The sequence below is a fragment of the uncultured Microbacterium sp. genome, assembly GCF_964244775.1.
Classification (GTDB): Bacteria; Actinomycetota; Actinomycetes; order Actinomycetales; family Microbacteriaceae; genus Microbacterium.
Genome location: NZ_CAXTJR010000004.1, coordinates 263,632 through 309,124 on the forward strand (window position 1 = coordinate 263,632; position 45,493 = coordinate 309,124).

48 protein-coding genes (1 of these 48 cut by a window edge) are annotated in these 45,493 nt (G+C 69.7%); 21 read left to right on the plus strand and 27 right to left on the minus strand.

The features are described from left to right. The 3 genes in view from ACFE6Z_RS09850 to ACFE6Z_RS09860 are tightly spaced (at most 42 nt apart) and all read right to left on the minus strand, a layout consistent with a single transcriptional unit that may run on beyond the window. Positions 1-17, minus strand: the 5' portion of a protein-coding gene (locus ACFE6Z_RS09850) for a TlpA family protein disulfide reductase (RefSeq protein ID WP_375385014.1). It extends 601 nt beyond the left edge of the window; only the first 17 of its 618 coding nucleotides appear in the window; it begins with the start codon at positions 15-17; the stop codon falls past the left edge of the window. Beyond that, on the minus strand, positions 17-646 hold the full coding sequence (locus ACFE6Z_RS09855) for a histidine phosphatase family protein (RefSeq protein ID WP_375385015.1): 630 nt from the start codon (positions 644-646) through the stop codon (positions 17-19). The genes ACFE6Z_RS09850 and ACFE6Z_RS09855 overlap by 1 nt, the downstream gene beginning before the upstream one ends. Before the next feature lie 42 nt (positions 647-688). Then, positions 689-1,069, minus strand: a complete 381-nt coding sequence (locus tag ACFE6Z_RS09860) for a hypothetical protein (RefSeq protein WP_375385016.1) — start codon at positions 1,067-1,069, stop codon at positions 689-691. 57 nt (positions 1,070-1,126) lie between these two features. On the opposite strand from ACFE6Z_RS09860, the gene aspS reads away from it, so the two are divergent. From aspS to ACFE6Z_RS09875, 3 genes are all read left to right on the plus strand, one after another. Continuing rightward, on the plus strand, positions 1,127-2,470 hold the full coding sequence (gene aspS / locus ACFE6Z_RS09865) for an aspartate--tRNA(Asn) ligase (RefSeq protein WP_375385017.1): 1,344 nt from the start codon (positions 1,127-1,129) through the stop codon (positions 2,468-2,470). A gap of 25 nt (positions 2,471-2,495) precedes the next feature. Next, entirely contained in the window at positions 2,496-3,311 is an 816-nt protein-coding gene (locus tag ACFE6Z_RS09870) for a tyrosine-protein phosphatase (protein WP_375385018.1), read from the plus strand. Between the two features lie 129 nt (positions 3,312-3,440). Then, entirely contained in the window at positions 3,441-3,623 is a 183-nt protein-coding gene (locus ACFE6Z_RS09875; RefSeq protein WP_375385019.1) for a YegP family protein, read from the plus strand. Positions 3,624-3,626: 3 nt separating this feature from the next. Here ACFE6Z_RS09875 and ACFE6Z_RS09880 read toward each other — a convergent pair whose 3' ends face one another. The 6 genes from ACFE6Z_RS09880 to ACFE6Z_RS09905 form a co-directional block, all read right to left on the minus strand. After that, positions 3,627-3,929: a Dabb family protein gene (locus ACFE6Z_RS09880; RefSeq protein WP_375385020.1), complete on the minus strand. Its 303-nt coding sequence runs from the start codon at positions 3,927-3,929 to the stop codon at positions 3,627-3,629. After that, positions 3,926-4,216, minus strand: a complete 291-nt coding sequence (locus ACFE6Z_RS09885; RefSeq protein ID WP_375385021.1) for a glutaredoxin family protein — start codon at positions 4,214-4,216, stop codon at positions 3,926-3,928. The genes ACFE6Z_RS09880 and ACFE6Z_RS09885 overlap by 4 nt, the downstream gene beginning before the upstream one ends. Before the next feature lie 30 nt (positions 4,217-4,246). Next, positions 4,247-4,540 carry a rhodanese-like domain-containing protein gene (locus tag ACFE6Z_RS09890; RefSeq protein WP_375385022.1) on the minus strand — a complete coding sequence of 98 codons (294 nt, stop codon included), beginning with the start codon at positions 4,538-4,540 and terminating at the stop codon, positions 4,247-4,249. A gap of 89 nt (positions 4,541-4,629) precedes the next feature. Continuing rightward, complete coding sequence (locus ACFE6Z_RS09895) at positions 4,630-4,728, minus strand: 30S ribosomal protein bS22 (RefSeq protein WP_003792170.1); 99 nt, start codon at positions 4,726-4,728, stop codon at positions 4,630-4,632. A 94-nt stretch (positions 4,729-4,822) separates the two neighbouring features. Then, positions 4,823-5,014 (minus strand): helix-turn-helix domain-containing protein, encoded by a 192-nt coding sequence (locus ACFE6Z_RS09900; protein WP_375385023.1) that lies wholly within the window; start codon positions 5,012-5,014, stop codon positions 4,823-4,825. Between the two features lie 148 nt (positions 5,015-5,162). Next, entirely contained in the window at positions 5,163-6,089 is a 927-nt protein-coding gene (locus tag ACFE6Z_RS09905; RefSeq protein ID WP_375385024.1) for a TetR/AcrR family transcriptional regulator, read from the minus strand. Positions 6,090-6,202: 113 nt separating this feature from the next. Here ACFE6Z_RS09905 and ACFE6Z_RS09910 point away from each other — a divergent pair, with 113 nt between their 5' ends. After that, positions 6,203-7,123: an ATP-binding cassette domain-containing protein gene (locus tag ACFE6Z_RS09910; RefSeq protein ID WP_375385025.1), complete on the plus strand. Its 921-nt coding sequence runs from the start codon at positions 6,203-6,205 to the stop codon at positions 7,121-7,123. A 1-nt stretch (position 7,124) separates the two neighbouring features. Then, positions 7,125-7,928 (plus strand): ABC transporter permease, encoded by an 804-nt coding sequence (locus tag ACFE6Z_RS09915; RefSeq protein ID WP_375385026.1) that lies wholly within the window; start codon positions 7,125-7,127, stop codon positions 7,926-7,928. Between the two features lie 16 nt (positions 7,929-7,944). Here ACFE6Z_RS09915 and ACFE6Z_RS09920 read toward each other — a convergent pair whose 3' ends face one another. Next, the gene (locus ACFE6Z_RS09920; RefSeq protein ID WP_375385027.1) at positions 7,945-8,355 is read right to left on the minus strand and encodes an ArsR/SmtB family transcription factor; all 411 of its coding nucleotides are present in this window, start codon (positions 8,353-8,355) and stop codon (positions 7,945-7,947) included. A gap of 97 nt (positions 8,356-8,452) precedes the next feature. On the opposite strand from ACFE6Z_RS09920, the gene ACFE6Z_RS09925 reads away from it, so the two are divergent. Beyond that, complete coding sequence (locus ACFE6Z_RS09925; protein ID WP_375385028.1) at positions 8,453-9,895, plus strand: TrkH family potassium uptake protein; 1,443 nt, start codon at positions 8,453-8,455, stop codon at positions 9,893-9,895. Next, positions 9,888-10,559: a potassium channel family protein gene (locus ACFE6Z_RS09930; RefSeq protein WP_375385029.1), complete on the plus strand. Its 672-nt coding sequence runs from the start codon at positions 9,888-9,890 to the stop codon at positions 10,557-10,559. Before ACFE6Z_RS09925 ends, ACFE6Z_RS09930 begins: the two co-directional genes overlap by 8 nt. 15 nt (positions 10,560-10,574) lie before the next feature. Here ACFE6Z_RS09930 and ACFE6Z_RS09935 read toward each other — a convergent pair whose 3' ends face one another. Further along, positions 10,575-11,408: a bacteriorhodopsin-like gene (locus tag ACFE6Z_RS09935; RefSeq protein ID WP_375385030.1), complete on the minus strand. Its 834-nt coding sequence runs from the start codon at positions 11,406-11,408 to the stop codon at positions 10,575-10,577. 140 nt (positions 11,409-11,548) lie between these two features. Here ACFE6Z_RS09935 and ACFE6Z_RS09940 point away from each other — a divergent pair, with 140 nt between their 5' ends. After that, positions 11,549-12,034, plus strand: a complete 486-nt coding sequence (locus ACFE6Z_RS09940; RefSeq protein ID WP_375385031.1) for a MarR family winged helix-turn-helix transcriptional regulator — start codon at positions 11,549-11,551, stop codon at positions 12,032-12,034. 29 nt (positions 12,035-12,063) lie between these two features. Here the strand turns inward: ACFE6Z_RS09940 and proC are convergent, their stop codons facing one another. Continuing rightward, positions 12,064-12,909 carry a pyrroline-5-carboxylate reductase gene (proC, locus tag ACFE6Z_RS09945; protein WP_375385032.1) on the minus strand — a complete coding sequence of 282 codons (846 nt, stop codon included), beginning with the start codon at positions 12,907-12,909 and terminating at the stop codon, positions 12,064-12,066. Positions 12,910-13,033: 124 nt separating this feature from the next. On the opposite strand from proC, the gene ACFE6Z_RS09950 reads away from it, so the two are divergent. The 3 genes from ACFE6Z_RS09950 to ACFE6Z_RS09960 are packed head-to-tail and all read left to right on the plus strand — an operon-like array spanning position 13,034 to position 16,120. Next, positions 13,034-14,146, plus strand: a complete 1,113-nt coding sequence (locus tag ACFE6Z_RS09950) for an alpha/beta fold hydrolase (protein WP_375385033.1) — start codon at positions 13,034-13,036, stop codon at positions 14,144-14,146. A gap of 27 nt (positions 14,147-14,173) precedes the next feature. Beyond that, entirely contained in the window at positions 14,174-15,139 is a 966-nt protein-coding gene (locus tag ACFE6Z_RS09955) for a cation diffusion facilitator family transporter (protein ID WP_375385034.1), read from the plus strand. 33 nt (positions 15,140-15,172) lie between these two features. Continuing rightward, positions 15,173-16,120 carry an LLM class F420-dependent oxidoreductase gene (locus tag ACFE6Z_RS09960; RefSeq protein WP_375385035.1) on the plus strand — a complete coding sequence of 316 codons (948 nt, stop codon included), beginning with the start codon at positions 15,173-15,175 and terminating at the stop codon, positions 16,118-16,120. 181 nt (positions 16,121-16,301) lie between these two features. Here the strand turns inward: ACFE6Z_RS09960 and ACFE6Z_RS09965 are convergent, their stop codons facing one another. Then, positions 16,302-16,733: a nucleoside deaminase gene (locus ACFE6Z_RS09965; RefSeq protein ID WP_375385352.1), complete on the minus strand. Its 432-nt coding sequence runs from the start codon at positions 16,731-16,733 to the stop codon at positions 16,302-16,304. A gap of 77 nt (positions 16,734-16,810) precedes the next feature. Between ACFE6Z_RS09965 and upp the strand changes: the two genes are divergently transcribed. Continuing rightward, positions 16,811-17,443 carry a uracil phosphoribosyltransferase gene (upp, locus tag ACFE6Z_RS09970; protein WP_375385036.1) on the plus strand — a complete coding sequence of 211 codons (633 nt, stop codon included), beginning with the start codon at positions 16,811-16,813 and terminating at the stop codon, positions 17,441-17,443. A 219-nt stretch (positions 17,444-17,662) separates the two neighbouring features. Here the strand turns inward: upp and ACFE6Z_RS09975 are convergent, their stop codons facing one another. Beyond that, on the minus strand, positions 17,663-17,986 hold the full coding sequence (locus ACFE6Z_RS09975) for a DUF3467 domain-containing protein (RefSeq protein ID WP_375385037.1): 324 nt from the start codon (positions 17,984-17,986) through the stop codon (positions 17,663-17,665). Positions 17,987-18,012: 26 nt separating this feature from the next. Beyond that, entirely contained in the window at positions 18,013-21,597 is a 3,585-nt protein-coding gene (locus ACFE6Z_RS09980) for a TM0106 family RecB-like putative nuclease (protein ID WP_375385038.1), read from the minus strand. A 421-nt stretch (positions 21,598-22,018) separates the two neighbouring features. Between ACFE6Z_RS09980 and ACFE6Z_RS09985 the strand changes: the two genes are divergently transcribed. Then, positions 22,019-24,091, plus strand: coding sequence for an NAD(+) synthase (locus tag ACFE6Z_RS09985; protein ID WP_375385039.1), 2,073 nt, complete (start codon positions 22,019-22,021; stop codon positions 24,089-24,091). Between the two features lie 220 nt (positions 24,092-24,311). Here ACFE6Z_RS09985 and ACFE6Z_RS09990 read toward each other — a convergent pair whose 3' ends face one another. Next, positions 24,312-24,875: a hypothetical protein gene (locus ACFE6Z_RS09990; protein ID WP_375385040.1), complete on the minus strand. Its 564-nt coding sequence runs from the start codon at positions 24,873-24,875 to the stop codon at positions 24,312-24,314. A gap of 82 nt (positions 24,876-24,957) precedes the next feature. After that, positions 24,958-26,034 carry a DUF4474 domain-containing protein gene (locus tag ACFE6Z_RS09995; protein ID WP_375385041.1) on the minus strand — a complete coding sequence of 359 codons (1,077 nt, stop codon included), beginning with the start codon at positions 26,032-26,034 and terminating at the stop codon, positions 24,958-24,960. Positions 26,035-26,159: 125 nt separating this feature from the next. Here ACFE6Z_RS09995 and ACFE6Z_RS10000 point away from each other — a divergent pair, with 125 nt between their 5' ends. Then, positions 26,160-27,620: a phytoene desaturase family protein gene (locus ACFE6Z_RS10000; protein WP_375385042.1), complete on the plus strand. Its 1,461-nt coding sequence runs from the start codon at positions 26,160-26,162 to the stop codon at positions 27,618-27,620. Between the two features lie 13 nt (positions 27,621-27,633). Here the strand turns inward: ACFE6Z_RS10000 and ACFE6Z_RS10005 are convergent, their stop codons facing one another. The 4 genes from ACFE6Z_RS10005 to ACFE6Z_RS10020 all read right to left on the minus strand — a co-directional run bounded on the left by ACFE6Z_RS10005 (position 27,634) and on the right by ACFE6Z_RS10020 (position 33,907). Next, positions 27,634-29,187, minus strand: coding sequence for an MFS transporter (locus ACFE6Z_RS10005; RefSeq protein ID WP_375385043.1), 1,554 nt, complete (start codon positions 29,185-29,187; stop codon positions 27,634-27,636). Between the two features lie 45 nt (positions 29,188-29,232). Beyond that, complete coding sequence (locus tag ACFE6Z_RS10010; RefSeq protein WP_375385044.1) at positions 29,233-32,235, minus strand: AAA family ATPase; 3,003 nt, start codon at positions 32,233-32,235, stop codon at positions 29,233-29,235. A 13-nt stretch (positions 32,236-32,248) separates the two neighbouring features. After that, the gene (locus ACFE6Z_RS10015) at positions 32,249-33,403 is read right to left on the minus strand and encodes an exonuclease SbcCD subunit D (protein ID WP_375385045.1); all 1,155 of its coding nucleotides are present in this window, start codon (positions 33,401-33,403) and stop codon (positions 32,249-32,251) included. Positions 33,404-33,502: 99 nt separating this feature from the next. Beyond that, positions 33,503-33,907 (minus strand): nitroreductase family deazaflavin-dependent oxidoreductase, encoded by a 405-nt coding sequence (locus ACFE6Z_RS10020; protein ID WP_375385046.1) that lies wholly within the window; start codon positions 33,905-33,907, stop codon positions 33,503-33,505. Between the two features lie 50 nt (positions 33,908-33,957). Here ACFE6Z_RS10020 and ACFE6Z_RS10025 point away from each other — a divergent pair, with 50 nt between their 5' ends. Continuing rightward, positions 33,958-34,728: an alpha/beta fold hydrolase gene (locus ACFE6Z_RS10025; RefSeq protein ID WP_375385047.1), complete on the plus strand. Its 771-nt coding sequence runs from the start codon at positions 33,958-33,960 to the stop codon at positions 34,726-34,728. A 4-nt stretch (positions 34,729-34,732) separates the two neighbouring features. Here the strand turns inward: ACFE6Z_RS10025 and ACFE6Z_RS10030 are convergent, their stop codons facing one another. The 4 genes from ACFE6Z_RS10030 to ACFE6Z_RS10045 form a co-directional block, all read right to left on the minus strand. Beyond that, a complete protein-coding gene (locus ACFE6Z_RS10030) occupies positions 34,733-35,083 on the minus strand; it encodes a hypothetical protein (RefSeq protein WP_375385048.1) in 351 nt (116 codons plus the stop codon). Then, positions 35,080-35,355 carry a hypothetical protein gene (locus ACFE6Z_RS10035; protein WP_375385049.1) on the minus strand — a complete coding sequence of 92 codons (276 nt, stop codon included), beginning with the start codon at positions 35,353-35,355 and terminating at the stop codon, positions 35,080-35,082. The genes ACFE6Z_RS10030 and ACFE6Z_RS10035 overlap by 4 nt, the downstream gene beginning before the upstream one ends. A gap of 88 nt (positions 35,356-35,443) precedes the next feature. Continuing rightward, positions 35,444-35,890, minus strand: coding sequence for a DUF1622 domain-containing protein (locus ACFE6Z_RS10040; RefSeq protein WP_375385050.1), 447 nt, complete (start codon positions 35,888-35,890; stop codon positions 35,444-35,446). 59 nt (positions 35,891-35,949) lie between these two features. Beyond that, positions 35,950-36,246, minus strand: a complete 297-nt coding sequence (locus tag ACFE6Z_RS10045) for a GNAT family N-acetyltransferase (protein ID WP_375385051.1) — start codon at positions 36,244-36,246, stop codon at positions 35,950-35,952. Positions 36,247-36,777: 531 nt separating this feature from the next. Here ACFE6Z_RS10045 and ACFE6Z_RS10050 point away from each other — a divergent pair. The 5 genes from ACFE6Z_RS10050 (at position 36,778) to ACFE6Z_RS10070 (ending at position 39,930) form a co-directional block, all read left to right on the plus strand. Further along, positions 36,778-37,524, plus strand: a complete 747-nt coding sequence (locus ACFE6Z_RS10050) for a winged helix-turn-helix domain-containing protein (protein ID WP_375385052.1) — start codon at positions 36,778-36,780, stop codon at positions 37,522-37,524. Positions 37,525-37,885: 361 nt separating this feature from the next. Continuing rightward, positions 37,886-38,866 (plus strand): DNA-3-methyladenine glycosylase family protein, encoded by a 981-nt coding sequence (locus tag ACFE6Z_RS10055; RefSeq protein WP_375385353.1) that lies wholly within the window; start codon positions 37,886-37,888, stop codon positions 38,864-38,866. A gap of 56 nt (positions 38,867-38,922) precedes the next feature. Then, a complete protein-coding gene (locus ACFE6Z_RS10060; RefSeq protein ID WP_375385053.1) occupies positions 38,923-39,111 on the plus strand; it encodes a PspC domain-containing protein in 189 nt (62 codons plus the stop codon). A 114-nt stretch (positions 39,112-39,225) separates the two neighbouring features. Beyond that, on the plus strand, positions 39,226-39,645 hold the full coding sequence (locus ACFE6Z_RS10065) for a VOC family protein (protein ID WP_375385054.1): 420 nt from the start codon (positions 39,226-39,228) through the stop codon (positions 39,643-39,645). Between the two features lie 60 nt (positions 39,646-39,705). After that, on the plus strand, positions 39,706-39,930 hold the full coding sequence (locus ACFE6Z_RS10070; protein WP_375385055.1) for a hypothetical protein: 225 nt from the start codon (positions 39,706-39,708) through the stop codon (positions 39,928-39,930). 76 nt (positions 39,931-40,006) lie between these two features. Here ACFE6Z_RS10070 and ACFE6Z_RS10075 read toward each other — a convergent pair whose 3' ends face one another. Together ACFE6Z_RS10075 and ACFE6Z_RS10080 are read right to left on the minus strand one after the other, a co-directional pair. After that, complete coding sequence (locus ACFE6Z_RS10075) at positions 40,007-40,837, minus strand: aldo/keto reductase (protein WP_375385056.1); 831 nt, start codon at positions 40,835-40,837, stop codon at positions 40,007-40,009. A 26-nt stretch (positions 40,838-40,863) separates the two neighbouring features. Next, a complete protein-coding gene (locus ACFE6Z_RS10080) occupies positions 40,864-44,190 on the minus strand; it encodes an SNF2-related protein (protein ID WP_375385057.1) in 3,327 nt (1,108 codons plus the stop codon). 328 nt (positions 44,191-44,518) lie between these two features. Between ACFE6Z_RS10080 and ACFE6Z_RS10085 the strand changes: the two genes are divergently transcribed. Then, entirely contained in the window at positions 44,519-45,364 is an 846-nt protein-coding gene (locus ACFE6Z_RS10085) for an esterase/lipase family protein (RefSeq protein WP_375385058.1), read from the plus strand. Positions 45,365-45,493: the final 129 nt, after the last annotated feature.

Sequence of the window (45,493 nt, forward strand, 5' to 3'; positions counted from 1 at the left end):
GACCGGGGGCCGCGCATCAGACGGCTCCCACGTCGATCGAACCCGAGGTGGCCGCAGGCGCCGCGTATCCGACCTCGACCCATCGGCCATCGCGACGCTCGAAGCTCGTGACGCTGGAGAGTCCGCAGCGACGCTGGCGGGGATCATGACGCGCGGGGAGCCCCGCGACGGCGAGGTGCGTCACCCAGATCGGCAGCTGATGCGAGACGACCACGACATCTCCGGAGTCGACGTGATTCCAGGCATCCGTCATCGCCGCGTCCATCCGGTCGATGACCTGCGCGTACGGCTCACCCCAGCTGGGGACAGAGGGGCGGAGGAGGTGCCGCCAGTTCAGCGGGTTGATCAGGGCGCGCTTCATGCGCCTGCCCTCGAAGACGTTGGTGGGTTCGATGACGCGTTCGTCGATCACCGGCTCGATCCCGAATAGCGCGGTGAACGGCTCGGCCGACTCGCGGGTGCGCTGCAGCGGCGAGACGACCAGCGACGACACCGGGCGGGCGAGATCATGCACGTACTCTGCGGCAGCCTTCGCCATGCGGCGTCCGTCGGTGCTGAGCCGGAACTCCGGAAGTCGCCCGTACAGCACACGGGCGGGGTTGTGAACCTCGCCGTGGCGCACGAGGTGGAGGCGATCAGCGGGCACGGAACCAGTCTACGGCGGCGTGTTCTGAAGACGGGCTGAGCGTCAGCCGGGGCCGCCCCCCGAGGCGATCGCCGCGCCCAGGAGCCACGCCCCGACCACCAGCGGCGTGCCGACCAGCGGCACCCAGAACGCGATGCGGCGCTTGGCCATGAGGATGATCGCTGCTACCACCGTGGCCACGAGCATGATCCACGGGAGCCCCATCGCGACCAGGACACCGAACGCGATGAGGCCGTTGTTGCAGTTCGTCGACCCGCACGGGTCGGAGGCCATGACCAGGAAGGCCCCGAACACCGAGACGGCGAAGGACACGAACGCGAGCGCCGTCAGCAGGATCGCGGTGAGCACGACGTCCCACACGATGAGCGGCTTGCGCCCCGGACGCCGCAACGACGGGCGCGGGTGGTCGGGCGTCGTCGTCACCCGCTCATCGTAGGCCGCCGGTCGTCGCCCTCGGCAGCCCCCGTAGACTGATCCCTCGTGAGTGAACGCGTACTGGTCGACCAGCTGCAGTCCCTTCCCGACGGACCCGTCTCGGTGTCCGGGTGGGTCGAGACGGTGCGCGATCAGAAGAAGGTGCAATTCGTCATCCTGCGTGATGAGACCGGCGCCGTGCAGCTCGTGAACCCGGCGACACGCCCGAACCCCGAGGCGACAGAGCCGCAGGACGCCGACGCGCTCGCGCTGACCGACACCATCTCGGCCCTCGCGACCGGCACGTTCCTCACCGTCACCGGTGAGCTCAAGCACGACGAGCGCGTCAAGCTCGGCGGCGTCGAGGTCAAGATCGGCGCGCTCGAGATCGCCGGTGCGGCTCTCGCCGAGACCCCCATTGCATCCGACAGCGGCCTCGACAAGCGCATGGACTGGCGCTTCCTCGACCTGCGCCAGCGCCGCAACAACCTCATCTTCCGCGTATCGACGACGCTCGAGCACGCTATGCGCACGTGGTGGATCGAGCGCGACTTCATCGAGATCCACTCCCCCAAGCTGATGGCCTCAGCGTCCGAGTCCAGCGCCGAGCTGTTCGAGGTGCCCTACTTCGAAGACAAGACCGCCTACCTCGCGCAGAGTCCGCAGTTCTTCAAGCAGATGGCGCAGTCGGCCGGCTTCGGCAAGATCTTCGAGATCGGCGACGTCTACCGCGCCGACCCGTCGTTCACGAGCCGGCACGCGACCGAGTTCACGAGCGTCGACGCCGAGATCAGCTGGATCGACTCGCACGAAGACGTCGCCGAGATGCAGGAGCAGCTGCTCGCGTTCGCGATCGGCGCGGTCGCCGACAAGCACGGCGCAGAGATCGCGGAGCTTTTCGGCGTCACGGTCGCGGCTCCCGCCACCCCGTTCCCCCGCATCCCGCTCGCCGAGGCCCGCGAGATCGTCGCCGCCCGCGGTTACGTGATCCCTCGCACCGATGGCGACCTCGACCCCGAGGGCGAACGTCAGATCTCGGCGCACGTGAAAGAGACGTTCGGTCACGACTTCGTCTTCATCACCGACTACCCGCATGAGATCCGCGCTTTCTACCACATGCGGGATGCCGAGACCGGCCTCACCAAGAGCTACGACCTGCTCTTCAACGGCGTCGAGATCACGACCGGCGCACAGCGCGAGCATCGTGTCGACATCCTCATCGAGCAGGCGAAGCAGAAGGGTCTGGACCCCGAATCCCTCCAGTTCTACTTCGACTTCTTCCGCTACGGCGTTCCGCCGCACGGCGGGTTCGGCATGGGCCTGGCCCGCGTGCTCATGCTCCTGCTGGGCGAGACCTCGATCCGCGAGGTCACCTTCCTCTTCCGCGGCCCCACCCGGCTCGCCCCTTAACGCGCCCCGCGAATAGGCTCGACGGGTGACGACTTCCACTCTCGACGGCACGTACAACTTCCGGGATGTGGGCGGGATGCCGCTCATCGCGGGGGGAACGACGACTCCCGGCATCCTGTATCGATCGGACGCCCTCAGCGAGCTGACACCGACGGGGCTGGAAGAACTCGCGGCGAGCGACATCGGCGTCATCGTCGACTTCCGTACCGCGATGGAACGGCAGATGGCGCCCGATCGGCTGCCGTCCGCGCGACCCTTCGAGATCATCGAGCTGCCGCTCCTGGAGGGCGCGTTCGCGGGCGCAGCCCAGCAGGCCGCGCAGGCCGCGGCCGCCGCAGGCCCCGAGGCCGCCGAGGCGGCGAACGAGGCGATCGCCGACGCCGTCGCGCATATGCCGACGCTGGGCGAGATCTACATCGGGATGCTGGAGCACGCCGCCGACGCTTTCGCACAGGTCGCGCGACGGGTGAGCGTGGCGACTGCCGAGCCCCCCACCGCCGTGCTCGTGCACTGCTCGGCAGGCAAAGATCGCACCGGCGTCGCATGCGCGCTCATGCTGGATGCCGTCGGCGTGCAGCGCGACGCGATCATCGCCGACTACATCTCGAGCGAGGCGAACCTCGCGGGCGAGTGGGCCGCGAAGGTGTTCGCGAGGGTCACGCAGTCGGGCGTGCCTCTCACTCCTGCGATCACGACGATCATCGCCGGCACCCCGCGTGCCGCTCTCGAGCAGGCGTTCGCGTGGATCGACGAGCGCCGAGGCGACTCGGCGTCGTACCTGCGCTCCGGCGGGCTGACGGACGCCGAGCTCGCGGTGCTCCGCGCCCGGCTCACGACGTAGACGTTTCCCCGCCGGCGCGGCGGCGGAACTGTTTCATTGCCTCGCCACCGGCGCCGCCGCTAGCGTGATCCGGGGGCGCTTCAGCGCTGACCGGCGATCGGCCGGTCGACCGGTGCGAGAGGAACGAAAATGCCTGGCAAGTTTGAGCTGTGGGCCGACAAGGGCGGCGACTGGCGCTTCAACCTGAAGGCGACCAACGGACAGGTCATCGCGACGAGCCAGGGCTACGCGTCCAAGGCCAGCGCACTGGGCGGGATCGAGTCCGTCAAGAGCAACGCGCCCGGCGCCGAGGTCGTGGAGATCGGGAAGTAGCGGCTACCGCGGCAGGTCGATCGCCGCGCGCTCGGAGGTGACCTCGCGCACGAAGCCGACCACCTTCTGGTGCGCGGGGTGCTCGATGTACCGCTCGAGCGCGGCGGTGTCGGCGAAGTCTGCCACAAGCGCGACATCCCAGTTCGTGCCGGGGAACGCGATGTTCGGACGCACCTCGATGCTCTCGATCTCGTCGATGACGCCTGCGAGGCCCTCGAGCTGCTGCGTCATCGCCTCTGCGTGCATGGCACGTGTATCGGCGTCGTCGGCGGCCAGGCGCCAGAGCACGATGTGACGGATGCTCACGATCGCACCTCCGCCCGATCAATGGCCTCCAGAACAGCACCGCGCAATGCCTCCGACGAGACTCGCCAGTGGGCATGCACCTCGTCGTCGATGAGGACGACCGGGATCTTCTCCCACCACAGCTCGTAGAGCGCGGGGTCATCGAGGATCGACACCTCTGTGACGTCGACGCGGTCGGCGACGTGCTCGGGGAGGTCTGCCACGACGCGCTCCACGATGTCGTGCGCGACATCGCACAGGTGGCAGTCGGGCTTGCCGATGACGGTCAGGGAGATTCGCGAGGTCACGTGTCTCATCCTACGGATGGCCCGCGACGCTCAGCCCTCTATGGGGTAGCCCGCTTCGATCCAGTCACCCGTTCCACCCGCGACGTTCGTCGCGTCGTAACCTCGCGCCTCGAGGGCCTCGACGACGCGCGCCGATCGACCTCCGCCCTGGCAGATCACATCGAACGCGCCGTCGGGCAGCTCGTCGACATGCTCGCCGATGCTCGACATCGGAAGATTGACGGCACCGGGTACGTGCCCGGCCTCGTACTCGTGCGGTTCACGCACGTCGATGAGGGGAACGCCGTCGCGTTCGCGCAGCTGCTGGACCGTGATCGTCTTCATCGGAGCCCTCCTGGGCGTGTGCCGGATGTCCTGCGTCACCGGATGCACGAAGCGCCCGTCCGGTGGACAGGCGCTCGGTGTCGCAGCCGCTACTTCTTATTGCGGCGCTGGTGGCGAGTCTTGCGAAGCAGCTTACGGTGCTTCTTCTTCGCCATGCGCTTGCGGCGCTTCTTGATGACTGAACCCACGGAAAACCTCACTACGTCGGGGGTTGGGCCGGAGAATCGCTCAGCGATCCGGGGCCCAGGAAACAGGCAGATGCGGAATATGCCTCGGGACAGTCTAGCCGACGTCGGCGATCGGACGTTGCAGCGCCTCGGAGACCGCCGACTCGGGCACCCGGTAGCTGCGTCCGAAGCGAACGGCGGGCAGTTCTCCGGAGTGCACGAGGCGATACACGGTCATCTTCGAGACGCGCATCAGCTCGGCGACTTCGGCGACCGTGAGAAACCGCACATCGGACAGCTCGGTCATGGTCTTCCTCTTTTATCGGGCGCGCAGGGGTCCGGGCGCGGAACGCGGCGCACGATTCCCCAGGTCTCGGCAGACACACTCTAGGGGCGTGCGGAACGCGTGTAAACCCGTGGGGCTCGTGTGACGGTCGTTATCCGTCACGCGATGATCACGGCGTGCGGTGCGCAGCGCGCTCCCGCGCCTCGCGCAGGACCTGTCGCTCGGCACGGTGGGCGGCGCGCAGCGCGCGCTCCGCCGCGTGCACCACTTTCTGCGCCTCGCGGTACTTCTTGTCGCCCGCGACATCGGCCGTCTCGTCCGCCGCCCACGTCGTGTCAGCCGCCGCGCGGTCAGCGGGAGCGGTGTCGATGTACGCGGCCACTCCGTCGAGGATGCGCTCGAAGCCGAACCGGAACGGATCGGCTCTCGAGCGGAACACTCCGGCGCGGGAAGCCCGGTACAGCGCGGGGTAGTCGTCCGCCTGGATGAGGGCGTCGTACAGACCGGCCTCCCGTTCGGCGATCTCGCTCGGGCTGAGGCCGGTGTCGCGCGTGATCCGCGCGTACGAGGCGAGGATCGTCCCGTACCAGCGCGTGTGACCCGTCACCAGGAGCACGACCGCCATTCGCTCCTGCTCGTCCAGGGGCGTCTCATCCAGCGCCTCGAGCGCAGCATCCATCCATGCCGCACTGTTCGGAGTAGTCGGCGAGCCGCTGATGGGGATGTCGAGGATCCACGGATGCCGGAGATACAGGCTCACCTGCGCGTCGAAGTAGCCGACCAGGCGCGCGCGCCAGCCGTCGATCTCGCGGAGCGACTCGGGCGGCAGACCGGATGCCGCCTCGGACATCAGCAGGACGAGGTCTTCCTTCGCGCTGACGTAGCGGTACAACGACATCGGGGTGTAGCCGAGCCGGCCGGCGACGGCCGACATCGAGACGGCCGCGATCCCGTCGGCATCGGCGATCTCGACGGCCGCGTCCACGATCTTCTCGACGCTCATCTCACGCTTCGGGCCTCGCTGCGGGTCGGCAGCCACACCCCACGCGAGCGCGACGCCGCGGGGCAGGTCGATCTCGTCGACGGTGTCGTCCATGTCGCCCATCCGTTCGGGAAGTGCTTGCATTCTAGCTCGGTGTATGACATAAACAGTGTGTTAGACATATAAACAGTTTGCGCCGTACACAGATCTGCCCGGAGAGGAACCCCATGTCAGCCGTGATCGAGACACATGCCGTACACAAAAGCTTCGGCCGCTCAGGACATCGCATCCGAGTCCTGGAAGGCCTCGACCTCTCGGTCGAGCGCGGCGAGGTGTTCGCCCTGCTCGGGCCGAACGGATCGGGCAAGACGACGACGATCAGCATCCTCACCACTCTCGTGAAGCCCGACGGCGGCTCCGCCGTCGTGGCCGGCTGCGACGTGGTGGCAGACCCCCAGGGCGTGACGCGGCGCATCAGCCTCACCGGCCAATCCGCCGCGGTCGACGACATGCTGACCGGCATCGAGAACCTGGTCATGCTCGGGCGTCTGTCCGGGCTCGCCGCCCGCGATGCCCGACTTCGTGCCGACCAACTGGTCGAGACGTTCGATCTCGCGGATGCCTCGGCCCGCCGGGTATCGACATACTCGGGCGGCATGCGGCGCCGGCTCGACCTGGCGCTGAGCCTGGTGACGACCCCCGAGGTGCTCTTCCTCGACGAGCCGACCACGGGCCTGGACACCCGCAGCCGCCGCGAGCTGTGGGAGGTCATCCGCACCATCTCGGCCGCCGGAACGACCGTGTTCCTCACCACGCAGTACCTCGAAGAGGCCGACCGGCTCGCCGATCGCGTCGCGGTGCTCGACGGCGGCAAGATCGTCGCCCAGGGCACACCGGGGCAGCTGAAGGAGCGGGTCGGCGGCGCACGGGTCGAGGTGCGGTCGCCCGCCGGCGATCTGATCGCCGAGATCCCGACCGACGGGACGGTGCCCGGGCTGCGTGCGGCACTGGCCGCCTTCGATGACGCCGACGGATCGAGCACGCCCGGCGCAGCATCCGTCACCGTGCATCGTCCGACGCTCGACGATGTCTTCCTCGCACTCACCGGTCAGCCGACCGCCGAACCAGCACTCTCGAAAGGACGCTGACATGACCACTCTCGCGCTCGCGGATCGCCCGTCGATCCGACCCCGTCTCTCGGGCCTCGCCGCCGAACGCGTGTTCGTGCGCCGCAGCCTCACCCAGTCGCTTCGCGACGGCGAATCGCTGTCGATGGCGATTATGCTTCCCGTGCTGCTGATGCTGATGTTCACCTACGTCTTCGGCGGCGCGATCGACCCGTCCGGCGGCTACGTCGACTACGTCGTCCCGGGCATCATCCTGCTCTGCGCAGGATTCGGTGCCGCATCGACCGCGGTGTATGTCGCCAACGACATGACCAACGGCATCATCGAGCGATTCCGCACGATGCCGCTGCGACCGGGAGCGGTGCTGACTGGGCACGTCGTGGCCAGCGTGGTGCGCAACCTCGCGGCAACGGGCATCGTCATCGCGGTCGCCCTGCTCGTCGGTTTCCGCCCCAGCGCGAACGTGTTCGAATGGATCGGGGCGATCGCCCTCGTTGCGCTCTACATCCTGACCATCACGTACCTGTTCGCCGCCATCGGGCTCGCCGCAGGGAGCCCTCAGGCCGCGAGCGGGTACGGGTTCATCCTGCTGTTCCTCCCCTACCTCTCCAGCGCCTTCGTGCCGGTGGAGAGCATGCCGGTCTGGCTGCGCGGGATCGCCGAGTACCAGCCGATCACGCCGATCATCGAGAGGATCCGGGGGCTTCTGATGGGCACGTCAACGGGATCCGAGCCCTGGTGGGCGGTCGGGTGGTGCGCCGCGATCCTCGCGTTCGCGGTGGTGTGGGGCGCGTGGCTGTTCCGCCGGAGGGCCGGACGCCGCTAGGCGCATCTCGCCTGGCTCAGCGACCAGGGAGCTTCTTCAGTGCGCTCGCGACCACGTGCCTCGCGGATGCCGCGGCCCGGCCGACGACCTCGGCGGTGTGCGCCGCCGAATCCGAGAGGATCGAGCCGACACCCTCGTCCGCGTCTTCGGTCTCATCGCTCAGGAACGGCACGATCCAGTCGTCGACTTCGTCCAGCGGCGCTGCCGAGAGGCTGTAGTAGCGATGCTGGCCCTCTTCGCGCACCGACACCAGTTCGGCGTCGCGCAGCACCTTGAGGTGCTTCGACACGGTCGGCTGGCTCACTCCTAGCTCCTGCACGATGTGCGAGACGCTCGTACCCCGCTGTCCCGTGGTCGCGCGATCGAGAAGCAGCTGCAGGATCTCGCGACGGGTGCCGTCCGCGATCACGTCGAAGATGTCCGCCATGTGCTTAGGTTAGTCGCGCGCCCGCCGCAGTACCATGACAGGGCTCGACGAGCGGCGGCGCGCTCGTCGGGCGAAGCGAGCCGGAAGGGGTCGGCGGATGGCGGTGAGCCCCGGTGCGCCCCGGCGTTCCCGCTCGGTCCGCTCCTGGTTCTCCGACGCATTCGATGCGTTCCGAGACCTGACGACAGCATCCCCCGCCCGCTTCGCGGTCGGGGTGTTCCTCATCCTGATCCTGCTGTTCACGGCCCTGTTCTCACTGCCTGGCGCCACGGCCAGCGGCCAGCAGGCCCCGTTCGCGGATGCGCTGTTCACGGCCGTATCCACGATCTGCGTCACGGGCCTGTCCACCGTCGACATGGGCACGTTCTGGTCGCCCCTCGGGCAGGTGTTCGTGTTCGTCGGCGTGCAGGTCGGCGCGCTGGGGGTGCTTACCCTCGCCTCGATCCTCGGGCTCATCATCTCCAAGCGGCTGGGGCTGCGCGCGAAGCTGATCGCCGCGGGCGACACGAACCCGCTCCGCGCCCACGGCGGTCCGGTCAACGAAGGTCAGACCGTGCGGCTCGGCGAGGTCGGCCAGCTGCTGACCACCGTCGCCCTCTCGACCCTCGTGATCGAGGCGGTCCTCGCGGTGCTCCTGTACCCCTCGCTCATCATCGCCGGCGTAAGCCCGCTCGTGGCCCTGTGGGAGGCGCCCTTCTACGCCGCGATGGCGTTCACCAACACCGGCTTCAGCCCCAACGCGGGGGGACTCGCCCCGTTCGCGACCGACTACTTCATGCTCACCGTGCTCATGGCGGGTGTCTTCCTCGGGTCGATCGGCTTCCCCGTCATCTACACGCTGTCGCGCCACTACTGGCACGTGCGCCGGTGGTCGCTGCACGCCAAGCTCACCCTGATCACCACGATCGTGCTCTTCATCGCGGGGGCAGGGGCATTCCTGCTCCTGGAGTTCAACAATCCGAAGACCTTCGGGGGCATGAACGCGTGGGACACGGTCTTCCAATCGTTCTTCCTGTCGGCGATGACACGGTCGGGCGGATTCTCCGTCATCGACATCGGCGATCTGAACGGGTCGTCGCTGGTCGTCGGGTCGATGCTGATGTTCGTCGGCGGCGGTTCGGCCTCGACTGCGGGAGGCATCAAGGTCACGACCCTCGCCGTCCTCGCGCTCGCGGTCTTCTCCGAGGCCAAGGGGCGGCCGTCGGTCGAGGCCTTCGGGCGGCGGATCCCGAGCGACGTGCAGCGCGTGGCATTGTCGGTCGTGGCGTGGGGCGCGACGATCGTCGCCCTCTCGACCATCACGATCGCCCAGATCTCGCAGCGTCCGATCGAGATGGTGCTGTTCGACGTCATCTCCGGATTCGCGACCGTGGGACTTTCGACCGGACTCACCTCCGAGCTCACCGACCCGGCGATCTACGTCATGGCGCTGACGATGTTCATGGGTCGCGTTGGTACTGTGACTCTGGCCGCGGCCGTCGCCGCGTCCTCTCGTTCCCAGCTGTACTCATTGCCCGTGGAAAGGCCGATCGTTGGTTGAGCAGATCCGCGGCGATGCGCCGGTACTGGTCATCGGTCTCGGCCGGTTCGGCGCCGCGTGCGCGGGCGAGCTCGATCGGCTCGACCGCGACGTCCTGGCCATCGACGAGAACCTCGACCTCGTGCAGAAGTGGTCGGAGCGAGTCACCCACGCCGTCCAGGCCGACGCGAAGAACATCGACGCCCTCTCGCAGATCGGTGCGTCCGACTTCCAGGTCGCCGTTGTCGCCGTCGGCTCGTCGATCGAGGCGTCGGTGCTCATCACCGCGAACCTCGTCGACCTGAAAGTGCCGCAGATCTGGGCGAAGGCGGTCTCGCAGTCGCACGGCAAGATCCTCGCCCGCGTCGGCGCGAACCATGTCATCTACCCCGAGCGCGAAGCCGGTGAGCGTGTCGCGCACCTGGTCAGCGGCCGGATGCTGGACTTCATCCGCTTCGACGACGACTTCGTGCTCGCCAAGATGTACCCGCCCAAGTTCATCCGCGGACGCGGTCTCATGGAATCCGGTGTGCGCACCAAGTTCAACGTGACCGTGGTGGGAGTCAAGAGCCCTGGCAAGCCGTTCCGCTACGCCGAAGCCGACACGGTCGTGACCAACCACGACCTCATCATCGTGTCGGGCACGAACGTCGACATCGAGCGGTTCGCCGCACTCGACCGCTGATCCCGACCGGCCGCTTCACGCCGCCTTGTCCAGATCGGCAACGGTGCGCAGAGGGTGGGAGAGCGGTCGCTCATGTTCGGCGAACTCCGGATCTTCGATCCAGGACTTGGTCTTGGCCACCTGGTAGATGATGAGGCCGTACGCCGCCTTCGCGACGATGTCCGCGATCGAGTATCCGACCTGCTTCCACACCCATCCGTCGGCACCGAGGTCGAGGGCGGGCAGGAGGTACGCGATCGGGTAGACCCCCCAGCTCAGCACCAGCAGGAAGCGCAGGCGGCTGAGGGTGCCCCGTACTTCTACGGGCTGCAGCGCGAGTGATTTGCTCAACTGGATGAACAGGACGTAGAGGATGAAGAAGAACGGGATGGACGAGAGGACGCCGAAGACCGTCCGCACGCCGAGGTCACCGCTCACCTCACCCGGGTAGCCCAGCGCGATCATCAGAATGGCGGCCGGGACGAGCTGGAGCAGCAGCCGGTTCTGCATCTTGCGGGCCAGTGCCAGCACGGCGATCAGTTCCACCAGCAGAAGCGGAACGGTGAGCAGCCAGTCGACGTAGCGGTAGCCCTCGTTGAACCCGATTCCCGCGACTTGGGCGTATCCGTCGGAGCCGCCCACTGAGTCAGTGGCGAACGCGGCGTTGAACGAGTCGAAGATGCGGAAGTAGTGGTACACCGCGATTCCGCACACGATCAGGGCGATCGTGACGGCTGGTCGATAGCGCGGCAGTACGCGCGGAAGAGAGACGAGAAGGAAGATCGCCGTGAACAGCTGCGCGGCGATCACGAGCGAGAGAGCGTTGTAAACCGTCGAGAACTGGGCGGCAGTGAGGAGGTCGGGAATCACGTCGTACTCCTTGTCACAGGTGTCGTGCCGAATCGGATGATCCGCATTAGTGAAGTCACTATAACAGTTACTAACTAAGTTAGAAGCTGTCACAGTAAATTCCTCATGGCCCGCGTACACTGGCACCGGGCGAGGTGGAAATGACGGGTCACGAAGAGCGCTCGTATCGGCTCGATGCCTTCCCGGCAGCGGCGATACGCTTCTCGCGAGCGCTCGATCGCAACCGTGAACGAATCGCCGAAGAAGAGGGCCTCTCGGCGAGCGAGCTGCGCGCCCTGTTCTACATCGGCGAACACGTCAGCGTGACCCCTAAGCAGCTCGCCGAGCACATGCACGTGACGACCGCGGCCGTCACCTTCATCTCACGCCGCCTCGTAGAAAGAGATCTGCTCCATCGCGTCGATCATCCCGGCGATCGGCGGAGCATCTTCCTCGAGCTGACCCCGCGTGCTCACGCCGCGATGGAACGCATTCATTCCGACTTCGCAACGATGGTCTCTCGCGCGACGGCTCATCTCGACCACCGCCAGGTCGAAGAGTTCACCGACTATCTGGGCTCCGTCGCCACGGCGATCGCAGAGCACACCGCGCTCATCGCGGGAGCCAGAAGTGCGGCGACGCTCTGAGACGGAGCCCTGACGCCGCGATCCGCGGGTCAGCCGGCGCCGAGCTCGCGGGCCCGGGCGAGCGCCGCATCCGTCGCCGACTCGAACACGACGTCGAGCCGGGCGTTCTGCAGCACCGCGACCGCCCGCTCGGTCGTGCCCTTGGGGCTCGTCACCCTGCGTCGCAGTTCCGCGGGATCTTCTCCGGATGCCTCGAGCAGCGACGCTGCGCCGATGAAGGTCTGCTCGACCATGAGTCGCGCCTGAGCGCCGTCGAAGCCCTTGCCCTTCGCGGCCTTGGTGAGCTCCTCCATCAGGAGGAACACGTAGGCGGGGCCTGAACCCGAGATCGTCGACAATGCATCGATGTGCGACTCGGGCACCTCGATGACCACTCCGACCGTCTCGAACAGGCGTCGAACGACCGCGACCTCGGCAGGGACGACCCCGCCTGCGGCGGCGATACCGGTGACCGCCTTGCCGACGAGCGCCGGGGTGTTGGGCATGGAGCGCACGACCGCGATCCGCTCGCCCAGGATGGCCTGGAAGGTCGCGATCGTCACGCCTGCGGCGAGGCTCACCACGATCGTGCCGGGCCGCAGCGCGGGAGCGATCTCGCGGAGCAGATCGGGCACCATCGCCGGCTTCACGCCGATGAGCACGATGTCGGCCGAGGCCACAGCATCCCTGTTCCCGTCCGGATGCGTCTCGAGCGCGATGCTCGTGACGCCGTCGAGGCCGGCGAGGCCGACGGCCTTCTCTGCGGAACGGTTGGTGACGGTGAGACCGTCGCGCGCAAGCCCCGACGCGACGAGGCCGTGCACGATCGCCCCGCCCATCGAGCCGGCGCCGAGGATCGCGATCGGCGGGAGGAGGGCGGCGTCTGCGGTGTTCATGGGCGCCATCCTACGGCGGGCGTCGCCCACGCCGAGGGCGCACCCTCGGCGCCTCGGGCTCGCGGTCTATAGTCGGAATCGGGGAGCGCGGCGGCTCCCGGTCACCCGACGGAGGAACGCTTCCATGACTCTTTTCGACGGCATCACGGCACGCGTTCTCGACACCCCGCGTCTGACCGTCGGCATCCTCGAGCGGGCGGGCGATGACCCGGCCACTCCGAGTGAGCGCACACTCGTACTGATCCACGGCAACGTGTCGTCATCGCTGTTCTGGCAGGAGCTGATGGAGGACCTGCCCGCCGACCTCCGGGTGATCGCGATCGACCTGCGGGGTTTCGGGGCGACCGAGCACGCTCCGATCGACGCCACGCGGGGCCTGCGGGACTTCAGCGACGACATCCACGCGAGTCTCAAGGCGCTCGAGATCCCGTCGGCGCACCTCGTGGGATGGTCGATGGGCGGCGGTGTCGTGCTGCAGTACGCGCTCGAGCATCCCGCCCTCAGCCTCACGCTGCAGGCACCCGTCTCGCCCTACGGCTTCGGCGGCACGCGGCGCGACGGCACACGACTGACCGACGACGATGCGGGTGTCGGCGGCGGCGGCGCGAACCCCGACTTCGTGCAGCGTCTGACCGACGGTGACGCCTCCGACGAGGCGCAGACCTCGCCGCGCAGCGTCTTCCGCTCGGGGTACGTCTCATCGCAGTACACGACCGACCACGAGGACGTCTGGGTGGAGGCGATGCTGACGACCTCGACGGCCGAGGGCAACTACCCCGGTGACGGGGTCGCGAGCGAGAACTGGCCGGGGTTCGCAGCGGGCGCGTCCGGCGTGCTGAACACGATGGCGCCGAAGTACTTCAACGTGTCGGGCATCGTCGATCTCGCCGACAAGCCGCCGATCCTCTGGGTGCACGGCACGGCGGACGCGATCGTGTCGGACGCCTCGTTCTATGACCTGAACTACCTCGGGCAGCTGGGCATCATCCCTGGGTGGCCCGGCGAAGAGATCGCTCCTGCCCAGCTCATGGTCACCCAGACTCGAGATGTGCTGGACGCCTACGCCGCCGCGGGCGGGCAGGTCACCGAGCTGAACCTCGAGGGCGTCGGACATGCGCCGCATCTGGAGCGCCCCGCCGAAGTGCGCCAGGCGCTGCTGCAGGTGATCGGGTATGTCGGTATGGCCGCCGATCCGGCGCCGCCGACCGAGGCGATCATCATCCCCTCGTCCGACTGAATCGCGCAGGGTCGGTACTCTCTTCCCATGAGTGCATCCGGCGGCAACAGGGCGATCATCGCGGCTTTCCTGGCGAACATGGGCATCGCGCTGGCGAAGTTCATCGCGTGGTTCCTGTCGGGGTCGGCATCGATGCTCGCGGAGGCCATCCACTCCGTCGCCGATTCGGGCAATCAGCTGCTGCTCCTGTTCGGGGGACGCCAATCCAGGAAGGCCGCCGACAAAGAGCATCCGTTCGGCCACGGTCGCGAACGGTACGTGTACGCGTTCGTCGTGTCGATCATCCTGTTCTCGGTCGGCGGGGTGTTCTCGATCTACGAGGGCGTCGACAAGCTCATCCACCCGCACGCGCTCGAGAACATCTGGATCCCGATCGCCGTGCTCGTGATCGCGATCGGGCTCGAGAGCTTCTCGCTGCGGACTGCCATCACGGAGAGCAACCACATCCGCGGGAAGGGCCAGTCGTGGGTGTCGTTCGTGCGCCACGCAAAGGCGCCCGAACTCCCGGTCGTGCTGCTCGAAGACGTCGCGGCCCTGATCGGCCTCACGTTCGCCCTCTTCGGCGTCGGCCTCACCGCGATCACCGGCGACTCTGTCTGGGACGCCGTGGGGACGCTCGCGATCGGCACGCTGCTGATCCTGGTGGCGATCACGCTCGGCATCGAGACCAAGAGCCTGCTCGTGGGCGAGGGGGCGACGGATGCTGATCACGGCCTGATCGTCACCGCCATCGAGAACGGGCCCGAGGTGCAGAAGCTCATCCACCTCAAGACGCTATATTTGGGCCCGGACGAACTGCTCGTGGCCGCCAAAGTCGGCTTCGCCGCAGAGAAGAGCTTCGCCGACGTCGCGGCCGAGATCGACACTGTCGAAACGCGCATCCGCGCCGCTGTCCCGGCCGCCACCGTCATCTATCTGGAACCCGATATCTATCGCCGCCCGCCTGAGGCCGGCCCGCCGACGGAATCGGTCGTCATCTCGTCCTCCGACTGACGAGGCAACGGCCCGGCCTGGCAGGCTGGAGGCATGGAGTACTGCACCTTCACCGAGCCCCAGCAGGGTTTCAGCTACGACGAGATCCTCGCCTTCGCGCTCGCGACCGAGCGCGCCGGGTTCGACGGATACTTCCGCTCGGACCACTACATGCGGATGGGCGACGGCGATCCGCTTCCCGGTCCGACCGACGCCTGGACGACGCTGGCCGGTCTCGCGCGCGAGACGAGCCGGATCCGCCTGGGCACACTCGTATCCTCCGCGACGCACCGATTCCCCGCGGTGCTCGCGATCCAGGTCGCTCAGGTCGACGCGATGTCGGGCGGACGGATCGAACTGGGCCTCGGAACGGGGTGGTTCGAAGCGGAGCACCGGGCCTACGGCATCCCGTTCCCGTCTCGCCGGTTCGACATCTTCGAGGAGCAGCTCGCGATCATCACGGGCCTGTGGGCGACCCCCATCGGCGAGACGTTCGACTTCACCGGCGCGCACTACGAACTCGCGGGCGCTCCCGCGCTGCCCAAGCCGCTGCAGGAGCGGGTGCCGATCATCATCGGCGGCGCTGGCGCGAAGCGCACCCCCGAGCTGGCCGCCCGGTTCGCGACGGAGTACAACATCGGCTTCGTCCCCGAGCACGAGATCGCCGCGGCGTTCGCGCGCGTGCGCGCCGCGTGCGAACGGGTGGGCCGCGACCCTGGCACGCTCCACCTGTCGGTGGCTCTGCCGACGATCGCCGCGCCCGACGAGGCGACACTGAGCCGTCGTGCCGAGGCCACCGGTAAGAGCCTCGACGAGTTCCGCGACGGCACGAACATCTGCGGCGACGCCGACGAGGTCATCGCCAAGGTCGAGCGCCTGATCGCGCTGGGCGCGCAGCGCGTGTACTTCCAGACCGTCGATGCGCGCGATCTCGAGCAGACCGCGTACCTCGGTAGTGAGGTGCTGCCCAGGCTTCCGCGCCGCCCCGCGGTGATCGAGTAGGCGCGCCAGCGCCGTACCGCGATCGAAGCCGACGCGGTACGTCGGTTCGAGGGGTCTCGATACGCTCGCTGGCGCTCGCTACTCGACCACCGCGGCTCGCAAGCTCGCTACTCGACCACCGCCGCTCGCAAGCTCGCTACTCGACCACCGCGGGTCGCTGGCGCTACTCGACCACCGCGGGTCAGCGACGGGCAGCGAAGAACGTGCGGAGCAGGGCGGATGCCTCGTCCTCGCGCACCCCACCGACCACCTCCGCGCGGGTCGGGAGGCGACGGTCGCGGACCACGTCGTAGACCGAGCCGACGGCGCCGGCCTTCTCGTCCCACGCGCCGAAGACGATCCGCGAGACGTGCGCCTGCAGCGCCGCCCCCGCGCACATCAGGCACGGCTCGAGCGTGACCACGAGCGTGCACCCCTCGAGGTTCCATGAGCCGAGGGATGCTGCGGCCGCCCGCAGCGCGACGACCTCCGCGTGCGCCGTGGGGTCGTGGGTGAGTTCGCGGGCATTTCGTCCTTCGCCGAGCACCGTGCCCACAGCATCCGTCACCACTGCTCCGACGGGGATCTCATCGCTGCGCGCGGCCTCTGCCGCCAGCGACAGGGCGCGCGCCATCGCGCGATCATCCTCCGCGGTCACCGGCAATCCCACGCTGCCAGCGTAGGGCGCGGCGCGTGCCCTAACCTGAGCGTATGCGTGTGCACGTGGCCGATCACCCCCTCATCACCCACAAGTTGACCGTGCTGCGCGACGAGCGCACCTCATCGCCGGTTTTCCGTCAGCTCGCAGAGGAGCTCGTGACACTGCTGGCCTATGAGGCCACCCGGAACGTCGCGGTCGAGCCGATCGAGATCCGAACTCCGGTCACGACGACGATGGGGGTGCGCATCAGCGAGCCCCGCCCGTTGGTCGTCCCGATCCTGCGTGCCGGGCTCGGGATGCTCGAGGGCATGGTCAAGCTGCTTCCGAGCGCCGAGGTCGGATTCCTCGGCATGGCGCGCAACGAAGAGACCCTCGAGCCGACCACCTACGCGGAGCGGCTTCCCGAAGACCTCAGCGACCGACAGTGCTTCGTGCTCGACCCGATGCTCGCGACCGGCGGATCACTCGGCGCCGCGATGGAGTTCCTCTTCCGGCGCGGTGCGCGGGATGTCACGGCGATCTGCCTCCTCGCCGCGCCCGAAGGCGTCGCGGCGATCGAGAAGCAGGTTCAAGGACACGACGTCACGCTCGTGCTCGGCGCGCTCGATGAGCGCCTGAACGAGAAGGGCTACATCGTGCCCGGGCTCGGCGACGCCGGCGACCGGCTCTACGGCACGGTCTAGCCGAATCGAGGGCCGACGGGCGAAATCGAAGGCTGACGGGCGAAATCGCAGGCCGACGGGCGAAGGAGTGCCGCGGCATCCATCCCTCGCCGAACGGATGCCGCGGCGTGCGCCTGAGCGCGTGGTCAGCGTACGTGGGCAATCTGGATCGACCTAAGGGGTTGACATCCGCGGACGGATTGTCAACAAAATCCGGGCGATCGAGGGCGCTGCGTGCGGTCAGACTTCCGGGTCGATGAGCGGAGTCGTCGGCGAACGCCGCCCGGTCTCCTGCTCCCAGAACTCGAGCTGCTGAGTGAGGGCCTTGGCGAGCTCGAACACCTGCTCGGGAGGAATGCGGATGCGGCTGACCACCCGGGCGGGAACGACCGTGCGGTGCTCGCCGGTCTCGGGGTCGACCTCTTCGCGGGGCGGCTGGGCGAGGGTGACGAAGTCCATCACGAACACGGTGGGAGTGTGCCATACGTTCGCGAAGTCGGCGTAGGCGCCTCCGATCAGCTCCGGCGGAAGGTCGATTTCGAACTGCCTGGCATCGTCGGCCATGGAGGCCTCCCCTCGTCGGCGCAAGTCTATGCGGCGCCCGCCAACAGCGGGCTCTCGCGCGGCGTCTGGGCAGCCGGCGCCAAGACGAGCCGGGCGAACCCGCTCAATCGCGCAACGCCCTCCGGAGTGCGCGGCAGATCGTCGAGCAGCCCGGGCGAGTAGACCAGGTACGCCGCGTGCTTGGCCCGCGAGATCGCGACGTTGAGCCGGTTGCGCAGCAGCAGGAACTCCAGACCGCGGGGTGCGTCCCGACCGGCCGAGGCGGCCAGGGTGACGATCGCGACGACCGCCTCCTGGCCCTGGAAACGATCGACCGTGCCGACCGGGACCTGGTCGAACCCGGCGCGCGCGAGCGCCTCTTCGACCACGACCTGCTGCGCGTTGTACGGCGTGACGACGATCAAGTCGCTTTGCACGAGCGAGCGCGGAGGCAGGACGGTGACGCTCTCATCGGTGGTCACCGCATCCGACCACGCCCTTCCGAGCAGCTCACGCACGACCCCCACCACCGCCTCGGCCTCTTCCGGCGACTGGGTCGCGTTGCCGTGGTGACGGACCGGAAGGGTGCGGAGCCCGGGCGCAACCCCCTCGAGCGTGCGCAGCTCGGTCGACGGATGCGACGCCAGCTCGCCCGCGTACGACAGGCGCGAAACCGGTGCGGCGACGCGCGGATGCATGCGCCAGGTGCGGGCCAGGAAATACCCCATGTCGCGCGGGATGACGTCGGCGCCGTCCATGACCCACCCGAGGGCAGAGGTGTCGACCGGCTCGGGGTGCGTGCCCTGGCTGACCTGCGGCAGCTGCTGCGGGTCGCCGAGCAGCAGCAGGCGCGGCGAGGCCAGCGATACGGCGATCGTGGAGGCGAGCGAGAACTGCCCGGCCTCGTCGATCACGAGTAGGTCGAGCGAGTCGCGCGGCACGCGCCCCTCGTGGCTGAAGTCCCACGCCGTACCGCCCACGACGAAGCCGGTGCCGGCATGCTCCTGCGTGAACGCCGCCAGCCCGTTCTTCGGCAGCGGTGTGAACGGCATCCCGGTCGCCGTCGCATCTTTGGGCGCCTTGCCCACCTGCGCCGCAGGCACGCCCGCCTCGACCACGCGGGCGAGCATGTTCTCGACGACCGCGTGCGACTGGGCGACGACGCCGACCTTGAACCCGCGTTCCGCGACCAGCCTGGCGATCACGTGCGAGCCGACGTACGTCTTGCCCGTGCCGGGAGGGCCCTGCACCGCGAGATAGCTGCGGTCGAGATCGACGAGGCTGCGCACGATCGCGTCGACCTCGCCTCCGGGCGCCGCGGGCGCGAGGGTGCCGGAGAACGTGCGGGGAGGATGCCGGAGCAGGATGTCGGTCGCCGGATCGGCCGGAAGCTCAGGCGACGCGGCGGCCACAGCATCCGCCCACGCGTCGATCGCCTTCTGCTGGTTACCCGCCGCTGGCGGTGACGGCGGCGTGATCGCGATCGGGAGCTCGGGCCAGGTGACCTCCTGGATCGCCAACTCTTCGATGATGGCCCCGTCATCGAGCACGTCGACGACCTTGGCGCGATGATCGGCGTGGATCCATCGCGGCGAGGGTGTGAAAGGGAACGGGGCGGGAAGGTCGTAGATGAGCGAAGGCTCGGAGCCCACGGTCAGTCGTGTGCCCGGCGCGAGCTCACCGCGCAATTCGATGAGCCGCCGATCGGTGCGCTGACCCTCTTCGCGGTGCCAGTCTTCGAGCACCCGGCACAGCCCGGCGTTCAGGACGACGACATCGCGCGAGTCTTCCCACACCGACACCGGCTCGCGCAGCCGCAGGAAGTGCGTCGCCCAGAACGTCTTCGCCTCGCGCGGGTAATAGTCGATCGCCGCAGCGCCCAGGCGCAGCGCGCGATCTTCCGCCGAGTCGGCGGGGTGCTCGGCGGCCAGGCGATTCAACTGCACCGACCGCGGCGAGGGTTCGTACGAGTTCTCCCCCGGCTCGGAATCCGGCGAGGGGCGAAGCCCCGCCTCGCGCGCGCGGGCGACGAGCCAGTTGCGCAGCCGCCGCGTCGACACGCAGTCGTAGCGGTTGTAGTCGGCCAGATCGTCGAGGATCTCCTGCGCCTCGGCCGTGCGTCCATCGTCACCGAGCGCGCGCGCCTGGACGTACCGCACGATCGAGTCGTCGCCCTTCTGCACGTCGCTCGTGCGCACCTCGGTGCCCATATAGAGCGGTTCGAGCTTCTTGATCGAGTACGAGCGCGATCCGACCCGCAGCGCCCGCCGGACGATCGGGTACAGGTCGACGAAGACACCGTCGCGCAGCAGCCGGTCGACGTCGCCCTCGCGTACGCCGTGCCGCGCCGCCATGGCGAGCAGGTGCGCGGTCTCGTACGGGGCGTAGTGGTAGATGTGCATGCCGGGATGCTGCTGCCGCAGCAGATTCACGGTGTCGAGAAAGGTCTCGAGTGCGCCGCGCTCCTCGGCGAACGAGTGAGCCCACAGGGCGCTGTACTGCTCGCGGACGTCGACCCAGCCGAAGAGATAGTCGATGCCCCACGATGTGGTGTCGCCCGCTGCGGCGCCCTCCGTGTAGAGCGGGTCGCCCTCGAAGTCGAAGAAGATGTCGCCGGCGTCTGGCAGCGGAAGGGCACCCAGCGCTGTCGGGGCGACGACCTCATAGGTCGGGATCGCGGGGGGCCCCGCCGAGGCCGCGGGGGTCGCGGGCGCCACGAGCGGGGGGATTCCGGCCGGGCTCTCGCGCTGCAGCCTTGCCTGTGTGCGCAGCATCGCGAACACGTCGGGATTCATGCCGCGCGCGGGCTCGACAGCGTCGGCGAGCTGGTCGAGGGTCGTGATGCCCGCGGCGCGCAGGCGCTCGCGCTGCACGGGGCGCATGCCGGCGACCAGCAGCAGATCACGGGATGCCACGACCTCGGCGTCGCACGTCGCGCACCGGCCGCACGCGATGACGCCGAGCTCGCCGCGTTCGTCGCTCCACGCGATCGGCGCTTCTGCCGCGCCGAGTTCGAGCCGGCGGTCGGCGACCAGGGCGCGAAGCCGCTCGCGGCGCAGGCCGAAGACGGGGAGCAGGTCGTCGGCGGCGTGCGTGCTCACAGTTCCGTCGCCCAGCAGCAGCTCGACGCGATCCGAGCGCGGCACCTCCAAGCGATCCAGCTGATCGGCATATGCCGCGAGCTGCATGAGCGCGGTGACGCGAGCGTGACGGGCGAGTTTGCTGTCTTGGACGATCCAGCGACCGTCTTCGTCGCGGGTCAGGAAGTCGGCGAAGCCGACGAAGTCGGGTGTCGCGAACGTGGCTTGGTAGATCACGTCGGCGTCGGACGCCAGCGCGGCGATCGTCAGGGCGACGGAGTCGGCGAGAGCCGCAGCATCCGAGGACCTCGTCTCAGGGATCTCGATGACACCCGCGCCGAACCGCTCGCGGTACGCGGCGAGCACGCGAAGCTCGTGGGCGATACCGAGGGTGCCTGCGCGGGCCAGAGTGAGATCTTCCGCCTCCTCCACAGCAGCCACTCGCCCGAGCTTCGCGTCGATCGCGCGCAGCCAGGCGAATTCGCACTCGGCAGCGGCCTTGAGGTCGCTCGCACTCCAGACGATCCGCCCCTCGTCCTCGATGTATCGCATGGATCCCTTCCGTCTCGACGACGATAGCCGTCGTGCCCGACATCGGCGTCGGGCGGGGCGCCTCGACCCGCGCCTCCGCTGCAGGACTTCGGAGATCTGCAGTTCTTCGGGAGCCCGCCCGGCACAACGCCCCGAAGAACTGCAGATCGCCGAAATCGCGAGAGGCACCTTGCGTGATCGAGTAGGCGCGCCAGCGCTTTGCCCCCGCGGAGATCGAGTAGGCGCGCTAGCGCTTTGCCCCCGCGGAGATCGAGTAGGCGCGCCAGCGCCGTATCGAGATCACGGCTCGCGTACTACGTCGGTTCGGCGGATCTCGATACGCTCGCAAGCTCGCTCCTCGATCACCGCGGGGGCTCGCTGGCGCTCGCTGGCGCTCGCTACTCGATCACCGCGGCGCACCGTGGCCTGCCACACTGGGGACATGAGCACCAGCTTCGAGAGCGCGTACCGTCACGGGTTCGCGCGGGTCGCGGCATGCACGATCCCCGTCGCGATCGCCGATCCGGCGGCGAACGCCGAGGCGATCCTCGCCACGGCCCGCGAGTGCGACGCTGACGCCGTGGCCGTCGCGGTCTTCCCCGAGCTGTGCCTCACGGGGTACGCGATCGACGACCTCGTGCTGCAGGATGCTGTGCTGGGCGCCGTCGAGGCCTCCATCGCGCGGCTGGTCGAGGCATCCGAAGAGCTCTTCACGATGCTCGTGGTGGGCGCGCCGCTGCGACACCGCAACCGCCTCTACAACTGCGCGGTCGTGATCCACCGCGGAGAGCTGCTCGGGGTCGTGCCGAAGTCGTACCTCCCCACCTACCGCGAGTTCTACGAACGGCGCTGGTACGCGCCCGGCGACGATCAGCGCGGCGCAGACATCCGGATCGGCGACATCCGCATCGGCGCACTCGAGGCGCCGTTCGGTTCTGATCTGCTGTTCGAAGCGCTCGACGTGCCGGGCCTGGTCGTCCACGCGGAGGTCTGCGAAGACGTCTGGGTGCCGATCCCGCCGTCGTCTGCCGCTGCCCTCGCGGGCGCCACTGTGCTGCTGAATCTCTCCGGCAGCCCGATCACGATCGCGCGCGCCGAAGACCGCAAAGACCTCTGCCAGTCGCAGTCGCTGCGGTGCCTCGCCGCCTACGCCTACGCGGCGGCCGGGCTCGGCGAGTCGACGAATGACCTGTCGTGGGACGGTCAGACGATGATCTACGAGGGCGGACTGCTGCTGGATGAGACCGAGCGGTTCCCCGACGGCCCCCGCCGGAGCGTCGCCGACATCGACCTCGATCGCCTCCGACAGGATCGCCTTCGCCAGGGCACGTTCGACGACAACCGCCGCACGTACGACCCGCAGTTCCGCACCGTGCACTTCCAGCTCGACCCGCCCGGCGGCGACATCGGCCTGCGCCGGTCGCTCGACCGCTTCCCCTACGTGCCCGACGACCCTGCACGCCTCGCGCAGGACTGCTACGAGGCGTTCAGCATCCAGGTCGCAGGCCTCGTCCAGCGCCTGCGCGCGATCGGCGACCCCAAGCCCGTGATCGGCGTGAGCGGCGGGCTCGACTCCACCCATGCGCTGCTCGTGATCGCGCGGGCCATGGACCGCATGGGCCGGCCGCGCAGCGACATCCTCGCCTACACGATGCCCGGGTTTGCGACTTCGGAGCACACGAAGTCCAACGCGATTGCCCTCGCCGAGGCGATGGGTGCGTCGATACAGGCGATCGACATCCGGCCCGCGGCATCCGAGATGCTCGCGAAGATCGGGCACCCGTTCGCCGACGGAGAGCCGGTGCACGACGTCACGTTCGAGAACGTGCAGGCCGGCCTGCGCACCGACTACCTCTTCCGCCTCGCGAACCAGAACGGCGGCATCGTCGTCGGCACGTCCGACCTGTCGGAACTCGCTCTGGGCTGGGCGACCTACGGCGTCGGCGATCAGATGAGCCATTACGCCGTGAACGCGGGCGTGCCGAAGACCCTGATCCAGCATCTGATCCGCTGGGTGATCGCGGAGGGGCAGGGAGTGGATGCTGCGGCCGCCGCTGTCCTCCAGTCCGTGCTCGACACCGAGATCAGCCCCGAGCTCGTGCCGGCCGGGCAGGACGGGAAGATGCAGTCCACCGAAGATCGGATCGGGCCGTACGCCCTGCACGACTTCGCCCTGTTCCACCTCGTCCGCTACGGGCTGCGTCCGTCGAAGATCGCCTTCCTCGCGTCGCACGCATGGCGAGATGCGGATGCCGGAGCCTGGCCCCCCGGATTCCCCGACGAAGACCGCTACGCGTACGACCTGCCGACCGTCGCGAAATGGCTCGAGGTGTTCCTCCGTCGTTTCTTCGCGTTCGCGCAGTTCAAGCGCTCCGCGATCCCGAACGGGCCCAAGGTCTCGCCCGCCGGGTCGCTCTCGCCGCGCGGCGACTGGCGTGCGCCGTCGGACGGCAACGCCGAGGTGTGGATCGCCGAGCTCAAGGCCGCGCTGCCCGCTGAATTCTTCGCGCGGTAGCGCGATTCGTTGATCGAGTAGCGAGCGCCAGCGAGCGTATCGAGATCCGCCGCACCGACGTACTACGCAGGCCCAAGGGATCTCGATACGCTCGCAAGCTCGCTACTCGATCACCGCAGAGGGCCGGCGCTGGCGCGCCTACTCGATCACCGCCGTGGGCCGGCGCTGGCGCGCCTACTCGATCACCGCCGCCGGAGGCTCGCGGGCCGAGCGCGTCCGCTCAGGCGAACGGGCGATCCTGATGCAGACCGACCCGGTCGGGGATGTCGAAGGGCAGCCCGGGCAGCCACGACGACGGCTCGGGCCACGGCCGCGACGAGGGCAGAACTGTCAGCAGCGTCCGCAGCGCAGCATCCCGTGATGTCGTCGGAGCATGCGCGGGAAGCACCCGGCGCGGTGCGCGATGCCCGAGAGCGCCGCACCACCAGTGCCGCCAGGTGGACTGGACCTGGTCGGGGTCGAGCACGATGTAGTAGTCGGGCATGATCGCGTCGCCCGACTCGAATTGCGCGAGCGCGGTCTCGACCTCCAGTTCGAGCGTGCCGAGCGTCGCGCGCTCCTCGTACAGCTCGACCCACGCTGCGGCGACATGCTCGAGCGGGTCTGCGTCGTGGATGATCCACGTCGTGCCCGCCGCAGCGATCCGACGCGCGGCGACGGCGGGATCGGTGCCGCGCAGAGAGAGGGTCTCGATGCCCGGGATGCCGTCGAGCGTCGCCATCGCGTCGCCCGACGCCGCTCCGACCACGGCTACGACGGTGCCTGTGCTCGATGTGTGCGCCATGCTCCAGCGTAGAACGGCTGCTGTTGCATGCGGATGACACGCGCCGATCGATCGGGTTTCGCAAGAGCGCAGCGGGGCGAGGCTACTGCCAGTCGTAGTCGATCGCGCCCGTGCGGACGTCGACGCGCACATCGAGGCCCTCACGCCTCATCTCGTCGACCATGGCGTTGCGCAGGCCAGGGTCGTCGACGTACAGGGTGCCGCGCTGGCCGAGGTCGTCCTTGTCGATGCCGGGAGTCGTGCGGATAGCAGCGTTCCAGTACTGGTCGCCGCCGATCGTGTCGTGCCCGTCGCTGGTGAAGTAGGTCTCGCCCGTGTCGACGTTGTAGATCTGCTGGACCATGTGGATCCGGTCATCCTGATCGGCGGCCGGGTAGAAGCCGGCGATCGCCTGACCGGGTGACTCCCAGACCTCCTTGTCGGGGTCGCGCACGTACAGCCCGATCTCGCCGCCGAACGCCGATCCCGCCCCGTAGTTGCCCTTCCACAGTTCGAGCCGGTACTCCTGGCCGTCGTACTCGAATTGGGTGACGCTGTCATCGAGGTCCATGCCGCCCGCGAAGCCGAGCTTGTCGAACGCATCCATGAAGCCGAGGTGGCTCTGGATCGAGGTCTGATTGGTCGTGTAGAAGTCCTGCCCTTTGACGTACTCGAAGCCGAGTCCGGTCGAGATCGCCGCCTCCACGAGCGGCACGCGCATCACGAGATCGGCGAGGTTGCCGACGGCATTCTGCAGGCCGGGCACGAGGCCGGTGAGCGTGCGCGGCAACGGCGCAAGCTGGCTGAAGATGTCGCCACCACCGGCGGTCCCGGTCCCGTGCGCGGAGGTGCCCCCGAACCCGCCATTGGCGCCGACCTGTCCGACCGCGAACCCGGACGGGAGTCCGCCGCCGTCGCGCTGCGACGCGGTCTGCTGCTGATCGGCCTGGCGCACCAGGAGCGAGCCGATCGACCGCAGGCTCTCGGCCGTGCGGCGCAGCGCCGCGCGGTGCGATCCGTTCCAATCGGATCGGAACGACGCGGCGTCCGGCCCGTGCCACGGCGAGCGCGAGAGCTCGCCGTTCAGCTGGGTCTCGGCCGCAGCGAGCGCGTCGGCAGCCTTCCCGAACGTCGACGCGAGCGCCCGCGTCCCCTCGATGTCCATTCCTGCGAACGACATACCACCCCCGGTCGAATCCTCTCCACCCTAGAGGCGCCCCTCGACGCGGACCAATGGGGCGAAATCCCCATCGCAGCACCCGGCGCACTCTATCCGGAGAACCGGCGGGTGACAGACTGGACGACATGGGCAGGACGGCGACGGTCGTCGGCAGCGGACCCAACGGTCTGGCTGCCGCCGTCACGCTCGCCCGCGCGGGCTACGGCGTCCGGGTGCTGGAAGCCGCCGACGGGGTCGGAGGCGCGATCCGCACGGAGGAGCTCACCCTTCCGGGCTTCCGTCACGACATCGGATCGGCCGTGCATCCCGCCGCCCTCACGTCACGGTTCTTCAACGCGTTCGGTCTCCGCGACCGGCTCGAGTGGATCGTTCCCGACGCGTCGTTCGCGCATCCCCTCGACGATGGTCAAGCGGCGATCGCGTGGCGGGATCTCGACCGCACTGCCGACGCCCTCGGGCGCGACGCCGGCTCATGGCGTGCCGTGCTTCGCCCGCTCAGCAGGCGCATGGCGGGGGTGGTCGATTTCACCGGCTCGCAACTGCTGCGGATGCCGCGGCATCCGGTCACCGCGACCCGCTTCGGGCTGCGCGTGCTCCAACTGGGCAGCACCCTCGGCCGCGACACGTTCACCACCCCCGAAGCGGATGCCCTGCTCACGGGCGCCTTCGCGCACGCCAATACCCGGCTGCCGTCGCTCGCGGCAGCCGCGTCGGGGCTGTTCCTGGCCGCGCACGCGCATACCCCGACCGGATGGGCCTACCCCCGCGGAGGAGCCCAGGCGATCGCGGACGCGCTCACCGCCGACCTTCGCGCGCACGGCGGCGTGATCGAGACCAGCATGGACGTCGCCTCGCTCGCAGACCTCGACTACGGCGATCCTGAGGCGGGCGACCTCCTCCTGCTCGACACGTCGCCTCGCCTTCTGCTGACGCACCCCGGCATACCCGCGGGGTATGGGCGCAGCATCCGCTCGTACCGCTACGGCTCGGCGGCCGCCAAAGTCGATTTCGCGCTGGACGGTCCGATTCCGTGGGCGAACGCAGATGTCGCGCGCGCCCCGACCGTGCACCTCGGCGGCACGCGCGCCGAGATCGAGGCGGGCGAGAACGCCGTCGCCGATGGCCGAGTGCCGGATCGCCCGTACGTGCTCGCCGTCCAGCCGTCGGTGCTCGACGACACCCGGGCGCCCGCCGGCAAGGCCGTGCTGTGGGCGTACATCCACGTCCCCCCGGGGTCGACGCTCGACCCGACCGAACTCGTGACACGTCAGGTCGAGCGCTTCGCGCCCGGCTTCCGCGACATCATCCTCGCCAGTTCCGCGATGACGGCGGCCGAGCGGGCCCGGTTCAATCCGGCGTCGATCGGCGGCGACATCCTCGGCGGGGCGTTCTCGGTGGCGCAGTCGATCCGCAGACCCGTGGTCTCGCCGACCCCGTGGCGCACGCCGATGCGGGGCGTCTACCTCGCCTCGGCATCGACCCCTCCCGGCCCGGGAGTGACGGGGATGCCGGGATGGTACGCCGCCCGGCAGGCGCTCGTAGACAATGCCGGCGTGGGAATCGAACTGGCCGATCTGTTCGGGTGATCGGTGAGCCGAGTCACCCCGCGGATCTGCGGGCGTGACCGCCTAAATGCGCGCGCGCCTGTGTGCGCGGCGCGCTGCGGCTGCGATTGCGGGCCGACAGGTCGATGACCGCCACCACGAACGCGATCGCCACGAACAGCCCGACGGCGATCATGCCGAAGCCGTAGGCGTCGTGGAAGACGACCGACTCCGAGCTGGTCCCGCCGTCTTCGCGATAGATCGTCGAGTAGAACAGCGCGAGGGCGACCGCGGTGCCGACGGCGGTGCCGATCCGCTGACCGAGCTGGCCGACCGAGCCGGCGAGCCCGCCCTGCTTTACGGGGATGTCGGCGAGGGTCAGCGTCTGGTTCGGCGCGATCACGAGACCGCCGCCGATGCCACCGATCACCATCACCCCCGCCATGACGTAGGCGGTGAACGCGTCCGGCACATAGAGCGCCGCGAGCATGAGCCCCGCGACGCACACGAGTACGAGCGCGAGTCCCCACACGACGATCGGGCGCCCGAACCGGCTCACGAGGTTTCCGCCGTACCACGACGAGATGGCGCTCGAGAGGGCGAACCCGATCGTGACCATTCCGGCGAACACCGGGGGCAGGCCCAGCCCGCTCTGCAGGTAGAGGGTCGTAAGCAGGAACATCGACGGCAGCGCGGTGAAGTACGCCGACTGGATGATCGTGCCGTTGCGGTATGACGAGATCCCGAAGAGCGCGAACGGGATGAGCGGATTGCGACCGGATGCTGTGTACCGCCGCTCCCACGCGACGAAAGCGCCCGCGAACAGCACGAACACGACCAGCAGCCACCACCGCTGCGGGTTATCGTCGGGCGACCCCGTGGTGAACAGGAACGGCCACATCAGCGCGAGCACCGTGACGGCGAACAGACCTACCCCGACCGGGTCGAGCTCGAGGGGCTTTCGGGATCGGGCACGCGTGGTCGGCAGCACCCAGATCGCCAGGGCGATCGCGATGAGTCCGAGTGGGATGTTCATCCAGAAGATCAAGCGCCACCCGTCGTCGGGGCCGCCGAGGGCGATCAGGAGGCCGCCGAGCGTCGGGCCGAACGCCGTGGCGACGCCGATCGTGGCGCCGAACAAACCGAATGCCCGTCCGCGCTCCTTGCCCTGGAACAGCTGCTGGATGGTGCCCAGCACCTGGGGCATCTGGATGCCGGCGGCGACGCCCTGCACGAGACGGGCGACCAGCAGCACGGTCGTGCTCGGCGCGATCGCGCAGACGAGGCTCGCGAGCGTGAACAGCGAGAGCCCCACCACGAACAGGGTGCGGCGAGAGCGCTGATCGCCGAGGCGCCCCATCGGCACGAGGAACAGCCCGAAGGTCAGGACGTAGCCCGAGACGATCAGCTGGAGCTCGGTCGACTGGGCGCCGAGAGCGGCCTCGATCGAGGGCAATGCGACGTTCACCTTCGACAGGTCGAGGATCGTGATCGCGGCGACCGTGGCACAGACCCAGAACGCCCGCCACCTGCGTGCCGGGCTCAGCTCGAGCGTCAGAGTCGGGGGCTGTGGCGCCGAACCGGCGGTGGACTCGTTCGCATCGGACATTTCTCCAAGGCTACTCGCGGCATCCCGATCCGGCCGATGGTGCGCTCAGGCCTTGACACCGAGGTCGTACCCGATGACGCTGCGCTCCTGATCGATGATGCTGTCGCCGTGGGTGCTGGTGCGCACGGTCAGCTGCGCGGGCAGCTGGTCTTTCATCGCCTCGACGTGGCTGATGACTCCGACTACGCGGCCGCCCTGACGCAGTTCGTCGAGCGTTCGCATCGCGACGTCCAGCGTGTCGGCGTCGAGCGAGCCGAACCCCTCGTCGATGAACAGGGTGTCGAGGCGGATGCCGCCGGCTCGCGCGGTGACGACCTCGGCGAGTCCGAGCGCGAGGGCGAGCGAGGCGAGGAAGGTCTCGCCGCCCGACAGCGACTGCACGGGTCTGGCCTGGCCGGTGAACGCGTCGACGACGTCGATGCCGAGACCGGATGCTGCTCCCCGCGCCGCCTTCGCATCGGTGTGCCGCAGCCGGTAGCGGCCCTGCGTCATCTCGTCCAGGCGCACGTTGGCAGCCGCCACGATCTCCTCCAGCTCGGCGGCGAGCACGAACGTCTCGAGGTTCATCTTCCGCGTGTTGGGGGCGCGCCCGGCGACGGAGTTGGCGAGCCGCTCGATCACCGCCGCCTCGCCGGTGATCTCCGCGATCACGGCGTGGGCGATCTCGGTCGCCTCGACGGCTTCGTCGAGCTGCTGCGCGAGGGTCGCGGCGGCGGCAGCTGACGTGACGGACGCGCGCCAGGTCTCGGATGCTGCGCGCAGCGCCACCTCGGACGCGTCGACGTCGACGGGCTCTTCGGGCAGCATCCGCAGCTCCAGGGCGAGCAGGTTCTGCGTGACGCCCGCACGTTCGGCGTCGTACCCGCGCACCGTCGCGTCGAGCACCGCGCGGTCGCCCGCCGAGCGGAGTGCGCCGGCGATGTCTTCGCGCGCATCGAACCGGGACGCGTCGATCGCCTTCTCGAGTGCGGCCGCCGCCGCCTCCGCGGCTTCGCGACGCGTCTGCACGACACCGAGAGCTGCGACCAGCTCGCGCGCGAGGCGGATGATGCGCTGGGCTGCATCGATCCGTGCGGCGACGCTCTCGTGATCGCCACGGGCGTCGCGGACCGTCTCCTCCGCCTCGGCGATCGACCGATCGATACCGGCGAGCGCGGCGGCCGCCTGCGCCCGCGCGGTCGTGAGGTCTGCGTAGGAGCTCTCGAGCCCCGTCGATTCGGCCTCGAGTGCAGCGCGATCCTCGGCGAGCCGCGCGTGCTCATCGAGGGCTGAAACCGCGGCGGCCAGCTCCGCTTCGGCGGCGGCGACCGCTGCGGCAGCGGCTGCGGGCGCGAGACCACCGGCCTGCGCTGTCGCGGTGGCCACAGCATCCCGTGCGCGCTGCAGTTCATCTGCGGCTGCAGCGTCGGCGGCGACGGCGGCCCGCTTGTGCGCCTCGGCGGTGGCGATGTCGTCGTCGGTGACGGGCTCGCCCGTGCGCGAGGTGGGAGCGGGGTGCTCGCAGGCGCCGCAGACCGGGCACGGATCACCGTCCACGAGGGTCTCGGCCAGTTCGCCCGCGTGGTCGCGGAAGCGCAGGTCTCTGAGGTCGTCGAGCTCGCCCGAGGCGCGGGTGAGCGCGCGACCGGCCGCTGTCGCGGCTGCCTCGGCGAGAGTGAGTGCCGCGCGCCCCTCTTCGGCGATCTCCGCCGCCGCGTGCACGAGCCGTGCAGCGTCGAGGCGGTCCGAGGCGGTCGGCAGCGCGTCGGCGTGCACCCGCGCGGCGGCCAGCGCCGCAGCCGCGGCTTCGAGCAGCGTCGGGAGCTCCGCACGGCGCGACTGGATCGCAGCGAGTTCGTCGTCGGCGACCGCCATGAGCGCGGCCGTGGTCGCGCGATCGCGCGCGAGCCCGCGGAGGCGATCTTCGGCCTCGTGCCCGACCGTCCACGCGCCGACGGCGGCCATCAGTTCGTCGGCGCGGCTCGCGATCGCGGTCTGGTCTTGGACCGTCTCGCCGGCCGCGAGCCACCGGGCCACCGCGTCGGCGTGCGCGGCTTCCGCCTCGCGTACGGCCGCGTCGGTGCGATCAACCGCTGCGATCAACGGCCGGAACGTCTCGGCCTCGTCGGCGGCGGCGAGCGTTGCTCGCGTGGCCGCCAGCTCGGCGGCGCGCCCGTCGAGCCGGGCGAGGGCGCCCCGAGCGTCGTCGCGCGCGATCTGTTCTGTTCGCTGCGCGACGAGGACTGTGTGCGCGGCATCGGCGGCCAGATGCGTCGTGCGCGCGGTGCCCTCCTGCGCGCTGGTGAGCTCGCGTTGATGTGCGGCGCGCAAGCGAGCCTGACGGACGCGGGCGACGCGTTCTTCGAGGTCGAGATCGCCCAGAACCGGCTCATCGGAGTCGGAGCGTGCGAGCCGCTCAGCGTTCTCGAGCTGTGCCAGCAGCGTGCGGTTCTCCAGCGCCAGCCTCTCGAGCGTCGCCTTGCGGCGGCGTTCGAAGCTCTCCTCGTATCCCCCGAATCGCTTCGAGTCGAACAGGGTGCGCAGCAAGGTCTGCCGCTCATCGTTGCGGGCGAGCAGGAACTGCGCGAACCTGCCCTGCGCGAGCAGGATCACCTGGAGGAACTGGTGGTGGTTGAGCCCCAGAATCGGCTGGAGTTCGTTGCCCACGTCGACGGGGCGCGCGGCGCGCCCCACCCACTGCTCGTCGACCCATTCCTCGAGTCGCGCCTCTGCGGCGGTCAGGGTCGTGCCTCGCCCGTTGCGCTTGAGACGCTCATAGGTCGGAACCCGCTCGACTCGCCAGCGCCTGCCGCCACTGGAGAACTCGAGCCTCACCTTGGTGGGCTCGTCGAGCGCCGAGTGGTCGCTGCGGATGCGCTTTTCGCCCTCTCCGTAGCGCGGCACCCCGCCGTACAGCGCGAAGCAGACAGCATCCAGGATGCTGGACTTGCCCGCACCCGTCTTGCCGCCGATGAGGAAGATGCCGTCGCGCGCGAGCGCATCGAAGTCGACCGTCTGCGGGCGCCGGAAAGGCCCGAATCCCTCGATGTCGAGCCGGTGCAGCCTCACGGCTCTGTCTTCTTCACAGGTGAAGCTCCGAGACGCGTTCCTCGGCCACCGCGTCCTGGATCAGGGCGCGCTCCTGGTCGTCGGGCCCCTGCCCGGCGCGGACATGGGAGAGGAACCGGCCGATCAGGTCGGGGTCGCTCGCGACGTCGCGGACACGGTCGGCGTAGCTCGCGCGGTCGCCCTCGGGGGCGCCCTGCGGGTCGAGCTTGATGTTCGCGCACCACGCGAACCGCGACTGGAGCTTGCGCATCGGGTCGATCTGCGGGGTCGGGTCGGTGAGCACCGCGCACACCCAGTCGTCGCGGTGTGCCTCGTGAGCGGGGTCGGTGAGGAGTTCGTCGAGGGTGCCGCGCAGCGACACCAGCCGACGGGGCACGGGCAGCTCGAGCCAGCGCGCCGAGGCGAATCCCCCGGCATCCAGCTCGACCAGCCACGAGCCGCGCGGCTTGCCGGCCTCGCCGAAGCTGTAGTGCAGGGGCGCGCCTGCGTAGCGCACGGTCTCGGCCAGTTGCTGACGCCCGTGGATGTGGCCGAGTGCCATGTAGTCGACACCGTCGAAGACCGACAGCGGGATGACGTCGAGCCCGCCCTGCTGGATGTCGCGCTCGAGCTGCGGCGTCGGCGCGACTCCCGCCGCGAAGCAGTGCGCGATCGCCACGGAGCGCCCGCCGCGGGCCGCGAGGTCGGCGCGGATCAGCCCCATCGCGTGGGTCAGGGTCTGCGCGTGCGCACGCAACTCGACGCCCGGCCACACCGAACGGACCATCGTCGGCTCGAGGTACGGGATCCCGTAGAAGTGCACGGGGCCGTCGGCGTCGCCGATCGTGATCGGCGTGCCGACCGTGGCGGGGTCGGTGACGACGTGGATGCCCTCGCGCAGCAGCGCGGACTGGAAGCCCAGGCGGGCGCTCGAGTCGTGGTTGCCCGAGGTGACGACGACCTGCGCGCCGGCGTCGCGGAGCGCGAGGAGCGCCTCGGTCAGCACCGGGAAGCAGGCCGCCGCGGGGGTGGCGGAATCGAATACATCACCGGCGACCACGACCACGTCGACGTCGTGCGCGCGCACCTGCACGGCGAGCGCCGCGAGCACCCCGCGCAGCGCATCGAGCGTGGCGTGGCCGTGGAACGACCGCCCGATGTGCCAGTCCGAGGTGTGCAGGATGCGCATGCTCACACCGTACGATCCACGCCCGACATCGCCCCTGAGGCGCCCGGGCGGTTCGCCGAGAGCGGATGCTCGGCTGCACGCGACGAGCGCGCAACCCGATCACACCGCGACCGGAGACCCCACCTCGGTGCGCAGCATCCGGAACTCATGTCGACGCAGCAGCCGCAGGACGACGGCGCGGAATCCGCCGAACGCGACGAGCCCCTGCGCGCGGTCCAGCGGCTCGACCGCCGTGATCGGGTACTCGTGCCGGCGGTGCACGATCACCCCGCCGCCCTTGACGATGTTGCGGTACCAGTTCACCTGGTCGCCGTAAGTGAGCTCGGCGACGAACCCGCCGGGCACCTGGGCGAGGATCAGCGGCGTCTCGAACGTTCGGCCGCTCTTGCGGCCGACGTGGCGCACGAGCGAGAACGGCCCACGGCCGGCCCGCGCCGCCCTCAGCGTGAGCGGGTTGAGCGTGTGGTTCAGCGTGTCGAGGAACGCCTTCTTGACGCGGCCCATGTGTCCGAGGGTACGCTCGGCGGGCCCCGGCCGACAGATACGCTCGCACGATGGAAGAGCCGACCCCCGTCACCGCGCCCGAGGGGGTGTCAGCCTCCGTCGCTCCGTTCACGTACGCGGGCGCGACCCTGGTCGCGGAAGAGTTCGGCCACGCGGCGCCGACGTTCCTCCTCATCCACGGCATCGGGATGGGGCGGAGCGTATTCGGCGACCTGGCGGCTCATCTGCGCGGTCACGGGCGCATCATCGCGATCGACCTGCCGGGGTACGGCGCCGCGCCCGAGCCGGCGCGAACGCTCACGGTCGAGCGCACCGCCGACCTGGTGGCCGCGTTCCTGCGGGGGCGCGCGATCGGCCCCGTCGTCGCGGTCGGTCACTCGATGGGGACGCAGGTGGCCGCAGAGCTCGCCGCCCGTCACCCTGAGCTCGTAACCCGGGTCGTGCTGATCGCGCCGACGGTGAACGTCCGCGAACGCCGGGCGTCGCGCCAGCTCCTCCGGCTCGCGCAGGATCTGACGGTCGAGAGCCCTCGCGTGATCGCCATCGGCGCGAAGGAGTACCTGCGCGCCGGTCCGCACCTGGGGCGCAAGCTCCGCGCGATGCTCGTCCACCGGCCGGAGGACGCCTACCCCCGCATCCACGCTCCCGCCCTCGTCCTGCGCGGCGAGCACGACTACGTGTCACCCCGCGACTGGTGCCGTTTCGTCGTCGACCGGATCCCGGACGCCCGACTGGCCGAGATCGAAGGCCACGGTCACGAGACGATGATCCGGGATGCCGGGCCCGCCGCCGCCCGCATCCTCTCGTTCGCGGGGGCGTGAGCGGTCAGCGCTTCCGACCGGCGACCAGGCCCTCGGCGAACGACGCCAGCTGATCAGCGGAGGCCGGGATGCCGGCATCCTCGAACCGCTGCCGCAAGACCTCCGCGATACGCTCGGCGTCTTCACCGCCTACGTCCACCCGCGTCTGAGCGAGGATGCCGTCGATGCGCTCCTGGTCGGTCACGGTATCGAGGTCCATCGCCGGCTCGGTCTGCGCATCGACCGCACCGGCACCCGGCTCGTCGGCGTCCGTGCCCTGCACGACTGCCCCGCCGACACCCGCATCGGGATGCACGGGCTCGGTCGCATCATCCGGGGTCGTCTCATCCGGGGCCGTCTCATCCGGCGGCGTCACGACGCCTCGTCGACGTCGGCGTCGGTGCGGAGGTCGGGATCGGTGCCGCTGGAGAGCGCCGCGCCCTCGACGGACCCGTCTGCCGGCGCATCGGCCGTCGCGTCCGTGCCGTCGGGAGTCAGCGGCGGCAGCCCCGACTCGGTCAGTGACGGCGAATCGATCGCATCCGCGTTCGCGGCGGCCGTCTCACGATCGGCGACCTCTTCGCTCTCCCAGCCCCCGGGCGGATCCGCGTCGATGACTCCCTCGGGAAGATCACGCTCATTGCTCATGGTGCACCTCTCTCATTGCCCCCAGACTGTCTCGCACGCGCCGCCGGCCCAAGGGGTTGACAGAGCCGATGACGGAGGGATGCCTCGGCTATGCGCCGGTCGACGTACCCGGCTGCGTCGTCGAGGGGGCACGGGTCGCCGCATCCCGATCGCGCGCGACCGCACCTCCGAGCAGCTGCCCACCGCTCGTGAGCAGCGCCTTGCGCCACGGCAGCACACCCTCGATCTCGATCTGGATCGCGATGGAGAGGATCGTCCGGATCAGCACGATGAGGCCGAGGATCGCAGCGTCTTCGAGCGAGGGCTTCGAGGTGATCGTGCGGATCAGGTCGGCCGCGACCAGCACCTCGAGGCCGAGCAGGATGCCGGCACCCAGCGTGTTGCGCAGGACCGTGTATGCGGCGCGACCACCCTCACCGCGCCGGAGCGACCGGAAGCCGAGGACGAGCGCGATCACGAAGCCGACGATCATGGCGATCGCGCCGACCATCTCGAAGCCGACCGCGACGCCGACGAAGATCACCTCGATGTCCACGCCGTCAGTGTATGCGGGTGGGCGGGTTCAGTCCGGTGGCGAGTGGGGGCCCGACGGGATCAGTGCGTCTGGCGCTGGTGGAGGATGCCGGCCCGCTCGGGATGCGCGGCGAACCAGTCGGCGACGTACCAGCACACCGGGATGACCTCGCGGTCTCCGCGGGCCTCCAGCTGCGCGACGGCGCGCTCCACGACTTCTCCGGCATAGCCGTGGCCCCGGAAGGTGGGCACCGTGTAGGCACGGGTCATGGCGACCGTGCGGCCGTCGTCGCGATAGTCGAGCACGCTCACGAGATCGTCACCGCGGCGCAGCGCGTAGCGCGAGGCGTCCGGCTCGTTGGTGAAGGTCAGTTCCACACCCTCCAGCGTACGTCCGCTCGCCCGCCCCGGCTCCGTGCGTGGCCCGGTGTCGGAAAAGCGTGGCATTGCCGCCATCCGCCGCCCGACGGCGCCCCCGGGGCGCCCGACTGAGCAAAGTGCAACATTTCGTCATACGGATGCCCCGGCATCCGTGCGATTTGACGCGTGGGGACGCATTCGGTCATAATCAGCTTCATGACTGACAACGCACGCTCTCTGTCCGCCGTGGAGGCGAACGGGACCACCGGCATGATGGCCGGCCGCGTTGTCATGTGTTGTCGAATGTGTCGCTGACACGAGCTCTCACCTACTCGGTGAAACCCTGCCGGATCCGCACGCCGCTTCTGAAGGCGCCAGCCCCTGAAGAGCGACAGCGATCCCCCCAGCTCCGGTCTCCGCGTCGATCACGCGCATCCGGATGACTCGCACCCCGGCCCGACCGCTGACCACCAGCACCGCCGAAACAGCTGCACAGCCGAACCTCTGAGGCCGCACCGCCCGGGTTCCCATCCGCAAGGACCGCACATCATGTCGAACACACTCCTCCTCGATCGTCCCGCCAGTACCACACCGACCCGTCACCTGCAGGCGGTGCCGCCGCTCTCCGAGTCGCGCCGCCCGGCTCCTGAGGTCGCTCCCACGGCGCCCGCCGCGCCGGCGCACAACCTCCCCGCCGGCACGTCGCCTCGCGGATTCGCGCTCTATGTGGGTATCGACGAGCTCAAGGCCGCAGCATCCGGAGTCTCGCTCGGCGTGCTCGTCGATGCCCTGCGCCGCACGATCGCCGAACTCGCTCCGGCTGCCGAGACGTACGCCACCGTCGCCCTCGCCCCGGTCGGCGCGGGTGGACGCGACGTCGACGTGGTGCGCCTGGCGCTGCACGAGCCCTCCGCGGTGGCCCGCACCAAAGAAGAGCCCGAAGACGAGGACCGCGCCGCCGACGGCGTCGTCGTCGACATCTCGCGCAAGCGGGTGCTGATCGACGGCGAATCCGCCGCCTTCACGTTCAAGGAGTTCGAGCTGCTGCAGTACCTCGTGCTGCGCGAGGGCCGCACGATCGAGCGGACCGAGCTCGTGTCGTCGCTGTGGCAGGCGACCGACGACGACGCCCCGGGCGAGCGCACGATCGACGTGCACGTCCGGCGCCTCCGCGCCAAGCTCGGCCGCTACGAAGACATCGTGCGCACCGTGCGCGGCGTCGGCTACCGGTTCGACCGCCACGCGGATGTCGCCATCCGTTACGGCCACGGTGCTCCGTCGCCCGACCGCTTCTGAGTCGTTCCGCACGTTTCTGCGCAACCTCGGAGAACTGCCAAGGTACGGATGCTCTCCCGCGCGGCGCGGCCGCAGAACAGCAGATCTCCGAAGAAGCGCCGTGCCGCGGTGATCGAGTAGCGAGCGCCAGCGAGCTCCCCGTGCGGTGATCGAGTAGCGAGCGCCAGCGAGCGTATCGAGATCCGCCGGACCTGCGTAGTACGTCGGCTCCGATCTCGATACGGCGCTGGCGCGCCTGCTCGATCCCCGCCGGAGCGCGCATCCGCGGGCGCGCTCCTACTCGATCTCCGCCGCGGAGCGCGGCATCGCGGGACGGATGTCGGACGGTTCGGCGTAAGGTGAGCGCGTGGTGGAGCAGGTGATGAGGGTCGCGTACGCGCGCACCCGTCCCGCGCCCGCGACCCGTGACCTGCGGCCCGACCACGGCCGGCCGCTCGAGACGGTGTATCGCCCCCGGCATCTGCTCGATCTCCGCGGAACCGTGCTGTCGCAGCGCCGCGGAGCGGCCGACCCCACGATGACGGTCGACGGGGCCGTGATCTGGCGCGCGAGCCGCACTCCGGAAGGCGTCGCGACGCTCGCGCTCCGCGAGACCGCGCCGGGCGAGATCCGGGGCGCGGCATGGGGCCCGGGGGCGCGGTGGGCGATCACGCAGATGCCCGCGCTGTGCGGGGCGGAGGATGATCCGTCCGAGTTCGACGGGTCGCAGCATCCGCTCATCGCCGACGCGCACCGCCGCAACCCGGGGCTCAGGCTCGGCCGCACCGACCTCGTCTTCGACGCGCTCGTCGGCGCGATCATCGAGCAGAAGGTCACCGGCATGCAGGCCTTCGCGGCCTGGCGACGGATCGTGACGTGGCACGGCGAGCGCGCTCCGGGGCCCACGCCCCGACCGATGTTCGCTCCGCCGAGCATCGACGGCTGGCGGCACGTGCCGTCGTGGGCGTGGCATCGCGCCGGGCTCGAGCCGCCGCAGGCGCGCACGATCGTCGAGTCGGCCCGCCGCGGCGACACGGTCGCGCGCGCCGTCGCCGACGCATCGGACGGAGAGGCACGCGACCGCGTGCTGATCACTCTGCGCGGGGTCGGCCCGTGGACTTCGGCCGAAACGCGCATCCGCGCCCTCGGCGATCCCGATGCGGTGAGCGTCGGCGACTTCCACCTCGCGCACGAGGTCGGGTACGCCCTCACCGGAACCCGCGTCGACGATGACGGGATGCTGCGGCTCCTGGCTCCATGGGCGGGCCAGCGTCAACGAGTGATCCGCCTCATCTATGCGAGCGGCGTGCACGAGCCGCGGCGCGCACCCCGGCTGCACCCCGAAGACCACCGCGACCGCTGAGCGGTCCGGGGGGTACCCCTGCTGCGCAGCGGCGAGCCGCCTGCGAGGATGAGCACATGAACGCACTCATCCGCCCTCGTCAGGATCGCGTCCTCGCCGGCGTCTGCGCTGCCATCGCGAACAGATTCGGCTGGAACACTGCCGTCGTCCGCGTGGCCACGGCGATCGGGGTCGTGTTCTTCGGCGTCTCGGTCCTCGTCTACGTGCTCCTCTGGATTCTCATTCCGCAGGAGCCGCTGGGCTGAGCCGGGCAGGCGTATCGCGGGGGCATGGGGATGCCTTGCGGATGTCGGAGGCCGCGACGACACTGAGTCGTGCCGCGGATGGACGCGGTCCTCACCGACATCCGGGAGCCTCGCATGCCCAGCCTGAACCCCTACATCTCGTTCCAGAACACCGCCCGCGCGGCGATGGAGTTCTATCAGACCGTCTTCGGCGGCGAGCTCGACATCTCCACCTTCGATTCCTTCCCCGAGATGGGTGTCGAGCCCTCTGAGCAGCAGCTCGTGATGCACGCGCAACTCGAGACGCCCGACGGCTTCACTCTCATGGCCGCCGACACGCCCAGCCACATGCCGTATGTCAAACCGGCGGGCATCTCGGTGTCGATCAGCGGCGACGACGAAGCCGCCCTCGAGGGCTGGTGGGACGCCCTGGCCGAGGGCGGCACGGTCGCGATGCCGTTCGAGACCCCGCCGTGGGGCGGCCGCTTCGGCATGCTGACAGACAGATTCGGAATCGATTGGATGCTGGCACTCAACGCCGCACCGCAGTCCTGAGTCCGCTCGGGCGAGGCGGCCGGGCCGACCGCCTCGCCGGCTGCGCCGTAGGATGAGCGCATGAGCGACGATCGCACCGGATTTCCTCGCGGCCGGATCGGGTGGATTCTCGGCACGGTGCTGCTGCTGGCTCTGGGCGCGCTGTTCGGCCTGATCTGGGGCAGCCTCTGGCTGGGGCTCGTGCTCGGCGGGGTGATCGGCATCGGCTGGCTCATCGCCTACGAATCGTGGCGCGGCCGCACTGTCGGCCTCGATGACCCCGACGACAACGGGGCACAGCTGTAGCCCGAGCCGACGTCGACCCGCGGGGCCGCCGAAGAAGCAGGGGATGAACGGATGCCTCGGCCGAGGCATCCGTCACTCACATCTCTTCGTGGGTGTCGGGGTCGCCATCCCAAAGCCGGCCGCGCTCGAGCACCGAGATGTCGCCGAGATCGGAGTGGTCGAGCGCGAAGCCGAACACGTCGGCGTTCTCGCGCTGTCGCTCGGGGTCGGCTGACTTGGGGATCGGCGTCGAATCGAGTTGCACGTGCCAGCGGAGGACGACCTGCGTGGGAGTGACGCCGTGCTTCTCCGCGAGGCTGTCGATGACCGGCTCACCCAGCAGCTCGCTGCGGCGAGCGAGGGGACTCCAGCTCTCGGTGCGGATGCCGTGCGTCCGGTGGAACGCGCGCAGCGCCGTCTGGGGGAAATACGGGTGCAGCTCGACCTGGTTCACGGCGGGCACCACCCCGGTCTCGTCGATCAGACGGGTGAGCATCTCGGGCGTGAAGTTCGAGACGCCGACCGACCTCACGGCGCCGCGATCGCGCAGCTCGATCATCGCCCGGTAGGTGTCGACGTACTTGTCGATACTCGGGTTGGGCCAGTGGATCAGGTACAGGTCGATGCGGTCCAGGCCCAGACGCTGAAGGGATGCCTCGGCACTGGCGAGCGCCTGGTCGTACCCGTGATCGCGACCGGGGACCTTGGTCGTCACGATCAGCTCATCGCGGTCGAGGCCCGAGCGGCGGACGGCCTCGCCGACCTCCGCCTCGTTCTCGTAGTTGACGGCGGAATCGAGCAGCCGGTAGCCCGACTCGATCGCCGAGACGATCGCGCCGATGCCCTCCTCTCCGCGGAGCTTGTACGTGCCGAGGCCGAGCTCGGGAAACGCGGTGCCGTCGTTGAGTGTCACGGTGGGGATGGCCATGCCGCCATCCTTCCACTGCAACGTTGCTACGTCTCGAGGAGGCCGCGGATGTCGTCGGCCGACAGCGCCTCGCTGAAGAACGCGCCGTCGTCGAGCACGGCAGACACGAGCGCCGCCTTCTTGTCCTTGAGCGCCATCACCTTCTGCTCGATCGTGCCCTCGGCCACGAGCCGGTAGACCATCACCTGCTTGTCCTGACCGATGCGGTGCGTGCGGTCGACGGCCTGGGCTTCGCTGGCCGGGTTCCACCAGGGGTCGAGCAGGAACACGTAATCGGCCTCGGTGAGGTTCAGCCCGAATCCGCCGGCCTTCAGGCTGATGAGGAACACCGGCGCATCGCCGCGCCGGAAGCCGTCGATCACCTCACCGCGTCGGCGGGTCGCGCCGTCGAGATACGAATACGGGATGCCGGCAGCATCCAGTCGCGCCGCTGCGCGTTCCAGGAACGACGTGAACTGGCTGAACACGAGCGCCTGGTGGTCCTCGCCGACCACGTCTTCGAGCTGCTCGAGCAGGGCGTCGAGCTTGGCCGACGGCACGTTCGCGTAGCCGACCGGATCGATGAGCGCGGCATCCAGACTCAGCATCCGCAGCAGCGTGAGCGAGCGGAACACGATGAACCTGTTGCGGTCGAGGTCATCGACCAGCCCCAGGATCTTCTGCCGCTCGCGCTGGAGGTGGGTGTCGTAGATGCGGCGGTGCCGAGGGTCGAGCGGGATCTCGAGCACCTGCTCCTGCTTGGGCGGCAGCTCGGGCGCGACCGCCTCCTTCGTGCGGCGCAGCAGGAACGGCCGCACCCGGCGACGCAACCGCGCGAGCCGCTCGGGATCGTGACCTACCTCGATCGGGCGGCGGTACTTCTCCGCGAACTCGCGCGCCGACGGGAAGAGGCCCGGCGCGACGATCTGGAACAGCGCCCACAGCTCCGTGAGGTTGTTCTCGATCGGGGTGCCGGTGACCGCGAGGCGGAACGGTGCACGGATGCCGCGCGCGGCCTCGTGCACTTTGGATGCCGGATTCTTGGCGAACTGCGCTTCGTCGAGCACGAGCCCGGCCCAGTCGTTGCCGGCGAACTCGTCGGCGTCCAGACGCAGGATCGCATAGGTCGTGAGAACGATGTCGGCGGTGGCCGCAGCATCCGACAGCGCTTTTCCGCTCTTGGCGCGCGTCTCGGTGATCTCGGCGACCCGGAGCCCCGGAGTGAATCGGGATGCTTCGCGCGTCCAGTTCGAGACGACCGAGGTGGGAGCGACCACCAGGAAAGGTGCGCGCGCCTTCGTCTCCCGCGTCTTCGTCGCGTGCGCGATGAGGGCCAGGGTCTGCGCGGTCTTACCCAGGCCCATGTCGTCGGCGAGGATGCCGCCGAGCCCGTGGGCGTGGAGGAATGCGAGCCAGTGGAAGCCGTCGAGCTGATACGGCCGCAGTTCGCCGGTGAAACCCGCCGGCACGGGCACCGGCGGGGTCGCGGCGAGGTCGCGGAGTCCATCGACGGTCGCCCGCCAGGCAACGGCGGCCTCGCTCTGATCGGCGAGATCCTCGAATTCGGCGTAGAGGGCGGTCTGGTAGCGGCTGATGCGCAGCCCGGTCTCCCACTCTTCGAGGGTTCCGGCCTCGTCGATGAGCTCGCGCAGCGGGGCGAAGACGGGCTGATTCAGCGACAGGTAGGTCTGATCGACGAGCAGGAGCTTGGTGGCTCCGCGCGAGAGCGCGCGGAACAACGGGCCGAAGGGCACGGTCTTGCCCTCGACCTTGACGATCACGCCGAGGTCGAACCAGTCGGTGGACTCGGTCTCGACCGCCGAGACGGTGAGCTCGGGCGCCTCGACGATCTCGCGGTAGTCGGGCTTCGCGCCGACCACGTCGACCCGCACCCGCTCGACTCCCTCGATCCCGGGCAGCACGCGCGCGGTGAACTCGGCCGACTCGAGGCCGCGCAGCACCGTCGCGGCCCGGAGTTCTCCTGCTCCGAGCGCGGGGGCTCCGGCGGGGTCGCCCCGCAGGATCTCCGTGACGGCGGCCACGGGTGCACGCTCGGCGACCGGATCGAGGAAGGCGCTGTCGGGAACGGTCAGCGGCATCCGCCGCCGGTCCGACAGCTCCCACTCCCAGCCCAGTCGCAGCACGTTTCCCGGCTCGAAGCGCGCGGTGAGCACGAGGGTCGCGGGCGGGAGCGGCGGGGGCGTGAAGCTGTCGTCGGCGCTGGTCACGCGCACCGATCGGGCGAGCGTCGCGAAGTGCTCGTCGAGGAACTCCGGCAGTTCGTCGGCTGCGACGCGCACCGGGTCGGGGCGCGCGATGATGCCCCGCTGGGCGCGTGTCGCGGGTCGCTCCAGCCGCGCAAGGCGGATAGACGGGCTCCCTTCGGAGACACCGAACTCGTACCCGTAGACGCCGTGCGAGCCGATCAGCCCCGCCTGCGCGGCGTCGTACGACACGTCGCCGATCACGACGCGCGGCGCGAGTTCGAGGCCGCCCTCCGACGCCCGGGCGTCGAACCCGATCGTCGCGGTCGCCGCGACCTCGACGGATGACGAGGCCCCGGACGACCCCGACGCAACTAATGGGATGCCGAGGGCCTGCGCCTCGTCGAGGAGGGCCCACAGCAGCGTCGACTCGAAGCCGTCGAGGGTCATCCACTCCGAGCCGTAGTCGACGATGCCGCCGAGCGAGGTGCTGCGCAGCGTGCCGAACTGTGCGAACCATCGCGCGTGCGCCGGGTCGAACCCGCCGCCGGCGCCCTGATAGCCGACGTTCTGCCACGTCAGCTCGCCCTTGATCCATCCGCCTCGGGCGCCCCGCGTCACCGGGCGCACGCCGAGGCCGTGGACGGATGCTGCATCCTTCGCCAGTTCGTCACGCACCGCTCGACCTGTACGGGCGCCCGCCGGCCGGCCGCCGCGTGGCCGGCCCCCGGAGCGGAGCGCGAACTGCAGCGCCAGTGTGCGGCGCGGGGTCGCAGCATCCGACACGATCGGCTCGAACGTCGAGACCAGGCCACGCCACCCGGTCGGCGTCGCGGCGAGCGACGACGACGCCTCGTAGGCGCGGTGGCGCGAGTTCGACTCGAGCAGCATCGCGACGACGTGCTTGCAATTGATCGCGAGGGGGCATGTGCAGGTCGCGCTGCGCACCATGACCCGCGCGGTGGCGGCCCCCGAGAGCAGCGCGACCACGCGATACGGACGCGGATCGGTGCCTTGGACCTCGGCCGACAGCCGCTGCGCGGCCGGCTGCCACTCCAGCTTGGCGACGCGCCCGTTCGCCGCGTACGTGCGACCGCGGCTGTACGACAGCGGCCCGACCAGTCGCGCGATCATCAGCTCCTCGACGAACGGGAGCGGGGCGACGGACATCCTTCCATCGTCCCACGCCCCGCGGGGGCAATTCGCGGCGCGGCCGCGGCCGCGCCGTCCCTCTGCGGAGGTCGAGTAGGCGCGCCAGCGCCATCCCGCTGCGGAGGTCGAGTAGGCGCGCCAGCGCCTCGCCCTGCGGAGGTCGAGTAGGCGCGCCAGCGCCGTATCGAGACCCGCGACGCACTACGCGGGTCCGAGGGATCTCGATACGCTCGCTGGCGCTCGCTACTCGATCACCGGGGGGGGGCGCTCACTACTCGATCACCGCGGCGGGGCGGCTCGACACCGCGCGGCGGCGGCAGTTCTCACCCGTCGTAGACTGCGCCGTATGACGCCCGGCGCCCCCGCCCTCACTCGCGGGTCGCGCGTGCAGCAGGCGACCTGGTGGGCGGCCGACTACGCCTACGCCGCGTGGCGTCAGCTCGCCATCCTCGCCCCGCCGTGGGGAACGGGCGGTCGCCGCCGCACGCCGAGCTCGTGGGCGGAGGGCTCGGCGGAGTTGCCCGAGGTGGTGCTCCTGCCGGGCGTATACGAGCACTGGACGTTCCTGCGCCCCCTGGCGGACGACCTCAACGCGGCCGGCCATCGCATCTGCGTGGTGCACGGCATGGGGGCGAACACCCGCGGCATCGTCGAGACCGCCGACCGGCTCGCTCGCGCCCTCGCCCGCACTCCCCCGCCTGCGGCGGGGCGGGTGCTCGTCGCCCACAGCAAGGGCGGCCTGATCGGCAAGCACCTGCTCATCGCCTCGGGCGCCGCGCAGGCGGCCGTGCGCGAGGCCGCCGCCGGAGGCGATCCCGCCGAGGCTGCCGCGAGTGCGCCGGCTCCAGCATCCCCCGATCAGCCGGAGGGACCGCCGCTCGGAGTGATCGGGATGGTCGCGGTCTGCACGCCGTTCGGAGGCTCGCCGCTGGCGGGACTCATGTGGGTTCCCAGCATCCGTGCGTTTCTCCCGTCCGACGAGACGATCGTCAGCCTCGGCCGCGACACGTCGGTGAACGGGCGGATCGTGTCTGTGTTCGGCCGGTTCGACCCGCATATCCCCGGCGGCAGCGTGCTGGACGGCGCCACGAACATCCTGGTGTCGGGCGCGGGGCACTTCCGCGTGCTCGGGCTGCCCGAGACCTACCGCGCCGTGCGCGACGGGATCGCGCTGCTCGCCGCCCCCAGCTGATCGACAGTCCGGCCGATCCCCACCATCGCCGGGTGCCGGCGACCCGTGTCCGCCAGATCGTCGTCGCGGCGGCGCATGTCCGCCAGCTGGCGGACACGGACGCCCGACCCACCGGCGACGGCGAACCCC

Excerpts from the sequence above, each read along its gene's own strand:
- ACFE6Z_RS09875 (WP_375385019.1), top strand. The coding sequence starts at position 3,441 with ATGCCTGGCAAGTTTGAGCTGTGGGCCGACAAGGGCGGCGACTGGCGC.
- ACFE6Z_RS09890 (WP_375385022.1), bottom strand. The coding sequence starts at position 4,540 with ATGAAGACGATCACGGTCCAGCAGCTGCGCGAACGCGACGGCGTTCCC.
- ACFE6Z_RS09900 (WP_375385023.1), bottom strand. The coding sequence starts at position 5,014 with ATGACCGAGCTGTCCGATGTGCGGTTTCTCACGGTCGCCGAAGTCGCC.
- ACFE6Z_RS09905 (WP_375385024.1), bottom strand. The coding sequence starts at position 6,089 with ATGGACGACACCGTCGACGAGATCGACCTGCCCCGCGGCGTCGCGCTC.
- ACFE6Z_RS09910 (WP_375385025.1), top strand. The coding sequence starts at position 6,203 with ATGTCAGCCGTGATCGAGACACATGCCGTACACAAAAGCTTCGGCCGC.
- ACFE6Z_RS09915 (WP_375385026.1), top strand. The coding sequence starts at position 7,125 with ATGACCACTCTCGCGCTCGCGGATCGCCCGTCGATCCGACCCCGTCTC.
- ACFE6Z_RS09920 (WP_375385027.1), bottom strand. The coding sequence starts at position 8,355 with ATGGCGGACATCTTCGACGTGATCGCGGACGGCACCCGTCGCGAGATC.
- ACFE6Z_RS09925 (WP_375385028.1), top strand. The coding sequence starts at position 8,453 with ATGGCGGTGAGCCCCGGTGCGCCCCGGCGTTCCCGCTCGGTCCGCTCC.
- ACFE6Z_RS09940 (WP_375385031.1), top strand. The coding sequence starts at position 11,549 with ATGACGGGTCACGAAGAGCGCTCGTATCGGCTCGATGCCTTCCCGGCA.
- proC (WP_375385032.1), bottom strand. The coding sequence starts at position 12,909 with ATGAACACCGCAGACGCCGCCCTCCTCCCGCCGATCGCGATCCTCGGC.
- ACFE6Z_RS09950 (WP_375385033.1), top strand. The coding sequence starts at position 13,034 with ATGACTCTTTTCGACGGCATCACGGCACGCGTTCTCGACACCCCGCGT.
- ACFE6Z_RS09955 (WP_375385034.1), top strand. The coding sequence starts at position 14,174 with ATGAGTGCATCCGGCGGCAACAGGGCGATCATCGCGGCTTTCCTGGCG.
- ACFE6Z_RS09960 (WP_375385035.1), top strand. The coding sequence starts at position 15,173 with ATGGAGTACTGCACCTTCACCGAGCCCCAGCAGGGTTTCAGCTACGAC.
- ACFE6Z_RS09965 (WP_375385352.1), bottom strand. The coding sequence starts at position 16,733 with ATGGCGCGCGCCCTGTCGCTGGCGGCAGAGGCCGCGCGCAGCGATGAG.
- upp (WP_375385036.1), top strand. The coding sequence starts at position 16,811 with ATGCGTGTGCACGTGGCCGATCACCCCCTCATCACCCACAAGTTGACC.
- ACFE6Z_RS09975 (WP_375385037.1), bottom strand. The coding sequence starts at position 17,986 with ATGGCCGACGATGCCAGGCAGTTCGAAATCGACCTTCCGCCGGAGCTG.
- ACFE6Z_RS09980 (WP_375385038.1), bottom strand. The coding sequence starts at position 21,597 with ATGCGATACATCGAGGACGAGGGGCGGATCGTCTGGAGTGCGAGCGAC.
- ACFE6Z_RS09985 (WP_375385039.1), top strand. The coding sequence starts at position 22,019 with ATGAGCACCAGCTTCGAGAGCGCGTACCGTCACGGGTTCGCGCGGGTC.
- ACFE6Z_RS09990 (WP_375385040.1), bottom strand. The coding sequence starts at position 24,875 with ATGGCGCACACATCGAGCACAGGCACCGTCGTAGCCGTGGTCGGAGCG.
- ACFE6Z_RS09995 (WP_375385041.1), bottom strand. The coding sequence starts at position 26,034 with ATGTCGTTCGCAGGAATGGACATCGAGGGGACGCGGGCGCTCGCGTCG.
- ACFE6Z_RS10000 (WP_375385042.1), top strand. The coding sequence starts at position 26,160 with ATGGGCAGGACGGCGACGGTCGTCGGCAGCGGACCCAACGGTCTGGCT.
- ACFE6Z_RS10005 (WP_375385043.1), bottom strand. The coding sequence starts at position 29,187 with ATGTCCGATGCGAACGAGTCCACCGCCGGTTCGGCGCCACAGCCCCCG.
- ACFE6Z_RS10015 (WP_375385045.1), bottom strand. The coding sequence starts at position 33,403 with ATGCGCATCCTGCACACCTCGGACTGGCACATCGGGCGGTCGTTCCAC.
- ACFE6Z_RS10020 (WP_375385046.1), bottom strand. The coding sequence starts at position 33,907 with ATGGGCCGCGTCAAGAAGGCGTTCCTCGACACGCTGAACCACACGCTC.
- ACFE6Z_RS10025 (WP_375385047.1), top strand. The coding sequence starts at position 33,958 with ATGGAAGAGCCGACCCCCGTCACCGCGCCCGAGGGGGTGTCAGCCTCC.
- ACFE6Z_RS10035 (WP_375385049.1), bottom strand. The coding sequence starts at position 35,355 with ATGAGCAATGAGCGTGATCTTCCCGAGGGAGTCATCGACGCGGATCCG.
- ACFE6Z_RS10050 (WP_375385052.1), top strand. The coding sequence starts at position 36,778 with ATGTCGAACACACTCCTCCTCGATCGTCCCGCCAGTACCACACCGACC.
- ACFE6Z_RS10055 (WP_375385353.1), top strand. The coding sequence starts at position 37,886 with ATGAGGGTCGCGTACGCGCGCACCCGTCCCGCGCCCGCGACCCGTGAC.
- ACFE6Z_RS10060 (WP_375385053.1), top strand. The coding sequence starts at position 38,923 with ATGAACGCACTCATCCGCCCTCGTCAGGATCGCGTCCTCGCCGGCGTC.
- ACFE6Z_RS10065 (WP_375385054.1), top strand. The coding sequence starts at position 39,226 with ATGCCCAGCCTGAACCCCTACATCTCGTTCCAGAACACCGCCCGCGCG.
- ACFE6Z_RS10070 (WP_375385055.1), top strand. The coding sequence starts at position 39,706 with ATGAGCGACGATCGCACCGGATTTCCTCGCGGCCGGATCGGGTGGATT.
- ACFE6Z_RS10075 (WP_375385056.1), bottom strand. The coding sequence starts at position 40,837 with ATGGCCATCCCCACCGTGACACTCAACGACGGCACCGCGTTTCCCGAG.
- ACFE6Z_RS10080 (WP_375385057.1), bottom strand. The coding sequence starts at position 44,190 with ATGTCCGTCGCCCCGCTCCCGTTCGTCGAGGAGCTGATGATCGCGCGA.
- ACFE6Z_RS10085 (WP_375385058.1), top strand. The coding sequence starts at position 44,519 with ATGACGCCCGGCGCCCCCGCCCTCACTCGCGGGTCGCGCGTGCAGCAG.